The 54,353-nt window shown below is 71.5% G+C and carries 58 protein-coding genes, 4 tRNA genes and 2 pseudogenes; 23 read left to right on the top strand and 41 right to left on the bottom strand.

Annotated elements, in window-relative coordinates:
* Positions 1–34 precede the first annotated feature (34 nt).
* Positions 35–107: transfer RNA gene (locus E6R18_RS13255), tRNA-Trp, on the bottom strand.
* A gap of 224 nt (positions 108–331) precedes the next feature.
* On the opposite strand from E6R18_RS13255, the gene E6R18_RS13250 reads away from it, so the two are divergent.
* Together E6R18_RS13250 and E6R18_RS13245 are read left to right on the top strand one after the other, a co-directional pair.
* Positions 332–1,558, top strand: coding sequence for a pyridoxal phosphate-dependent aminotransferase (locus tag E6R18_RS13250; RefSeq protein ID WP_168712341.1), 1,227 nt, complete (start codon positions 332–334; stop codon positions 1,556–1,558).
* A gap of 121 nt (positions 1,559–1,679) precedes the next feature.
* Positions 1,680–2,702: an adenosine deaminase gene (locus E6R18_RS13245; protein WP_136317095.1), complete on the top strand. Its 1,023-nt coding sequence runs from the start codon at positions 1,680–1,682 to the stop codon at positions 2,700–2,702.
* A gap of 21 nt (positions 2,703–2,723) precedes the next feature.
* Here E6R18_RS13245 and E6R18_RS13240 read toward each other — a convergent pair whose 3' ends face one another.
* Positions 2,724–3,323, bottom strand: a complete 600-nt coding sequence (locus E6R18_RS13240) for a TetR family transcriptional regulator (protein ID WP_136317094.1) — start codon at positions 3,321–3,323, stop codon at positions 2,724–2,726.
* Between the two features lie 87 nt (positions 3,324–3,410).
* Between E6R18_RS13240 and E6R18_RS13235 the strand changes: the two genes are divergently transcribed.
* On the top strand, positions 3,411–4,046 hold the full coding sequence (locus tag E6R18_RS13235; protein WP_136317093.1) for an NAD(P)H-binding protein: 636 nt from the start codon (positions 3,411–3,413) through the stop codon (positions 4,044–4,046).
* Positions 4,047–4,064: 18 nt separating this feature from the next.
* Here E6R18_RS13235 and E6R18_RS13230 read toward each other — a convergent pair whose 3' ends face one another.
* The 8 genes from E6R18_RS13230 to E6R18_RS13195 all read right to left on the bottom strand — a co-directional run bounded on the left by E6R18_RS13230 (position 4,065) and on the right by E6R18_RS13195 (position 8,837).
* Complete coding sequence (locus E6R18_RS13230) at positions 4,065–5,120, bottom strand: UDP-N-acetylmuramate dehydrogenase (RefSeq protein ID WP_136317092.1); 1,056 nt, start codon at positions 5,118–5,120, stop codon at positions 4,065–4,067.
* 71 nt (positions 5,121–5,191) lie between these two features.
* Positions 5,192–6,646, bottom strand: a complete 1,455-nt coding sequence (locus E6R18_RS13225; RefSeq protein ID WP_136317091.1) for an MFS transporter — start codon at positions 6,644–6,646, stop codon at positions 5,192–5,194.
* A 77-nt stretch (positions 6,647–6,723) separates the two neighbouring features.
* Positions 6,724–7,272, bottom strand: a complete 549-nt coding sequence (locus tag E6R18_RS13220) for a TetR/AcrR family transcriptional regulator (protein WP_136317158.1) — start codon at positions 7,270–7,272, stop codon at positions 6,724–6,726.
* Between the two features lie 122 nt (positions 7,273–7,394).
* Positions 7,395–7,823 (bottom strand): MaoC family dehydratase, encoded by a 429-nt coding sequence (locus tag E6R18_RS13215; RefSeq protein WP_136317090.1) that lies wholly within the window; start codon positions 7,821–7,823, stop codon positions 7,395–7,397.
* Positions 7,823–8,275, bottom strand: a complete 453-nt coding sequence (locus E6R18_RS13210) for a MaoC family dehydratase N-terminal domain-containing protein (RefSeq protein WP_136317089.1) — start codon at positions 8,273–8,275, stop codon at positions 7,823–7,825. The genes E6R18_RS13215 and E6R18_RS13210 overlap by 1 nt, the downstream gene beginning before the upstream one ends.
* Before the next feature lie 118 nt (positions 8,276–8,393).
* Positions 8,394–8,558 (bottom strand): 50S ribosomal protein L33, encoded by a 165-nt coding sequence (gene rpmG / locus E6R18_RS13205; RefSeq protein WP_003956487.1) that lies wholly within the window; start codon positions 8,556–8,558, stop codon positions 8,394–8,396.
* Positions 8,559–8,646: 88 nt separating this feature from the next.
* Positions 8,647–8,719 (bottom strand) — tRNA-Met (locus tag E6R18_RS13200).
* A gap of 45 nt (positions 8,720–8,764) precedes the next feature.
* Positions 8,765–8,837 (bottom strand) — tRNA-Thr (locus E6R18_RS13195).
* 214 nt (positions 8,838–9,051) lie between these two features.
* On the opposite strand from E6R18_RS13195, the gene E6R18_RS13190 reads away from it, so the two are divergent.
* Both E6R18_RS13190 and E6R18_RS13185 read left to right on the top strand, forming a co-directional pair.
* The gene (locus E6R18_RS13190; RefSeq protein ID WP_136317088.1) at positions 9,052–10,296 is read left to right on the top strand and encodes an amidohydrolase family protein; all 1,245 of its coding nucleotides are present in this window, start codon (positions 9,052–9,054) and stop codon (positions 10,294–10,296) included.
* A gap of 34 nt (positions 10,297–10,330) precedes the next feature.
* Entirely contained in the window at positions 10,331–10,987 is a 657-nt protein-coding gene (locus E6R18_RS13185; protein WP_136317087.1) for an SDR family oxidoreductase, read from the top strand.
* A gap of 68 nt (positions 10,988–11,055) precedes the next feature.
* On the opposite strand, the gene E6R18_RS13180 is transcribed toward E6R18_RS13185, so the two are convergent.
* Both E6R18_RS13180 and E6R18_RS13175 read right to left on the bottom strand, forming a co-directional pair.
* Positions 11,056–11,505, bottom strand: coding sequence for a DUF523 domain-containing protein (locus E6R18_RS13180; RefSeq protein ID WP_136317086.1), 450 nt, complete (start codon positions 11,503–11,505; stop codon positions 11,056–11,058).
* Positions 11,506–11,569: 64 nt separating this feature from the next.
* Positions 11,570–11,651 (bottom strand) — tRNA-Tyr (locus E6R18_RS13175).
* A 224-nt stretch (positions 11,652–11,875) separates the two neighbouring features.
* Between E6R18_RS13175 and E6R18_RS13170 the strand changes: the two genes are divergently transcribed.
* The 3 genes from E6R18_RS13170 to E6R18_RS13160 all read left to right on the top strand — a co-directional run bounded on the left by E6R18_RS13170 (position 11,876) and on the right by E6R18_RS13160 (position 13,685).
* On the top strand, positions 11,876–12,364 hold the full coding sequence (locus tag E6R18_RS13170; RefSeq protein WP_136317085.1) for a YajQ family cyclic di-GMP-binding protein: 489 nt from the start codon (positions 11,876–11,878) through the stop codon (positions 12,362–12,364).
* Between the two features lie 146 nt (positions 12,365–12,510).
* Complete coding sequence (locus E6R18_RS13165) at positions 12,511–13,017, top strand: methylated-DNA--[protein]-cysteine S-methyltransferase (RefSeq protein ID WP_136317084.1); 507 nt, start codon at positions 12,511–12,513, stop codon at positions 13,015–13,017.
* Positions 13,017–13,685, top strand: a complete 669-nt coding sequence (locus tag E6R18_RS13160) for an alpha-ketoglutarate-dependent dioxygenase AlkB (protein ID WP_136317083.1) — start codon at positions 13,017–13,019, stop codon at positions 13,683–13,685. The genes E6R18_RS13165 and E6R18_RS13160 overlap by 1 nt, the downstream gene beginning before the upstream one ends.
* A gap of 3 nt (positions 13,686–13,688) precedes the next feature.
* Here the strand turns inward: E6R18_RS13160 and E6R18_RS13155 are convergent, their stop codons facing one another.
* The 14 genes from E6R18_RS13155 to E6R18_RS13090 all read right to left on the bottom strand — a co-directional run bounded on the left by E6R18_RS13155 (position 13,689) and on the right by E6R18_RS13090 (position 26,264).
* Positions 13,689–13,961, bottom strand: coding sequence for a GlsB/YeaQ/YmgE family stress response membrane protein (locus E6R18_RS13155; RefSeq protein WP_136317082.1), 273 nt, complete (start codon positions 13,959–13,961; stop codon positions 13,689–13,691).
* 91 nt (positions 13,962–14,052) lie between these two features.
* Positions 14,053–14,445: a YccF domain-containing protein gene (locus tag E6R18_RS13150; protein WP_136317081.1), complete on the bottom strand. Its 393-nt coding sequence runs from the start codon at positions 14,443–14,445 to the stop codon at positions 14,053–14,055.
* Positions 14,442–15,305 (bottom strand): zinc metalloprotease HtpX, encoded by an 864-nt coding sequence (htpX, locus tag E6R18_RS13145; protein ID WP_136317080.1) that lies wholly within the window; start codon positions 15,303–15,305, stop codon positions 14,442–14,444. The genes E6R18_RS13150 and htpX overlap by 4 nt, the downstream gene beginning before the upstream one ends.
* A 192-nt stretch (positions 15,306–15,497) precedes the next feature.
* Positions 15,498–15,962, bottom strand: coding sequence for a large conductance mechanosensitive channel protein MscL (mscL, locus tag E6R18_RS13140; protein WP_136317079.1), 465 nt, complete (start codon positions 15,960–15,962; stop codon positions 15,498–15,500).
* A gap of 101 nt (positions 15,963–16,063) precedes the next feature.
* Positions 16,064–17,653, bottom strand: a complete 1,590-nt coding sequence (locus E6R18_RS13135; protein WP_136317078.1) for an NADH-quinone oxidoreductase subunit N — start codon at positions 17,651–17,653, stop codon at positions 16,064–16,066.
* On the bottom strand, positions 17,650–19,200 hold the full coding sequence (locus E6R18_RS13130) for an NADH-quinone oxidoreductase subunit M (RefSeq protein WP_136317077.1): 1,551 nt from the start codon (positions 19,198–19,200) through the stop codon (positions 17,650–17,652). Before E6R18_RS13130 ends, E6R18_RS13135 begins: the two co-directional genes overlap by 4 nt.
* A 27-nt stretch (positions 19,201–19,227) precedes the next feature.
* Positions 19,228–21,228 carry an NADH-quinone oxidoreductase subunit L gene (locus E6R18_RS13125; RefSeq protein ID WP_136317076.1) on the bottom strand — a complete coding sequence of 667 codons (2,001 nt, stop codon included), beginning with the start codon at positions 21,226–21,228 and terminating at the stop codon, positions 19,228–19,230.
* A complete protein-coding gene (gene nuoK / locus E6R18_RS13120; RefSeq protein WP_136317075.1) occupies positions 21,225–21,653 on the bottom strand; it encodes an NADH-quinone oxidoreductase subunit NuoK in 429 nt (142 codons plus the stop codon). The genes E6R18_RS13125 and nuoK overlap by 4 nt, the downstream gene beginning before the upstream one ends.
* The gene (locus E6R18_RS13115) at positions 21,653–22,303 is read right to left on the bottom strand and encodes an NADH-quinone oxidoreductase subunit J (protein WP_240799717.1); all 651 of its coding nucleotides are present in this window, start codon (positions 22,301–22,303) and stop codon (positions 21,653–21,655) included. Before E6R18_RS13115 ends, nuoK begins: the two co-directional genes overlap by 1 nt.
* The gene (locus tag E6R18_RS13110; protein WP_136317074.1) at positions 22,300–22,893 is read right to left on the bottom strand and encodes an NADH-quinone oxidoreductase subunit I; all 594 of its coding nucleotides are present in this window, start codon (positions 22,891–22,893) and stop codon (positions 22,300–22,302) included. The genes E6R18_RS13115 and E6R18_RS13110 overlap by 4 nt, the downstream gene beginning before the upstream one ends.
* Positions 22,893–23,861, bottom strand: a complete 969-nt coding sequence (locus tag E6R18_RS13105; protein WP_136317073.1) for a complex I subunit 1 family protein — start codon at positions 23,859–23,861, stop codon at positions 22,893–22,895. Before E6R18_RS13105 ends, E6R18_RS13110 begins: the two co-directional genes overlap by 1 nt.
* Complete coding sequence (locus E6R18_RS13100) at positions 23,858–25,228, bottom strand: NADH-quinone oxidoreductase subunit C (protein WP_136317072.1); 1,371 nt, start codon at positions 25,226–25,228, stop codon at positions 23,858–23,860. Before E6R18_RS13100 ends, E6R18_RS13105 begins: the two co-directional genes overlap by 4 nt.
* Positions 25,225–25,866, bottom strand: coding sequence for an NADH-quinone oxidoreductase subunit B (locus E6R18_RS13095; RefSeq protein WP_136317071.1), 642 nt, complete (start codon positions 25,864–25,866; stop codon positions 25,225–25,227). Before E6R18_RS13095 ends, E6R18_RS13100 begins: the two co-directional genes overlap by 4 nt.
* Positions 25,857–26,264 (bottom strand): NADH-quinone oxidoreductase subunit A, encoded by a 408-nt coding sequence (locus tag E6R18_RS13090; RefSeq protein ID WP_136317070.1) that lies wholly within the window; start codon positions 26,262–26,264, stop codon positions 25,857–25,859. Before E6R18_RS13090 ends, E6R18_RS13095 begins: the two co-directional genes overlap by 10 nt.
* A 323-nt stretch (positions 26,265–26,587) precedes the next feature.
* Here E6R18_RS13090 and E6R18_RS13085 point away from each other — a divergent pair, with 323 nt between their 5' ends.
* From E6R18_RS13085 to E6R18_RS13050, 9 genes and pseudogenes are all read left to right on the top strand, one after another.
* A complete protein-coding gene (locus tag E6R18_RS13085) occupies positions 26,588–27,799 on the top strand; it encodes a sensor histidine kinase (protein WP_206308275.1) in 1,212 nt (403 codons plus the stop codon).
* A gap of 213 nt (positions 27,800–28,012) precedes the next feature.
* Positions 28,013–29,368, top strand: a complete 1,356-nt coding sequence (locus E6R18_RS13080; protein WP_136317069.1) for a sensor histidine kinase — start codon at positions 28,013–28,015, stop codon at positions 29,366–29,368.
* Between the two features lie 172 nt (positions 29,369–29,540).
* Positions 29,541–30,200 (top strand): response regulator transcription factor, encoded by a 660-nt coding sequence (locus tag E6R18_RS13075; RefSeq protein ID WP_136317156.1) that lies wholly within the window; start codon positions 29,541–29,543, stop codon positions 30,198–30,200.
* A 284-nt stretch (positions 30,201–30,484) separates the two neighbouring features.
* Positions 30,485–32,437: a 2-oxoacid:acceptor oxidoreductase subunit alpha gene (locus tag E6R18_RS13070; protein ID WP_136317068.1), complete on the top strand. Its 1,953-nt coding sequence runs from the start codon at positions 30,485–30,487 to the stop codon at positions 32,435–32,437.
* Positions 32,430–33,488 carry a 2-oxoacid:ferredoxin oxidoreductase subunit beta gene (locus tag E6R18_RS13065; RefSeq protein WP_136201680.1) on the top strand — a complete coding sequence of 353 codons (1,059 nt, stop codon included), beginning with the start codon at positions 32,430–32,432 and terminating at the stop codon, positions 33,486–33,488. Before E6R18_RS13070 ends, E6R18_RS13065 begins: the two co-directional genes overlap by 8 nt.
* A 159-nt stretch (positions 33,489–33,647) precedes the next feature.
* Complete coding sequence (locus tag E6R18_RS13060) at positions 33,648–34,514, top strand: SDR family oxidoreductase (RefSeq protein ID WP_136317067.1); 867 nt, start codon at positions 33,648–33,650, stop codon at positions 34,512–34,514.
* Positions 34,515–34,633: 119 nt separating this feature from the next.
* A complete protein-coding gene (gene rarD / locus E6R18_RS13055; RefSeq protein ID WP_136317066.1) occupies positions 34,634–35,611 on the top strand; it encodes an EamA family transporter RarD in 978 nt (325 codons plus the stop codon).
* A gap of 66 nt (positions 35,612–35,677) precedes the next feature.
* On the top strand, positions 35,678–35,896 hold the full coding sequence (locus E6R18_RS34835; RefSeq protein ID WP_240799716.1) for an FAD-dependent monooxygenase: 219 nt from the start codon (positions 35,678–35,680) through the stop codon (positions 35,894–35,896).
* Positions 35,848–36,167: pseudogene (locus E6R18_RS13050) on the top strand (FAD-dependent monooxygenase); the annotation flags it as partial. The gene E6R18_RS34835 and the pseudogene E6R18_RS13050, both read left to right, overlap by 49 nt.
* A gap of 61 nt (positions 36,168–36,228) precedes the next feature.
* Here E6R18_RS13050 and E6R18_RS13045 read toward each other — a convergent pair.
* The 7 genes from E6R18_RS13045 to E6R18_RS13020 form a co-directional block, all read right to left on the bottom strand.
* Positions 36,229–36,795, bottom strand: coding sequence for a GNAT family protein (locus E6R18_RS13045; RefSeq protein WP_240799715.1), 567 nt, complete (start codon positions 36,793–36,795; stop codon positions 36,229–36,231).
* Positions 36,792–37,307: a lasso peptide biosynthesis B2 protein gene (locus E6R18_RS13040; RefSeq protein ID WP_136317154.1), complete on the bottom strand. Its 516-nt coding sequence runs from the start codon at positions 37,305–37,307 to the stop codon at positions 36,792–36,794. The genes E6R18_RS13045 and E6R18_RS13040 overlap by 4 nt, the downstream gene beginning before the upstream one ends.
* 104 nt (positions 37,308–37,411) lie before the next feature.
* Complete coding sequence (locus E6R18_RS13035; protein WP_136317065.1) at positions 37,412–39,115, bottom strand: albusnodin/ikarugamycin family macrolactam cyclase; 1,704 nt, start codon at positions 39,113–39,115, stop codon at positions 37,412–37,414.
* Positions 39,116–39,194: 79 nt separating this feature from the next.
* Positions 39,195–39,332, bottom strand: a complete 138-nt coding sequence (locus E6R18_RS13030; protein ID WP_136317064.1) for an albusnodin family lasso peptide — start codon at positions 39,330–39,332, stop codon at positions 39,195–39,197.
* 748 nt (positions 39,333–40,080) lie between these two features.
* Positions 40,081–40,353, bottom strand: coding sequence for a hypothetical protein (locus E6R18_RS13025; RefSeq protein ID WP_240799714.1), 273 nt, complete (start codon positions 40,351–40,353; stop codon positions 40,081–40,083).
* Entirely contained in the window at positions 40,350–40,517 is a 168-nt protein-coding gene (locus E6R18_RS34015) for a hypothetical protein (protein WP_168712340.1), read from the bottom strand. The genes E6R18_RS13025 and E6R18_RS34015 overlap by 4 nt, the downstream gene beginning before the upstream one ends.
* Positions 40,514–40,786, bottom strand: a complete 273-nt coding sequence (locus E6R18_RS13020) for a hypothetical protein (RefSeq protein WP_136317063.1) — start codon at positions 40,784–40,786, stop codon at positions 40,514–40,516. Before E6R18_RS13020 ends, E6R18_RS34015 begins: the two co-directional genes overlap by 4 nt.
* Before the next feature lie 106 nt (positions 40,787–40,892).
* Between E6R18_RS13020 and E6R18_RS13015 the strand changes: the two genes are divergently transcribed.
* Complete coding sequence (locus E6R18_RS13015; protein ID WP_136317062.1) at positions 40,893–41,720, top strand: helix-turn-helix transcriptional regulator; 828 nt, start codon at positions 40,893–40,895, stop codon at positions 41,718–41,720.
* On the top strand, positions 41,717–41,926 hold the full coding sequence (locus E6R18_RS13010) for a DUF397 domain-containing protein (protein WP_136317061.1): 210 nt from the start codon (positions 41,717–41,719) through the stop codon (positions 41,924–41,926). Before E6R18_RS13015 ends, E6R18_RS13010 begins: the two co-directional genes overlap by 4 nt.
* 11 nt (positions 41,927–41,937) lie before the next feature.
* On the opposite strand, the gene E6R18_RS13005 is transcribed toward E6R18_RS13010, so the two are convergent.
* Both E6R18_RS13005 and E6R18_RS13000 read right to left on the bottom strand, forming a co-directional pair.
* A complete protein-coding gene (locus E6R18_RS13005; protein ID WP_136317060.1) occupies positions 41,938–42,246 on the bottom strand; it encodes a MarR family winged helix-turn-helix transcriptional regulator in 309 nt (102 codons plus the stop codon).
* Positions 42,247–42,419: 173 nt separating this feature from the next.
* On the bottom strand, positions 42,420–42,953 hold the full coding sequence (locus E6R18_RS13000; protein ID WP_136317059.1) for a hypothetical protein: 534 nt from the start codon (positions 42,951–42,953) through the stop codon (positions 42,420–42,422).
* Between the two features lie 132 nt (positions 42,954–43,085).
* On the opposite strand from E6R18_RS13000, the gene E6R18_RS12995 reads away from it, so the two are divergent.
* A complete protein-coding gene (locus tag E6R18_RS12995) occupies positions 43,086–43,892 on the top strand; it encodes an HAD family hydrolase (protein ID WP_136317058.1) in 807 nt (268 codons plus the stop codon).
* A gap of 3 nt (positions 43,893–43,895) precedes the next feature.
* Here E6R18_RS12995 and E6R18_RS12990 read toward each other — a convergent pair whose 3' ends face one another.
* The 5 genes from E6R18_RS12990 to E6R18_RS12970 form a co-directional block, all read right to left on the bottom strand.
* Positions 43,896–44,525 (bottom strand): TetR/AcrR family transcriptional regulator, encoded by a 630-nt coding sequence (locus E6R18_RS12990; protein ID WP_136317057.1) that lies wholly within the window; start codon positions 44,523–44,525, stop codon positions 43,896–43,898.
* 225 nt (positions 44,526–44,750) lie between these two features.
* The gene (locus E6R18_RS12985) at positions 44,751–45,638 is read right to left on the bottom strand and encodes an ABC transporter permease (protein ID WP_136317056.1); all 888 of its coding nucleotides are present in this window, start codon (positions 45,636–45,638) and stop codon (positions 44,751–44,753) included.
* 16 nt (positions 45,639–45,654) lie between these two features.
* On the bottom strand, positions 45,655–46,608 hold the full coding sequence (locus tag E6R18_RS12980; protein WP_136317055.1) for an ABC transporter ATP-binding protein: 954 nt from the start codon (positions 46,606–46,608) through the stop codon (positions 45,655–45,657).
* A gap of 68 nt (positions 46,609–46,676) precedes the next feature.
* Positions 46,677–47,936: an outer membrane lipoprotein carrier protein LolA gene (locus tag E6R18_RS12975; protein ID WP_136317054.1), complete on the bottom strand. Its 1,260-nt coding sequence runs from the start codon at positions 47,934–47,936 to the stop codon at positions 46,677–46,679.
* 228 nt (positions 47,937–48,164) lie between these two features.
* On the bottom strand, positions 48,165–49,175 hold the full coding sequence (locus tag E6R18_RS12970; protein ID WP_136317053.1) for a polyprenyl synthetase family protein: 1,011 nt from the start codon (positions 49,173–49,175) through the stop codon (positions 48,165–48,167).
* Positions 49,176–49,331: 156 nt separating this feature from the next.
* Here E6R18_RS12970 and E6R18_RS12965 point away from each other — a divergent pair, with 156 nt between their 5' ends.
* The 3 genes from E6R18_RS12965 (at position 49,332) to fahA (ending at position 54,180) form a co-directional block, all read left to right on the top strand.
* Positions 49,332–50,831 carry a peptide MFS transporter gene (locus tag E6R18_RS12965; protein WP_136317052.1) on the top strand — a complete coding sequence of 500 codons (1,500 nt, stop codon included), beginning with the start codon at positions 49,332–49,334 and terminating at the stop codon, positions 50,829–50,831.
* 9 nt (positions 50,832–50,840) lie between these two features.
* Entirely contained in the window at positions 50,841–52,835 is a 1,995-nt protein-coding gene (locus tag E6R18_RS12960; protein ID WP_136317051.1) for a CocE/NonD family hydrolase, read from the top strand.
* Positions 52,836–52,950: 115 nt separating this feature from the next.
* The gene (gene fahA / locus E6R18_RS12955; RefSeq protein ID WP_136317050.1) at positions 52,951–54,180 is read left to right on the top strand and encodes a fumarylacetoacetase; all 1,230 of its coding nucleotides are present in this window, start codon (positions 52,951–52,953) and stop codon (positions 54,178–54,180) included.
* Here fahA and E6R18_RS34410 read toward each other — a convergent pair.
* A pseudogene (locus E6R18_RS34410) lies at positions 54,152–54,353 on the bottom strand (DUF4192 domain-containing protein); the annotation flags it as partial. The gene fahA and the pseudogene E6R18_RS34410 overlap by 29 nt on opposite strands.

Below are 54,353 nucleotides of genomic sequence, written 5' to 3'. Positions count from 1 at the left end.
ACATGCGCACACATCCTGGCGAAGGAGTGTGTAGCAGGGCCGGAGGGACTTGAACCCCCAACCGCTGGTTTTGGAGACCAGTGCTCTACCAATTGAGCTACGACCCTTTGTGGTTTCCACCAACCTACCGCATGTCTCCGGTTGCCCCGGATGCAGGAGCGGTGCGGCTGGTGAAGGCCAACGACAGGTGAGTGTACGTGCTCGGCGGCCCGGCGTCGAACAGACTGCTCCTGACCGCTCCACGCCTCTTCGTGTCCGGATGCTGTCCGAGTGCTGTCCGGTCCCTGAAACCCCTGTGCCGGCGCGGAAAACGGTCTGCGAGCATGGGGGCATGAGCGCTGCTACTTCTCCGTCCGAGAGCCGGGTCTCCGCCCGCATCGGTGCCATCTCCGAGTCCGCCACCCTCGCCGTCGACGCCAAGGCCAAGGCCCTCAAGGCCGCCGGCCGTCCGGTGATCGGCTTCGGTGCCGGCGAGCCCGACTTCCCGACCCCCGGCTACATCGTCGACGCCGCGGTCGAGGCGTGCCGCAACCCGAAGTACCACCGCTACACCCCGGCCGGCGGGCTCCCCGAGCTCAAGGCCGCCATCGCGGAGAAGACGCTGCGCGACTCCGGATACGAGGTCGACGCCTCCCAGATCCTGGTCACCAACGGCGGCAAGCAGGCCATCTACGAGGCATTCGCCGCGATCCTCGACCCGGGCGACGAGGTCATCGTGCCGGCGCCGTACTGGACCACCTACCCCGAGTCGATCCGCCTGGCCGGCGGCGTCCCGGTGGAGGTCGTGGCCGACGAGACCACCGGCTACCGGGTCTCCGTCGAGCAGCTGGAGGCGGCCCGTACCGAGCGTACGAAGGTCGTCCTGTTCGTGTCGCCGTCCAACCCGACCGGCGCGGTCTACAGCGAGGCGGACGCCGAGGCGATCGGCCGCTGGGCCGTCGAGCACGGCCTGTGGGTCATGACCGACGAGATCTACGAGCACCTGGTCTACGGGGACGCGAAGTTCACCTCGCTGCCCGCGATCGTGCCCGAGCTGCGCGACAAGTGCATCGTGGTCAACGGCGTCGCCAAGACGTACGCGATGACCGGCTGGCGCGTGGGGTGGATCATCGGCCCGAAGGACGTCGTGAAGGCCGCGACCAATCTCCAGTCGCACGCCACGTCCAACGTCGCCAACGTCTCCCAGGCCGCCGCACTGGCCGCCGTCTCGGGGGACCTGGAGGCGGTCGCCGAGATGCGCACCGCCTTCGACCGGCGCCGCAAGACCATCGTGCGGATGCTCAACGACATCGACGGCGTGTTCTGCCCGGAGCCCGAGGGCGCGTTCTACGCGTACCCCTCGGTGAAGGAGCTGCTCGGCAAGGAGATCCGCGGCAAGCGCCCGGCGACCTCGGTGGAGCTGGCGGCGCTGATCCTGGACGAGGCCGAGGTGGCGGTCGTCCCGGGCGAGGCATTCGGCACGCCGGGCTACCTGCGCCTGTCCTACGCGCTGGGCGACGACGACCTCACCGAGGGCGTCTCGCGCATCCAGAAGCTGCTGGGCGAGGCGAAGGCGTAGTCTCCGCCCCGATCCCGTGAGCGACCCCCGGCCCCGGCCGGGGGTCGCTTTCGCGTTCGAGGGGCAACTCGATGGGGAAAGCGGCTACCGCGACGCCCCGTCCGTGCGGCAGGATCTTGGAATGGAGCGTGATGTACGTCTGTTGCCCAAGGCCCACCTGCACCTGCACTTCACCGGGTCGATGCGGCCCACGACGCTGCTGGAGCTCGCCGACAAGTACGGCGTTCGGCTGCCCGAGGCCCTGACCGGAGGAGAGCCCCCCAAGCTGCGTGCGACGGACGAGCGCGGCTGGTTCCGTTTCCAGCGGCTGTACGACATCGCCCGGTCCTGCCTGCGGACCCCCGAGGACATCCAGCGTCTCGTGCACGAGTCCGCCCAGGAGGACGTGGCGGACGGTTCCGGCTGGCTGGAGATCCAGGTCGACCCCACCTCGTACGCGCCCCTGCTCGGCGGGCTGATTCCGGCGATCGAGATCATCCTGGACGCGGTGGACAGCGCCTCGCGCGCGACCGGGCTGCCGATCCGCGTGGTGATCGCGGCGAACCGGATGAAGCACCCGCTGGACGCCAGGACCCTCGCGCGGCTCGCCGTGCGGTACGCGGACCGGGGCGTCGTCGGTTTCGGGCTCTCCAACGACGAGCGGCGCGGCATGGCCCGTGACTTCGACCGGGCCTTCGCCATCGCCCGGGAGGGCGGTCTGCTGGCCGCCCCGCACGGGGGCGAACTGTCGGGCCCGGCCAGCGTCCGGGACTGCCTGGACGACCTCGACGCCTCCCGGGTCGGGCACGGCGTGCGGGCCGCCGAGGACCCCCGGCTGCTGCGAAGGCTGGCGGAGAGCGGGGTGACCTGCGAGGTGTGCCCGGCGTCGAATGTGGCGCTCGGTGTCTACGAGAAGCCGGCCGACGTGCCCCTGCGCACGCTCTTCGACGCCGGTGTGCCGATGGCGCTCGGCGCCGACGACCCGCTGCTCTTCGGCTCCCGGCTGGCCGCGCAGTACGACCTGGTGCGCCGCCACCACTCCTTCACCGACGAGGAGCTGGCCGAGCTGGCCCGCCAGTCGGTACGGGGCTCCTCGGCGCCCGGGCCGGTGCGCGCGGAGCTGCTGGCGGGCGTCGACGACTGGCTGGCGAAGCCCGCGGCCTGAGGCTCCGGAGCCCGGCCCCGGCTACTGGCCGAGGCCGCGCAGCAGGGTCCGGGCGAGGGACGCGGCGAAGGCGTCGAGCGACTGGGGCGGTTCGCCGGTCTCCGTGGCGTCGTAGGCGAAGGCCCGCTGGGCGCAGGCCCCCATCAGCAGGGAGGCGGCCGCGTAGGTGTCGGCGTCGGCCGGTACCCGGCCCGCGGTCTGTTCGGCCCGCAGATAGGTGGCCACGCCGCGGATGGGCAGGTGGGGCCCTGTGCCCAGCTCGCGCATGGCCGCGTCGTGGCGTTCCTTGAGCCTCGGTTCGGCGTACAGGGACGCGGCGATCGGGAAGCTCTGCTCGTAGAACAGGGCGGCCTGGCGGGCGATGGCGGTGAGGTTCTCCTCGACCGAGCGCTCTCCCGCGCCCGGGTCGGCGATGAGCTTGCGCAGGTCGACCTTGGGGAGCCGTTCCTGCAGGACGACCACGAAGAGCTCTTCCTTGCTGAGGAAGTGCTTGTAGAGCGCGGCCTCCGAGCAGCCGGCCGCCTTGGCGATCTCCTTGGTGGTGGTCCGGGCCAGGCCCTTGGTGTGCATGAGCTGGTGGGCGGCGTCGATGAGGCGGGCGCGGGCCGGCTTCTGCTCCATGTGCGCTCCAACGAGGCTTGACGGGTGGGTGAGTACCCACTCACTCTAGGGGTGAGTGAATACTTACCCACCCAGGAGGGGCATGCCATGAAGCTCACGGTGTTCGGTGCGACGGGCGGTATCGGGCAGGAGATCGTCCGCCAGGCGGTGGCGGCGGGGCACGAGGTGACGGCGGTGGTCCGCGATCCCGCACGGCTCGCGGTGCCCCTCTCGGACGTCACGGTGCACACCGCGGCCCGGATCGACGACCCGGAGGCGCTGCGCGAGGCGGTGGCGGGCCGCGACGCGGTCCTCTCCGGCCTCGGGTCCAGGGGCCGCAGGGCCGACGGGATCGCCGAGCGGCTGACCCGCGCCGTGCTGACGGCCATGGAGGCGGAGGGCACCCGGCGCCTGCTCGTGGTCAGCGCCGCCCCGGTCGCCCCGAAGCCCGCCGACGACCCGCTGCTCGACCGGTTGGTGCGCTCGGTGATCGGCGCGGTCCTCAAGGAGGTGTACGCGGATCTCACCGCGATGGAGGCGGCGTTGGCGGCCTCCGCCACCGACTGGACGTCGGTGCGCCCGCCGAAGCTGACGAACGGCCCGCTGACGGGCACCTACCGGACGGTCGTCGGCGGCAATCCGCGCAGCGGCCGGTCCATCTCCCGGGCCGACGTGGCGCACGCGATGCTGGCGCTGACCGACGACCCGGCGACGGTGAAGCAGGGCGTCGGCGTGGCGTACTGAGCGCCGCGCCCGCAGCCCCTACAGGCTCACGCCCACGGTCACCGGTTCGTTGACGAGGGTGACGCCGAAGGCCGCGTGGACCCCGGCGACGACCTCACGGGCCAGGGCCAGCAGGTCTTCGGTGGTGGCCGCGCCCCGGTTGGTGAGGGCGAGCGTGTGCTTGGTGGAGATACGGGCGGGCCCGGTGCCGTAGCCCTTGGTGAAGCCGGCCCGGTCGATGAGCCAGGCCGCGGAGGTCTTGGTGCGGCCCTCGCCGGCCGGGAAGGCGGGGGGCGTCACGCCGGGGCCGAGCCGGTCCGCGACCCGGGCCAGGAAGGCGTCGAACTCGGCCTGGTCCAGGATCGGGTTGGTGAAGAAGGACCCGGCCGACCAGGTGTCGTGGTCCTCGGGGTCGAGCACCATGCCCTTGCCGGCGCGCAGCCGCAGCACGGTTTCGCGGGCGGCGGCCGCGGGAACGCGTTCGCCCTCCTCGACGCCCATGGCACGCGCGGTTTCGGGGTACTTCAGCGGCGCGGACAGGCCGCCGGACTCCTCCAGGCCGAAGCGGACGCGCAGCACCGCGTACCGGTCGGGTTCGGCTTTGAAGCGGCTGTGCCGGTAGGAGAACGCGCACTCGGAGTTCGGGAGGGTGACGGTCTCGCGGGTCCGCCGGTCGTAGGCGACGACCTCCGTGATGGTGGACGACACCTCCTGCCCGTACGCGCCGACGTTCTGGATGGGGGTGGCGCCGGCCGAGCCGGGGATTCCGGCCAGGCATTCGAGGCCCGCGAGGCCGGCGTCCACGGTGCGGGCGACGGCGTCGGTCCAGGTCTCGCCCGCGGCCAGTTCGAGGGAGGCGCCGTCGAGCACGAAGCCCTTGGTGGCGATGCGCAGGGCGGTGCCCTCGAAGCCCTTGTCCCCGATGACCAGGTTGCTGCCGCCACCGATGATCAGGAGCGGGGTGCCGCTGTCGTCGGCCTCCCGCACGGCCTCGACCACCTCGGCGTCCGTCGTGGCGGTCAGGAGGCGGGTGGCGGGGCCGCCGAGCCGGAAGGTGGTCAGGGGGGCGAGGGGCGCGTCGTGGAGTTCCTGCACGGGGACAAGAGTACGGTCCGTGGCCCCGCCGCTCGGGCGGGGCCACGGACCGTACCGGGTGTGTGGCCGGCTCAGGCGGGTACGGAGACCGGCTCCTCGGCCGGCTCCGGGGCCCGCACCGTCTCCGTGGCCGGTTCGGGCGTCCCGGCGGCGCGGCGGCCCGGGATCATCAGGGCGACGAGCGCGGCCAGGGCGACCACTGCGGAGCCGATCCAGACCGCCGGGACCGTCCCGTCGGTGAAGGACTGCGCGGAGCCGATGCCGCCCTGCGAGGAGAAGACGGTGGCGAGCACGGCGACCCCGAGGGCGCCGCCGACCTCGCGCAGGGCGTTGTTGGCGCCGGAGGCGATGCCCTGTTCGCCGGGGCGGACGCTGGACATGACCAGGCTGGCGGCGGGGGCGAAGTACAGGGCCATGCCGATGCCGCCGGTGATCAGTCCGGGCAGCTGCGAGACGTAGGAGGCGTCCGGGGCGATGGCCATGGCGAACAGGCCGAGGCCGGCCGCCTGGAGGGCGAGACCCGTCACGACCACCGGGCGGCCGCCGAACCGGTCGGAGAGCATTCCGGCGACGGGCGCCACGAGCATCGGCATCCCGGTCCAGGGCAGCATCCGCAGTCCGGCCTCGGTGGGCGAGTAGCCCAGGACCCCCTGGAGGTACTGGCTGAGCAGGAAGATCGAGCCGAACATCCCGAGGTACATCAGCATGCTGGAGACGTTGATCCCGAAGAAGCCGCGGTCGCGGAAGAGGCGCATGGGCAGCATCGGCTTCTTGGCGCGGAAGCCGTGGTGGATGAAGCCGCCGATCAGCGCGGTGCCGGCGATGAGGGAGGTCAGGACCGTGGGGCTGGTCCAGCCGTCGGAGTTGGCGTTGACGAGGCCGTAGACGACGCCGAAGAGTCCGCCGCTGACCAGAAGGGTGCCGGGGATGTCGAGCCGGGCGCCGGGGGCGTAGGACTCCGCCAGGCGGAAGCGGGCGAGCGGCAGCAGGAGCAGGCCGATCGGCACGTTGAGCCAGAAGATCCACTGCCAGGAGATGTGCTCGGTGAGGCTGCCGCCGATCAGCGGTCCGCTGGCCACGGCGAGGCCGGTCGCGGCGCTGAAGATGCCCAGCGCCATGCCCCGGCGGGCGGGTTCCACGGCGGCCGTGAGCAGGGTGAGCGTGAGCGGCATCATGATCGCGGCGCCGACGCCCTGGACCGCGCGGAAGGCGATGAGTTCGTTGATCCCGGGCGAGAGGGCGGCCGCGGCTGACGCGCCGGTGAAGACGGTGAGTCCGGCGAGGAAGAGCCGGCGGCGGCCGAAGCGGTCACCGAGGGCGGCACCGAACATCAGCAGGACCGCGAAGGTGAGCGTGTAGGCGTTGACCGTCCACTCCAGCTCCTCCATCTCTCCGCCGAGGCTTTCGCGGATGGACGGCAGGGCGGTGGTGACGACGAGGTTGTCGAGGGCCGCCATGAATCCGGCGACGCTGGTGATGACGAGGGCCCAGGCCGCTCCCGCGCGGCCTGTCGTGTGCTGGTTCACTGCTCCCCCTGGAGGGTTAGTTATTCATTACTAACTTCTTCGGGCAGAAAACCGGGCCGAACCCGGGTCGCACTGTTTCAGGTGACCGGCCGGGCCGAGGCGTAGAAACCGGACCACATCCGGTGACCGGCCGGGAAGCCGAGCGCAGTCAGGGTGTTGGCGAGCATGCCGTACGCGAGGAAGGTGGTGGCCTCGTCCACATCGGCGCCGAGCGCGAGGTTGACCGAGTCGAAGAGATCCACCCAGCCGGCCCGCACCGACTCGCCGAACCCACGGTCGCCGGCCGCCTCCGCGGCGGCGACGGCCGCGTACACCTGCATCTGCATCAGCAGCTTGTCGGGGTCGTCGGCGATCAGCCGCTGGTAGGCCCTCGCCATGGAGTGGAGCGCCTCTTCGCCCTCCAGCCCCTCGGCCGCCTCCGCGAAGACCTTCCGGGTCTCCGCGAAGCAGCGCTCGGAGGCCGCGAGGAACATCGCCTCCTTGTTGGGGAAGAGGCGGAAGAGGTACGGCTGCGAGACACCCACGCGCTTGGCGATCGCCTCGGTGGACGTGGCGCTGTACCCACCGCGGGCGAACTCGGTGATCGCCGCCCGGATGACGCTCTCGCGTCGCTCATCTGCACTCATCCTTGCCATGCCGATAAGTTAGTACTCAATCACTAACTTAGTCAAGCGGGCCGGCGAACCTGGATTCGAGTAAGGGGCACGGCCCCATGGACCGTGCCCCTTACATCGCCACTCTCGTGGTCTCAGGCGAGCTGCACCACGGCCCGGGACATGCCCAGCACCTTCTTGCCGTCGCTCATGACCGTCAGGTCGACGCGCACCCGCCGGCCGTCCAGCAGGGCGCCCACCTTGCCGCTGACCTCGATCAGCGCGCCCTTGTCGTCGTCCGGCACCACGACGGGCTTGGTGAACCGCACGCCGTACTCGACGACCGAGCCCGGGTCGCCGGCCCAGTCCGTGACCACCCGGGCCGCCTCCGCCATCGTGAACATGCCGTGCGCGATCACATCGGGCAGCCCGACCTCGCGCGCGAAGCGCTCGTTCCAGTGGATCGGGTTGAAGTCGCCCGAGGCGCCCGCGTACTGCACGAGCGTGGCCCGGGTCACCGGGAAGGACCGCGCCGGCAGCTCCGTGCCGACCTCGACCGTCTCGTAACTCACCTTCGCCGTCATCACACCTCCTCGGCGGCGCGCGCCACCAGCTTCGTCCACGCGGTCACGACGTGCTCACCGGACTCGTCGTGGACCTCGCCGCGGACGTCCAGGATGTCGTTGCCCGCCATGGACTTCACGGCCTCGATCGTCGAGGTGACCGTCAGCCGGTCCCCCGCGCGCACCGGCCGCGTGTAGGCGAACTTCTGGTCCCCGTGCACCACCCGGCTGTAGTCCAGGCCCAGCTGCGGGTCCTCGATGACCTGGCCGGCGGCCTTGAAGGTGATCGAGAACACAAAGGTCGGCGGCGCGATCACATCGCTGTGGCCGAGTGCCTCGGCGGCCTCGGGGTCGGTGTACGCGGGGTGGGCGTCGCCCACGGCCTCGGCGAACTCGCGGATCTTCTCCCGTCCGACCTCGTACGGCGCGGTGGGCGGGTAGGTCCGCCCCACGAAGGACTGGTCGAGCGCCATGAGCTCGCAACCTCCTGATGAAAGACGACTGGGCCGACGTGCAGCCCCATTCAAAGCCACACCCGCACAACGACACGAGGCCGCCCCCAGAGGGGACGGCCTCGTGTACGAGCCTGTTTCAGCGCGTTTCGCGGTGCGCGGTGTGCGAGTTGCAGCGCGGGCAGTGCTTCTTCATCTCAAGACGGTCCGGGTTGTTACGCCGGTTCTTCTTGGTGATGTAGTTCCGCTCCTTGCACTCCACGCAGGCCAGCGTGATCTTCGGGCGGACGTCGGTGGCAGCCACGTGAGTGCTCCTTGGACGGACGATGGACGGATGAACGCAAAAAAGAGTAGCCGATCGAAGGACCGACCCCACAATCGGCTACTGTTAGTAGCGGTGACCGGACTTGAACCGGTGACACAGCGATTATGAGCCGCTTGCTCTACCGACTGAGCTACACCGCTTTGATGACGAGTCCCCCCGCCGAAGCGGGGTTTCCCGATCACCAGAGCCCCAATGCGGAATCGAACCGCAGACCTTCTCCTTACCATGGAGACGCTCTACCGACTGAGCTATTGGGGCGAGCGATGAAGACATTACACGCTCGGTCGCCGATCGCCCAAATCCGTTTCGCAGCCCCGGGCCGACCCCGCCCCGTACCCCGCTCCGGCCGTTCGTACGCCGCTGATCAGCAAGGCCGCACCGGTACGACTATTGCGCTCCTCCGCGAACGGGGCCGGGCGCGCGCCTAGGCTCTATTCACTCTGCGTGATCTTGCCCGCTTCCCAGGAGCCCGATGCCCGACAGCCGGCCGCGGCAGCCCGACGACCACGCGGCCGACGCCGCCGGCTCCCCGCTGACGCTCTGCGGCGCCCGTCTCGCCGACGGCCGCGTCGTGGACGTACGGCTCTGCGGCGGCCGCATCGAGGCCGTCGGCACCGCCGGCAGCCTCTCCTCCCCCGGCGCCCGGCTGGACCTGCGCGGCCACCTGCTGCTCCCCGCCCCCGCCGAACCCCACGCCCACAGCGACACCGCCCTCACGGCCGGCGGCACCGGCCCCGCCTCCCAGCACCCCGACGCCATCCAGCGGCGCGCCACCGAGGCCGCGCTGCTCCAGCTCGGCCACGGCGCGACGGCCCTGCGCTCGCACGTACGGATCGGCGGCATACAGGGCCTGGCGGCGCTCGAAGCCGTCCTCCAGGCCCGGCGCTCCCTGCGGGGCCTCGTCGACCTGGCCCCGGTCGCCGTGCCCCGGCTGCTCACCGGCGTCGCCGGCGCGGGCGATCTGGCCATGCTCCGCGACGCGGTGAAGATGGGCGCCGGCGCGGTCGGCGGCTGCCCGGACCTCGATCCGGACCCGACCGGGTACGCGGAAGCAGTCCTGGAGGTGGCCGCCGAACACGGCTGCCCCGTCGATCTGCACACGGACGGCGACGACCCCGTCCGGCTCGCCCGGCTCGCCGCGATGGCGGGCGGCATGCGCCAGAAGGTCACCCTCGGCCCCTGCGCCGGCCTCGCCCGCCTCCCCGGCGGCGCGGCCGCCCGCGCCGCCGCTCAGCTGGCCACCGCCGGGGTGGGCGTGACCTGCCTCCCGCAGGGCGGCTGCTGCGGCACGGAGGGTCGGGGCACCGCCCCCGTACGGCTGCTGCGCGAGGCCGGGGTGCGGGTCGCGGCGGGGAGCGGGGCGCTGCGCGACCCGGCCAATCCGGTGGGGCGCGGCGACCCGCTGGAGGCCGCCTTCCTGCTGGCCTCGCAGAGCGGGCTGCGCCCCGAGGACGCCTACGCGGCGGTCTCCGCCGACGCCAGGCGTGTGATGGGGCTCCCCGAGGTCCGCGTCGAGGCGGGCTTCCCCGCCGAGCTGCTCGCCGTACGCGGGGAAGGGCTCGCCGGGGCGCTGTCGCTGGCGTACAGCCGGATCGTGGTGCACCGGGGCCGGGTCGTGGCCCGGACCAGCGCGGTGCGCGAGTACTGCGACTCGGAGGCGGACGGCGGGCCCGGGCTGCCGCGCCAGGGACGGCCGGAATCGACCGGCGGGCCGTGAGCGGGGCGGCGCGCTCCGGCGTACCGTCGATTCCATGCGCATTGTCATCGCAGGTGGACATGGTCAGATCGCGCTGCGGCTGGAGCGGCTGCTCGCTGCACGCGGGGATGAGGCGGCCGGCATCATCCGCAAGCCCGGACAGGCCGAGGACCTCCGGGCGGCGGGCGCCGAGCCGGTGGTGCTGGATCTGGAATCGGCCACGGTGGAGGAGGCCGCCGAGGTGCTGCGGGGCGCCGACGCGGCGGTCTTCGCGGCCGGCGCGGGCCCGAACAGCGGCACGGAGCGCAAGGACACCGTGGACCGGGGCGCGGCCGTGCTGTTCGCGGACGCGGCGGAGCGGGCGGGGGTGCGGCGCTACGTCGTGGTCTCGTCCATGGGCGCGGACCCGGACCACCCCGGCGACGAGGTGTTCGACGTCTACCTCCGGGCCAAGGGCGCGGCGGACGCGGACGTACGGGCCAGGTCCGGGCTCGACTGGACGATCCTCAGGCCCGGCATGCTCACCAATGACGCGGGCACCGGGCAGGTCCTGCTCGCCGCGTCGACGGGCCGGGGCCCGGTGCCGCGCGACGACGTGGCGGCGGTGCTCATGGAGCTGCTGGACACACCGGCCACGGCGGGGCTGACCCTCGAACTGATCTCGGGCAACGTGCCGCTGACGGTCGCGGTGAAGGACGTCGCCGGGAACTGACCGGGCACGCGGACCGGCCGGGGCGGCGCTCCGGCCGGTCCGCCGCGTTCAGCCGCGTTCAGCCGCGTTCACCCGCGGGGCGCCGGACGCACGGTGATGCCGTGCCGCTCCAGCAGGGCAGCGGTGACTCCGTCCCCGGGCCGCAGCTCGCCGGTGAACGTACCGTCATGAATCGCGCCCCGCCCGCAGGAAGGGCTGCGGGGCATGAGCAGCGCCTCGGTGCAGCCGGTCCGCCGCGCCGCCTCCAGCGCCCGCCGGGCACCGTCCACGAACGCCTCGGTCACGTCGTGCCCGGTGTCGTCCAGGACGCGGGCCCGGCCGTCCAGCACGTCGCGCCCGTCGCCGCCGACGATCTCGGCGGGGCGGCGGGGCGTGGGCAGGCCGGCGGCGGTCTCGGGGCAGAAGGCGACAGCCCTGCGGTCGCCGATCGCAACGGCCACCGGCTCCGATTCCTTGCTCCGGCCGTCGAAGCGGCAGGGCACGCCCCGCAGGCAGGCACTGACGAGTACGGAATCCACGCTCACCCTTCTTCTCACCGGACAACAGAGAAGGCCCCCGTCCGGAGACAGGGGCCTTGCTTTGTGGCGGCGCCAGGGTTCGAACCTGGGTAGGCTGAGCCGGCAGATTTACAGTCTGCTCCCTTTGGCCACTCGGGCACACCGCCAAGGGATGCTGCCGTGGGACCCGCTTTGCGGCGGTGCTCCGTGGCAACGACGTAAACGATACCTGATGACCGGGGGTGCTACGCCACCGGATTGACCAGCGGCCCCGGCGGGCGCGGGTGGCTAGGCTTTGCCGGGTGGCAGGGGCCCCGCACTTCCCGGAGGCCCTGCGGCCGCTTCGTACGCACATCCTTTCCAGCACCCCCGATCCAAGGAGCCACACGTCATGGCCGACTCCAGTTTCGACATCGTCTCGAAGGTCGAGCGGCAGGAGGTCGACAACGCCCTCAACCAGGCCGCCAAGGAGATTTCCCAGCGCTACGACTTCAAGGGCACGGATGCCTCGATCGCCTGGTCCGGCGAGAAGATCCTGATGCAGGCGAACGGCGAGGAGCGGGTCAAGGCCATCCTCGACATCTTCCAGTCCAAGCTGATCAAGCGCGGCATCTCGCTGAAGTCGCTGGACGCCGGTGAGCCGCAGCTGTCCGGCAAGGAGTACAAGCTCTTCGCCTCGATCGAGGAGGGCATCTCCCAGGAGAACGCCAAGAAGGTCGCGAAGATCGTCCGCGACGAGGGCCCGAAGGGCGTCAAGGCGCAGGTCCAGGGCGACGAGCTGCGGGTCACCTCGAAGAGCCGGGACGACCTCCAGGCCGTTCAGGCGCTGCTGAAGGCGCAGGACTTCGACTTCGACGTGCAGTTCACGAACTACCGGTAGGACGCCGTGGTCCGGGTGCGGAAGCTCTCGTTCCGCGCCCGGACTGCATGTCCGAATACCGCCGGTCGCGGCGGTTCGGGCGCAGCAGACTGGTCCGTGACGGCCGGCGTTCCGGCCGGCCGTACGGACGAGGAGAGGGACGAGTCATGACCATGTACGCGACGGTCGACAGCCCGCTGGGTGAACTGCTGCTGGTCGGGGAAGAGGCCCCGGGGGCGACGGGCATCGCGCTCGTCTCGCTCTCCCTGCCCGGCCAGAAGGGCGCGGCGGTCGTCCAGGACGGGTGGGGGTACGCGCCCTCGGCGTTCGCGCCGGTCGCCGCCCAGTTGCGGGAGTACTTCGAGGGGCGCAGGACGCGCTTCGACCTGGTGTACGCCGAGGGCCGGGGCACCGGCTTCCAGCGCCGGGTCTGGTCCGCGCTGGACGCCGTCCCGTACGGGGAGACGGTGTCCTACGGGCAGATCGCCGAGCGGGTCGGCGCGAGCGGGGCCGGGGTGCGGGCCGTGGGTACGGCGATCGGGCGCAATCCGCTGCTGGTCGTGCGGCCGTGCCATCGGGTGATCGGTGCGGACGGGGCGCTGCGCGGGTACGCGGGCGGGCTGGAGAGCAAGGAGCGGCTTCTGGGGCTTGAGGGCGCCCTGGCCGCGCGCTGATGGAGGGGCTGTTCCCGAGGCCGCGTGCGGTGGTCGCGCCGGGGGCGGTGCATGTGCCGGACTGGCTGTCGCCCGAGCGGCAGCGGCAGTTGGTGGTGGCGTGCCGCCAGTGGGCGCGGGGGCCGGTTCCGTTGCGGCACACGGCGTTGCCGGGCGGCGGGGTGATGTCGGTGCGGACGGTGTGCCTGGGCTGGCACTGGCAGCCGTACCGCTATGCGCGTACGGCGGACGATGTGAACGGCGCGCGGGTCGCCCCGTTCCCGGGCTGGCTCGCGGAGCTGGGGCGGGAGGCGGTGGCGGAGGCGTACGGGCCGGGGAGTCCCGCTGCGGCGTACGAGCCGGATGCCGCGCTGGTCAACTTCTACGACGGCACGGCCCGGATGGGCATGCACCAGGACAACGAGGAGCGGTCCGGGGCGCCCGTGGTGTCGTTCAGCATCGGCGACACGTGTGTCTTCCGCTTCGGCAACACGGAGGGCCGGGGGCGGCCGTACACGGACGTGGAGCTGGCCTCCGGGGACCTGTTCGTGTTCGGCGGGCCTTCGCGGCGCGCGTTCCACGGGGTGCCGTCGGTCCGGCCGGGCACCGCCCCTCCCGGTACGGGGATGAGCGGTGGCCGGCTCAATGTGACGTTGCGTGAGACGGGGTTGGGGCGGCCTTCGGAGTAGTCGTCAGCGGCGTTGTCGGGAGTTGCCGAAGAGCAGCCGGTAGGCGATCAGCAGGACCAGTGAGCCGCCGATGGCCGCTATCCAGGTCGCGGGGTCGAAGAAGTCCTTGGAGATCTCGCGGTCCAGGAAGCGCGACGAGATCCAGCCACCGAGGAAGGCGCCGACGATCCCTATGAGGGTGGTGCCCAGCACGCCGCCGGGGTCCCGCCCCGGGAGCAGGACTTTGGCGATGACGCCGGCGACAAGCCCAAGGATGATCCAGCCGATAATGGTCATGCGTGCGAACCTACCCGTCACTCGGTCTTGGAAGCCAAGACGCCCAGGACGGGCGGGCGGTTGCGCGGCGGGCCTGTCGGCCCTGTGGTGGTTACCAGCCGGCGAACTGCTCGTCGGTGCGGACGATCTCCCTGCCGAAGGGCATCAGGGACACCGGGATGAGCTTGAAGTTGGCGATGCCCAGGGGGATGCCGATGATCGTGATGCACAGGGCGATGCCGGTGGTGATGTGACCGAGCGCCAGCCACCAGCCGGCGAGAACCAGCCAGAGCACGTTGCCGACGCACGAGGGGCCGCCCGCGTCCTTGCGGTCGACGACCCGGTACCCGAAGGGCCACAGGGCGTAGACGCCGATGCGGAAGGCGGCCAGGCCGAACGGGATGCCGATGATCGTGATGCAGAGCAGGAGTCCCGCGAGCAGGTAGCCGAGGAACATCCAGAAGCCGCACAGGACCAGCCAGATGACGTTCAGAATGGTTTTCACGGGCGAGGACCTGCCATCTGCTCGAGTCGGGCGATGCGCTCCGCCATCGGCGGGTGGGTCGAGAACATCTTGGACAGCCCCTGTCCGGCGCGGAACGGATTCGCGATCATCATGTGGCTCGCGGTCTCGATCCTCGGCTCCGGGGGCAGCGGGAGCTGCTGGGTGCCGGTCTCCAGCTTCCGCAGGGCGCCGGCCAGGGCCAGCGGGTCGCCGGTCAGCCGGGCGCCCGCGGCATCCGCCTCGTACTCCCGGGAACGGCTGACGGCCAATTGGATCACGGATGCGGCGAGCGGGCCAAGGATCGTGATCAGCAGCATGCCGAGGAGGCCGGGGCCCTCGTCGTCGTTTGAGCGGCCGACCGGGATCAGCCAGGCGAAGTTGACCAGGAACATCACGACGGAGGCCAGCGCGCCGGCGACGGACGAGATGAGGATGTCGCGGTTGTAGACATGGCTGAGCTCGTGGCCCAGGACGCCGCGCAGCTCCCGCTCGTCGAGGAGCTGGAGGATGCCCTCGGTGCAGCAGACCGCCGCGTTGCGCGGGTTGCGGCCGGTCGCGAAGGCGTTGGGTGCCTGGGTCGGGGAGATGTAGAGCCGGGGCATGGGACGGCGGGCCGAGGTGGAGAGCTCGCGGACGATGCGGTAGAGCTGGGGCGCCTCGAACTCGCTCACCGGGCGGGCCCGCATGGCCCGCAGCGCCAGCTTGTCGCTGTTCCAGTACGCGTAGGCGTTGGTGCCGACGGCTACCAGGAGCGCGACGATCAGTCCCGTACGGCCGAAGAAGCCGCCGATGACGATGATGAGTGCGGACAGGCCCCCGAGGAGTACGGCGGTTTTCAGCCCGTTGTGCCGGCGGTGCACGCTACGCCCTCCAAATCGTGCAGCAGGGGAGCCCTTGCTGGGTGGGGCTCCACCCCCAGTGGAGCCTCCCGTACTGGTCAACGCGAGGCGAGGGAAGCTAGTTCCCTTGTGCGCGGGGGCGGGCGGCCCCGCCCGTCCCCGCATGCGGGCGTCGGGGGCGTGCTGGTCCGTACGGGTGGGGGCGCCGCGTGCTCAGCGCTGGGCGGGGAGCTTCGCGAGCTCCACGACCTGCGGGTCGGGCTCGACCTCGCTGGTGCAGTGGGCACAGCGGGAGGCGATGGCCGGGATCTCGGTGTAGCAGCGGGGGCAGTCGCGCAGGGCGGCCTTGATGTCGACCGCTTCCTGGTGCTTCTTGGCCATGAAGCGGTCCTGGACCTTGGACATCGGCATGACGACACCGAAGTAGAGGACCGAGGCGGTGATGAGGAAGGCGATCGCGGCGCTGATGAAGAGGCCGTAGGGGAACGTCACCCCGTCGAACTTGAACTCGGCCTTGCTGAAGTCGCCGGTGCCGCGGGTGATGATGCCGATCATCGGGACGATGAAGGCGTTGCTGAATCCGGTGACGACCGCGGTGAACGCGGCTCCGACGGCGAGACCGACCGCCATGGAGATGACGTTCCCGCGCAGGATGAAGTCCTTGAACCCGCTCAGCACTGCTCTGGCTCCTCTGTGGTGATGTGAAGGTCGTACGCGCCCGTGCGCGGGCATGACCCTGCCCTGTGCGGGCTGGTGGGGGCAAGCCGATCTTGTACCCGTCAGAACAGGTTGACGGCGGCGAACCTGAGGACGGTCTGCGGGGCGCCCGACAGGACGATGCCGGCGGCGGCGGTGAGCACGATCGCGGCGGTGAGAGGTGCCGGGGTGCGGTGCCGGGTGGCGGGCGCGGGCTGCCGCGTACCGTCCTCCGGCTCGGGCGCGCGGAACAGGGCGGCGGTCCACTGGAGGTAGTAGTACAGCGCGACGACGACGTTCACGGCCATGACGACGGCGAGCCAGCCCAGTCCGGCGTCGACGGCCGCGGAGAAGACCGTGACCTTGGCGAACAGGCCGATGATGCCCGGCGGCAGCCCGGCCAGGCAGAGCAGGAAGAAGGCCAGCGCGAGGGCGGCGAGCGGCCGGGTCGCGTACAGGCCCCGGTAGTCGGTGAGGCGGTTGCCGGGGTGGGTACGGGCGACGAGGGCGGCCACCGCGAACGCGCCGAGGTTCACGACGGCGTACATCAGGGCGTACGCGACGGTGGAGCCGATCCGGCGGTCCCCGGCGTACGCGGCGGCGGCGATCGGCACCAGGAGGTAGCCGGCCTGGGCGACGGAGGACCAGGCGAGCAGGCGTACGGCGCTGCGGGCGCGGGTGGCGCTCTGGCGGAGCGCGGCGACGTTGCCGACGGTCATGGTGAGCGCGGCGAGTACGGCGAGGGCGGGGCCCCAGACGTCCGCGTACGCCGGGAAGGCGATCACGGTGACGAGGATGAGGCCGGTGAAGCCGACCGCCTTGCCGACGACCGAGAGGTAGGCGGCGATCGGCAGCGGTGCGCCGACGTAGGTGTCGGGGACCCAGAAGTGGAAGGGCGCGGCGGCCGTCTTGAAGGCGAAGCCGACGAGGGTCAGGGCGACGCCCGCCCCGGCGAGGGTGGAGAGCCGGGGGTCGACGTGGTCGAGGCGGGCGGCCAGGTCGGTGAGGTGGAGGGTGCCGGTGGCCGCGTACACGAAGCTGACGCCGAGGAGCATCACGGCGGTGGCGGTCACGGAGGACAGGAAGAACTTCAGCGCGGCCTCGGAGGAGCGCCGGTCGCCGCGCTTGATGCCGACGAGGGCGAAGGCGGGCAGCGAGGCGACTTCGAGGGCGATGACGAGCGTGGCGAGGTCGCGGGCGGCGGGCAGGAGCGCGGCGCCGGCGGCGGACGACAGCAGCAGGAACCAGAATTCGCCGGCCGGGAGCTTGCGGGTGTCACCGATGGAGAGCAGGGCGGTGAGCAGGGCGCCGCCGAGGACGAGGGCCTGGATGACCAGGGTGAAGTGGTCGGCGGTGTAGCTGCACGCGTGGCTGCCGGTGGTGAGGCAGAAGGTGGAGCGGTCGCCTTCGTGGAGCGGGATGATCAGGGCCAGTCCGGCGACGAGACCGGCGACGGCTCCGTAGCCGAGGAGCGGTTTGCGGGCCTCGGGGACGAAGAGGTCGGCGACCAGGACGGCGACTGCGACGGCCGCGACGGCGACCGGGGGCGCGAGGGCGAGCCAGTCGACGGACTGGACGAGGCTGCCGGCGCTCTCGGCCGCTGTGTGGACGAGGCTGCCGGCGCTCTCGGCCGCCGTCTGGGTGAGGCCGGCGGTTGGGGCCGCGGTGGTCACGACTTGCCTCCTGCGAGGAGCTTCTGCACGGCCGGGTCGGTGAGGCCGAGGAGGACGGCGGGCCAGAGGCCGGCGAGGACGGTGAGGGCCGCGAGGGGGGTCCAGGCGGCGAATTCGTAGCTCTGCACGTCGGCGATCGGCTGCGGTTCGTCGCGGGTGGCGCCCATGCAGACGCGGCGGACCACGATCAGGAGGTAGGCGGCGGTGAGCAGGGTGCCGAACGCGGCGACGGACATGAAGGTCAGGAAGGCGGGCCTGCTGAGCCCTTCGGCGGGGTCGAACGCGCCGAACAGGGCGAGCATCTCGCCCCAGAAGCCGGCGAGTCCGGGCAGGCCGAGGGAGGCGATCGCGGCGAACGCGAGGAGGCCGCCGAGGCGGGGGGCGCGGCCGTAGAGGGCGGCGCCGGTGGCTCCGGCGAGGGTGTCGAGGTCGGCGGTGCCGTGCCGGTCCTTGACCGCGCCGACCAGGAAGAACAGCAGGCCGGTGATGAGTCCGTGGGCGATGTTGGCGAAGAGCGCGCCGTTGACGCCGGTGGGGGTCATGCTCGCGATGCCGAGGAGGACGAAGCCCATGTGGCCCACGGAGGAGTACGCGATGAGCCGCTTCAGGTCGCCCTTGGAGCCGGGTCGGGCGAGCGCCAGGCAGGCGAGCGACCCGTAGATGATCCCGGCGACGGCGAAGGCCGCGAGGTAGGGGGCGAAGGTGTGCATGCCGTCGGGGGCGACGGGGAGCAGGATCCGGACGAACCCGTACGTGCCCATCTTCAGCAGGACGCCCGCGAGGAGGACCGAGCCGACCGTCGGGGCGGCGGTGTGGGCGTCGGGGAGCCAGCTGTGCAGCGGCCACATCGGGGTCTTCACGGCGAGGCCGATGCCGATCGCGAGAACGGCGATGACCTGCACGGATGAGGTGAGCCCGCGGCCGTTGTCAGTGGCGAGTGCCACCATGTCGAAGGTGCCGCTCTTCAGTCCGATGAGGAGCAGGCCCAGCAGCATGACGACCGAGCCGAGGAGTGTGTAGAGGATGAACTTCCAGGCAGCCGCCTGCCTCTGCGCACCGCCCCAGCGGGCGATGAGGAAGTACATCGGGATGAGCACCATCTCGAACGCCAGGAAGAACAGGATCAGGTCGAGGACGGCGAAGGTGGCGAGGGTGCCGGACTCCAGGACGAGGATCAGCGCGACGAATGCCTTCGGGGAGGGGCCGGCGGGCATCTTGAAGTAGCTGTAGAGCGCGCAGAGGAAGGTCAGCAGCGCGGTCAGTACGAGCAGGGGGAGCGAAATGCCGTCGATGCCGAGGTGGATGCGCACGTCCAGCGCCGGGATCCAGCTGATGTCGGTGGTGGCCTGCATCTTCGACGGGTGGTCGTGGTCGAAGCCGGCGGCCAGCACGAGCGTCGCCAGGAGGATGACACCGGTGACGGTCACGCCGTGGCGGAGCACGGCCTGGTCGGGGCTGCGGCCCTTCAGCCCGGGCGGGGCCGGGAGCAGGGCGGCGACGGCGCCGATGAGCGGGGCGGCGACGACGAACGCAAGAAGGAACTGCATCACGGATGCGCTGATATCGATCACGGCTCAGGACCCCGCGTTGACGTTGGCGAAGACGACGGCGGCGACCGCCAGGACCAGGGAACCGGCGAGCAGTGCGCTGAGGTAGGTCTGCACGTTGCCGGTCTGGGCGCGGCGGACGGCGGTGCCGAACCAGCGTGCGCCGGTGGCGGAGCCGCGTACGTAGGTGTCGACCACCTCGCGGTCCAGGAAGCGGACGAGGCGCGCCGCCGCTTGGACGGGGCGGACGAACAGCGCCGCGTACAGGGCGTCCAGGTGGAAGCCGGTGGCCGCGTGGCGGTGGAGGGGGCCGAGCAGCAGGCGGCCGGGGTCGGCGGGGTCGGGGGCGTCACCGGCTGTGCCGTAGGCGGCGGTGCGGACCTCGATGGCCTCGATCTCGACGAGTGCGGGTTCCGCGTCGGGGTGGGCGACGACCGAGCCCATGGGGACGCGGGCGGCGAGTGCGGTGGTGTGGCGCCAGGCCCCGTAGGTGACGAGGCCGCCGACGAGGCCGACGCCGGTGGAGAGCACGGCGGTGGTCAGGGACGGGATGAGGCGGTGGCCGTCGAACCAGTCGCCGATCACGCCGATGCTCAGCCCGAGCGCGATGGTCGGTACGGCCAGCACCCACAGGACGGCGGTCATGGCGACGGGCTGCCGGCCGTGGTCGGGGGCCTCGGCGCCCCGGCCCCGGAAGGCGAGGAGCCAGAGCCGGGTGGCGTAGGCGGCGGTGAGCACGGCGGCCAGGAGCCCGGCGACGAGGATCGTCCAGCCGGCGGCGGCCGGGGCGACGTGCCGGTGGCCGAGCGCGGTCCGCTCGGCGGCGACGAGGACGGCTTCCTTGGAGAAGAAGCCGGCGAACGGGGGGATGGCGGCCAGCGCGAGGAGGGCGACGGTCATCGTCCAGTAGGCGTCCGGGATGCGCTGGGTCAGGCCGCTCATCCGGGACATGGCGGCCAGTGAGTTGGTGCCTGCGGCGTGGATGACGACGCCGGCGGCGAGGAAGAGGACCGCTTTGAACGCACCGTGGGAGATGAGGTGGAAGACGGCGGCCCCGCGGTCGCCGACGGCCAGGGCGCCGGACATGTAGCCGAGCTGGCCGATGGTCGAGTAGGCGAGGACGCGCTTGATGTCGTCCTGGGCGAGCGCGGCGAGCCCGGAGCCGATCATCGTGACGGCCGCCATCACGGCGAGGACGACGAGGGCGGCGCCGGATGCCGCGAAGACGGGGAGGAGCCGGGCCACGAAGTAGATGCCGGCGGCGACCATCGTCGCCGCGTGGATCAGCGCGGAGACGGGGGTGGGGCCGGCCATGGCGTCGGGCAGCCAGGTGTGCAGGGGGAACTGCGCGGACTTGCCCGCGACCCCGGCGAGCAGGAGGAGCGCGATGAGGGTGGGGTGGTCGAGGCCGTCGTGGGCGACGGCGCCGAGGATGCCGGTGATGCGGAAGGTGCCGGTGTCGGCGGCGAGGGCGAACAGGCCGATGAGGAAGGGGACGTCACCGAGCTTGGTGACCAGGAACGCCTTGAGGGAGGCGGCGCGGGCCTCGGGCGTCTCCCAGTAGTGGCCGACCAGGAAGTAGGAGCAGATGCCCATGACCTCCCAGCCGACCAGGAGCACCATCAGGTCGCCGGAGTAGACGACGAGCAGCATCGCGGAGGTGAAGAGGGAGACCAGGGCCGCGTACGAGGCGTAGCGGGGGTCGTCGCGCAGGTAGGCGGTCGAGTAGATCTGCACGCAGCTCGCGACGAGGGCGACCAGCACGGCGACGAGGACGGCGAAGCCGTCGAGGTGCAGCGCGAGGTCGATCGGGACGGAGCCGGTGGGGGTGAGCTGGGTCGCCGCGTCGATGGCCCGGCCGCCGCCCTGGCGTGCGGCGACGACGGCCGCGAGGACGAGGGAGGCGAGGGAGGGCAGGACGGCGAGCGGCCGGACGTAGCCGGGCGCGGTGCGGCCGGTGAGGAGACCGGCGGCGGCGCCCAGGAACGGGAGGAGGGGGACGAGGACGGCGAGGGTCGTGGTGGTCACGCGGTGGCCTCTGCCTTCTTTGCCTTCCCTGCCGCAGCAGTGGCCTGGTCTTCGGGGCGGGCGGCGCCCGCGGGGTCGTCGTCCTCGTCGTCGCCGGCCGGGACCGTTTCGGCCTCGTCGGTCTCGGCGGTGTCGCGGAGGCGGTCGATGTCGGAGGTGCCGCGGTTGCGGTACACGGCGAGGACGATCGCCAGGCCGATGCCGATCTCCGCCGCCGCGATGGCGATGGTGAACAGGGCGAGGGCCTGGCCGGAGTGCAGGGTGTCGCGGAGCCAGACGTCGAAGGCGACCAGGTTGAGGTTGACGGCGTTGAGCATCAGCTCGACGGACATCAGGACGAGGATCGCGTTGCGGCGGGCGAGGACTCCGTACAGCCCGGTGCAGAAGAGGAGGGCGGCGAGCACGGCGGGATAGGCGAGGTGCATCAGCTGTTGTCCTCTCGGTGCGTGGTGGCCCGGGGCTCGGCCGCGCGGCTCGTGGTGGCCCGGGGCTCGGCCTGGTGGCCCTTGGTGGCCCGGGGCTCGGCCTGGTGGCCCTTGCGGGAGAGGACGATCGCGCCGACGAGGGCGACGAGCAGCAGGACGGAGAGTACTTCGAAGGGGAGCACCCAGTTCCGGAAGAGGAAGGAGCCGGTGGCCTCGGTGGATCCCTGGGCGGGCCCGTCGAGCTCGATCCAGGTGGTACGGAAGGCGTCCACGACGACCCAGACGAGGGTGCCGGCCGCGGCGACGGCCACCGCCAGGGCGGCCCAGCGGTTCTCCGAATCGGCGTCCGGGGAGCGGCCGATGGGGGCCCGCGTGAGCATCAGGCCGAACAGGAGGAGGACGATGACGGAACCCACGTAGATCAGTACCTGCACCCAGGCGATGAACTCCGCCGTCAGCAGGAGGTATTCGACGGCGAGGCCGCCGAGCGCCACGATCAGCCAGAGGGCGGCGTGCACCAGCTGCCTGGTCGTGACGGTCACCAGGGCCGCGCCGAGGGTGGCGATGCCGACGAGGACGAAGGCGATCTCGACCCCGGTCGGGGAGAGGAAGCCGGGGGCCGCCGAGGCGGCCGCGAGAGCGGTGCTCATGCCTCGCCCTCCTCTGCCTCTGCGGCGGCTTCCTGTGCCTGCTGTGCCTCTTGTGTCTGCTGTTCCTGCTGGGCGCGGAGTTTGTCGGCCGTCTTGCGGGCGGCGGCGATCTCCTTCGGTTCCTCGGCGCGCGGGTCGAGCGCGGGCGGCTCGGGGACCGTCCACATCCACTCGCGGAGCTTGTCGCGCTCGTGGGTGAGTTCGAGGATGTCCGTCTCCGCGTACTCGAACTCCGGCGACCAGAACAGCGCGTCGAACGGGCACACCTCGATGCAGATGCCGCAGTACATGCAGAGCGAGAAGTCGATCGCGAAGCGGTCCAGTACGTTGCGGCTGCGCTCGCGGCCGCCCGGAGCCGCGGCGGGCACGGTCTCCTTGTGGGAGTCGATGTAGATGCACCAGTCCGGGCACTCGCGGGCACAGAGCATGCAGACCGTGCAGTTCTCCTCGAACAGCGCGATGACGCCCCGGGAGCGGGGCGGGAGTTCGGGCTGCACGTCCGGGTACTGGGCGGTGACGGTCTTCCTCGTCATCGTCCGCAGGGTGACGGCGAGGCCCTTGGCCAGACCTGAGCCGGGGATCGGGGGCACTAGTTGATCGCCACCTTCACGATGCCGGTGAGCGCGATCTGCGCGAGAGCGAGCGGGATGAGTGTGGTCCAGGCGAGCTTCTGCAACTGGTCCTCGCGCAGACGCGGGTAGCTCACGCGCAGCCAGATCACGACGAACGCGAGGATGCCGGTCTTCAGCAGGGTCCAGACCCAGCCGAGTCCGTCGGCGCCCATCGGGCCGTGCCAGCCGCCGAGAAACAGGACGGTGGTCAGCCCGCACAGCACGACGATGCCCGCGTACTCGGCGAGCAGGAACAGCGCGAAGCGCAGGCCCGTGTACTCGGTGTACGCGCCGAAGATGATCTCCGAGTCGGCGACCGGCATGTCGAACGGCGGGCGCTGGAGTTCGGCGAGCCCGGCCACGAAGAAGACCAGGGCGCCGATGATCTGCCAGGGCAGCCACCACCACTCGAACGCGTCGAGGATGCCGGGCAGGGAGACCGTGCCGGCCGCCATCGCCACGGAGGCGGCGGCGAGCAGCATCGGCAGCTCGTAGGCGAGCAGTTGGGCGGCGGTGCGGAGGCCGCCGAGCAAGGAGAACTTGTTGGCCGACGCCCAGCCGGCCATCAGTGAGCCGAGTACGCCGACGCCCATCACCGCGAGCACGAAGAAGATGCCGGCGTCGACGACCTGGCCGACCGCGCCCTCCCCCGGGCCGACCGGGATCGCGACCAGCACGAGCAGGTACGGGAGCAGCGCGACGGCCGGCGCGAGGCGGAAGACCTTGCGGTCGGCGCCGGCCGGGACGATGTCTTCCTTCTGCGCGAACTTCACGCCGTCCGCGACGAGCTGGGCCCAGCCGTGGAAGCCGCCGGCGTACATCGGGCCCAGGCGGCCCTGCATGTGGGCCATCACCTTGTGTTCGGTCTGGCCGACGACGAGGGGGAGGACCATGAAGACCGCGAAGACGATGACGATGCGGAGGGCGACGTCCAGTGCGTCGTTCACTCGGGATCGCCTCCGGTGGGGGTGTCGTCGGTCGCGGAGTTGGTGTCGGGTGCGGGTGCGGGGTCGGGTGCGGATCTGGTGTTGGGCTCGGTGTCGGGTGCGGGGGCGGTGGGGGGTGCGGGGGCGGTGTCGGGAGCGGTGTCGGGTGCGGGAGCGCTCGGGGGTTCGCTGCGCTGGGCTTCTCCCCTACCCGCCCCTTCCCGAACCGGGGGCTCCGCCCCCGGGCCCCCGCTCCTCAAACGCCGGAGGGGCTGGGAAGGGGGCTGGGACGCGTCGCCGGCCTCCGGAGACTCGTCGAACGCCGGGCGGGCGTTGTGCCACGGCGCGTCCGACGCCGTGTCCGGCACCGCACCCGCCTCCGCACCCGCACCCGCACCCGCACCCGCACCCGGGATCTTCGGAGCCTCGGGGGTCTCCGCGCCCGCACCCGATGCCTGCGGAGCCTCCGGGGCCTGCGGGGCCTGCGGGGCCTGCGGAGCCTCCGGGGTCTCCGACGCCCCCGCCCCCCGCTGGCTCGCCGAACCCTGCGACGCGCTGCGACTGCGGCGCGGCGGGGCAGCCGGGCTGCTCGGGGTCGCCTCGCCCGCGGTGCGGCTCCGGCGCGGCGGAGCAGCCGGTGCGCCGCCCTGCTCAGCCACCCCCGACGCCTCCGACGCCCCCGACGCCCCCGGTGTCGTCGGCGTCGTCGGCGTCGCCTCGCCCGCCGTGCGGGTCCGGCGCGGGGGGCGGTCGCCCGCGGCCCTCGCCGTGCGGGCGGGGCGGGTGGGGGCCGGGGGGAGCTGGCCCTTGAGGGGGCCCCACTCGTTGGGGTCGGGGACGCCCGGGGGGAGCATCGTGCGGCGCTTCGGGCCGCCGTGTTCCGACTCGCCCGGCTCCTTCGCGCCGGGCCATGCCTTCGCCACGCGGGCGGCCAGGACGAAGTCCTTGCGCAGGGGGTGGCCCTCGAAGCCCTCGGGCAGCAGGAGCGGGACGAGGTGCGGGTGGCCCTCGAAGCCGATGCCGAACATCTCGTGCGTCTCACGCTCGTGCCAGGCGGCTCCGGCGTAGACGCCGATCGCGGTCGGCAGGACGGGGGCCTCGTGCGGGACGGTCGTGCGGAGTAGTAGGCGCCGTACGCCGGAGCCCGGCTCCGGGAGCGCGGCGACGTGCGCGCAGACGCGGAAGCCGGTGCCCTGCTCGTCCACCGCGCTCAGCCAGTCGAAGTAGGTGCAGCCGAGTCCGTCGCGCGCCGTTTCCAGGGCGGTGATCCACGAGGCGGGCGGGACGTCGACGGTCAGCAGGTCGTATGCCTGCTCGGCCGCGGCGTCGTCGCCGAAGAGTTCCGTGACGGAACCGGGGAGGCCGTCGTAGGCGTCGGAGGCGGTCACTTGTCCTCGGCCTTCCCGGGAACGGCCGGCGGGGCCACCAGGCCGCTGCGCAGGGCGGCCGTGGAGGGGCGGGCGCCTGCGGCCGTCGCGTAGCGCTCGCCCAGCGACTCGCGGGCGATCTTCTCCTGGAGCTTCAGGATGCCCTGGAGCAGGGCCTCGGGCCGGGGCGGGCAGCCGGGTACGTAGACGTCGACGGGGATGATCTGGTCGACGCCCTTGGTCACGGAGTACGAGTCCCAGTACGGGCCGCCGCAGTTGGAGCAGGCGCCGAAGGAGATGACGTACTTGGGCTCGGGCATCTGCTCGTACAGGCGCTTGACCGCCGGGGCCATCTTGTCCGTCACCGTGCCGGAGACGATCATGAGGTCGGCCTGGCGGGGTCCGGGCGCGAACGGGATGACGCCGAGCCGGATGAAGTCGTGGCGGGCCATGGACGCGGCGATGAATTCGATGGCGCAGCAGGCGAGTCCGAAGTTGAAGACCCAGAGGCTGTAGCGGCGGCCCCAGTTGAGGACCACCTTCATCGGCTCCGGTGCGAGCCGGGACAGGACGCCCAGGCGCTTGGGTTCCGGGAGGAACGTGGGTACGGCGGCGGGTTCGGCCCCCGCGTCGGCGGACGACGGGCTCGTCACGTCCATTCGAGGACGCCCTTCTTCCATGCGTAGAGCAGTCCCACGGCCAGGAAACCGAGGAAGATGAACATTTCCACGAGCGTCGTCGCGCCGTATCCGGGTGCGGCGAAGACGGTCGCCCAGGGGAAGAGGAAGATCGAGTCGACGGCGAAGATCACGTACAGGAAGGCGTAGACGTAGTAGCGGACCTGGGTGTGCGCCCAGCCCTCCCCCACGGGGTCCACGCCGCACTCGTACGCGAGGAGCTTCTCCGGCGTCGGGACCACCGGGCGCAGCAGCCGGCCGGCCCCGAAGGCGACCGCGACGAACAGGACGCCGACCACGGCGAGCAGTCCGACGACCGAGTAGCTGTGGAAGTAGTCCGACGCGAGCACGGCCGGCGCCGTTCCCGGCGGATGTGCCACGTTCGGAAGTTCCGACGGACCCGGCAGGTACGCCACGTCCGGAAGGTCCGACGGACCCGGCAGGTACGCCACGTCCGGAAGGTCCGACGGACCCGGCAGGTACGCCGCGCCCGGAAGGTCCGTCACGTCGGCCACGTCCGCCCCCTCGCTCCCTCTAACCGTTCGACGATCTGTACGCACGGGAGTCTAGGCCCTGTAAAGGACGGGTAAGCAGTTGCGTCGGGCAACGGATGGGGTGGGGCGGGAGACGGTGGGGATATCCCTACTTCGCCTCACCCACGAGCCCCATGGCATCCGCAGGTCGCGCCCGGCAGGCTGGTCGTATGACCATGAGCCCCCAGGTGCCCTCCCACGAAGGGCCGCCCCCCGTCCGCTTCGCCTTCGGCCGGTGGACGTGGAAGGAGGTCGCACACCTCCTCGCCAACCTTCCGATGGCGATCGTCGGATTTGTTTACACGGTGTTGATGATCAGCATCGGCGTGGGCCTCGCGGTCACCGTGGTCGGGCTGCCGCTGCTGGCCGCCGGGCTGCAGGGTGCCCGGTTGATCGGGCGGGCCGAGCGGGGCCGGGCGCGCAAGCTGCTGGGGGTCCGGGTCGAGGAGCCGAGTCCGGTGGCCCGGGGCCGCCGGGAGGAGGGGTTCTTCGCCTGGCTGTGGTCGAGCCTGATGGACCCGGTGGCCTGGCGGGCGGCGCTGTACTCGTTCATGCGGCTGCCGTGGGGCATCCTCACCTTCGTGGTGACGCTCCTGTGCCTCGTGCTGTGGCCGGCGCTCCCCTATACGTCGCGGTTCCTGGCCAACGCGGACCGGGCCATGGTGCGCGGGCTGCTCTCCCCCTCCGACGACCTCGAACGCCGCATCGCCGAACTGGAGTCGGACCGGGGCGTGGTGGTCGACACGGCCGCCGCCGACCTGCGCCGCATCGAGCGCGACCTGCACGACGGGGCGCAGGCCCGGCTCGTCGCCCTCGCCATGGGTCTCGGCCTCGCCAAGGAGAAGCTGGCCGACGACCCGGAGGCCGCGGCCCGCATGGTCGACGAGGCGCACGGCGAGGTCAAGGTCGCCCTCCAGGAGCTGCGCGACCTGGCCCGCGGCATCCACCCGGCCGTCCTCACCGACCGCGGCCTGGACGCCGCCCTGTCCGCCATCGCCTCCCGGTGCACCGTCCCGGTCACCGTGCGGGTGGACCTGACGTCCCGGCCCGCGCAGGCCATCGAGGGCATCGCGTACTTCACCGTCTCCGAACTCCTGCAGAACGTCAGCAAGCACAGCGGGGCCCGTACGGCGTCCGTGGACGTGTGGCGCTCGGGCGACCGGCTGCTGCTCCAAGTCGGCGACGACGGGCGGGGCGGGGCCTCGATGAACGGCGGTACGGGGATGGCGGGGCTCGCGGAGCGGCTGGACGCCGTCGACGGGGCCTTCGTCCTGGACTCCCCCGCCGGCGGCCCGACGACCGTCACCGCCGAGCTGCCCTGGCGCGACCGGGAGAGCGAGAGGAGCGCGTCCGGCGGGCACGCTCCGGGGCCCAAGAGGTAGGGAAAACCCCCGGTCCGAGACGGATACCGCCCTCATGGTGCGCCGGCGCGCGACCCAGCACTCTTGAATCAGAACGCACAGACAACACGCACGCACGGCCCCCAGACAGCACGCACGCACAACCCCCAGACAGCACGCACGCACAGATCCCAGACGACACGCACGCACAGGTCCCAGACGACGCGGACGCAGAAGAAGAAACGGACGGAACCCATGGCCACGGCATACGGACCGGACATACGGGACCCTCAGCGGTCGGGAAGCGGTTCCGGGGGCCGCCCGGTGACGCGGCGCGTCCTGCCGGCCGTGCTGCGGGCTCCCCTGGAGGCAAGGACCTGGCGCGAGTTCTGCTATCTCCTGCTGAACCTGCCGATCAGCATCGTGCTCTTCGTCTTCGCGATCACCATGGTCTCGCTGAGTGCCGGGCTGCTCGTCACCTTCCTGGGCATTCCGGTGCTGGCGGCCGGTCTGGTCATGTGCCGGGGCTTCGGAATGCTGGAGCGGACCCGGGCGCGGGCCCTGCTGAAGCTGGACGTGGCCGACCCGGCGCCGGTGCGCGGCCGGACCGGCGGGCTGATGTCCTGGGTCGGGGCGGTCCTGAAGAGCGGGGTGTCCTGGCGCCACCTGCTCTACGCGCTGCTGCACTTCCCGTGGGCGGTCTTCACCTTCTGCGTCTCGCTCACGCTGTGGGCCTGGGGCTGGGGGGCCTTGACCTACCCGCTGTGGCACTGGGCCGTCCCCTCGCACGCGGGGGTCCAGGGGATTCAGCTGTACGGGGACTCCACGCGGGAGGTCTATCTGGACTCGCCCCTGGAGCTGGCCCTCACCAGCCTGCTGGGGCTGGCCGTCGTCCTGGTGTCGGCGTGGGTGATCCGGGGCCTGGCCGCGGTGGACCGGCTGATGGTGGCCGGGCTGCTGGGCCCGTCCCGGCTGGCGGAGCGCGTCACGGAGCTGGAGTCGGATCGGGGTGTCGTCGTGGACACGGCCGCCGCCGATCTGCGCCGCATCGAGCGCGACCTGCACGACGGGGCGCAAGCCCGGCTCGTGGCCCTGGCCATGGACCTGGGGCTCGCGAAGGAGAAGCTGACCGCCGACCCGGAGGCCGCGGCGAGGATGGTGGACGAGGCGCACGGCGAGGTGAAGGTCGCCCTCCAGGAGCTGCGCGACCTGGCCCGCGGCATCCACCCGGCCGTCCTCACCGACCGCGGCCTGGACGCCGCCCTGTCCGCCATCGCCTCCCGGTGCACGGTCCCCGTCACCGTCGAGGTGGACCTGACGTCCCGGCCCGCGCAGGCCATCGAGGGCATCGCGTACTTCACCGTCTCCGAACTCCTGCAGAACGTCAGCAAGCACAGTGGTGCCACCCGCGCCTCGGTCGACGTGTGGCGCACGGAGGACCGGCTGCTGCTCCAGGTGACCGACGACGGGCGCGGCGGCGCCGACCTGGCGGCGGGCAGCGGTCTCGCCGGGCTGACCGAGCGGCTGGATGCCGTGGACGGGGTCCTGGTGGTCGACTCCCCGGTGGGCGGTCCGACCAAGGTCACCGCCGAGCTGCCCTGGCGCGGCTGACCGGACCCGCGGTCCGTACGAGTGGTACCGCCCCGGGGGGAGCCTCCCCCCGGGGCGCGGTCAACCCCGCGCGTACTCGCGACGTCACTGCCGTTACTGGGATGCTGGACGGCGTACGGATCACAACAGCGAGCAAGCAGGTGGGGGAATCAGCGTCGTGGTGGAGGACAGGGTGCGCGTGGTCATCGCCGAGGATTCGGTACTGCTCCGGGAGGGTCTGACCCGGCTGCTGACCGATCTCGGGCACGACGTCGTCGCGGGCGTGGGGGACGCGGAGGCGCTGATCAAGACGATCGGCGACCTCGACGGGCAGGGCGCGCTGCCCGATGTGGTGGTCGCGGACGTGCGGATGCCGCCGACCCACACCGACGAGGGCGTACGGGCGGCGGTGCGGCTGCGCCGGGACTATCCGGGGATCGGGGTGCTGGTCCTTTCGCAGTACGTGGAGGAGCAGTACGCCACCGAGCTGCTGGCCGGGTCCAGCCGGGGCGTGGGGTATCTGCTGAAGGACCGGGTCGCCGAGGTCCGGGAGTTCGTGGACGCGGTGGTCCGGGTGGCGCAGGGCGGTACGGCGCTGGACCCCGAGGTGGTGGCGCAGCTGCTGGGCCGCAGCCGCAAGCAGGACGTGCTGGCGGGGTTGACGCCGCGCGAGCGCGAGGTGCTGGGGCTGATGGCGGAGGGGCGTACGAACTCGGCGGTGGCCAAGCAGCTGGTGGTGAGCGACGGGGCGGTGGAGAAGCACGTCAGCAACATCTTCCAGAAGCTGGGGCTGGCCCCGAGCGAGGGCGACCACCGGCGGGTGCTCGCCGTGCTGACGTACCTGAACTCCTGACGGCGGGGGCGGACGGCCCGTGCGGAACCCCCGTCATTCCTGACGGTCTGTCAGACTTAGACGGCGGGTGTCTCCAGCGAGGGTCCGACGGGGAACGAGGCCGCTGGTGAATCATGACGGAACAGCGCCGGGAAACGTCTCACCGTGTTGATATGAAGCGTCTCAAAATGCCGTCCATCATGTGATCGGTCAGAGGAAGGCGACCCTTACAGACGTAGGGTGGGGCTGGGGACCTCCGGCGGGCCGGACGGTTCCGAGCCGCCGCGCCGAGGGAGGTCCAGTAAGTGACCAGCCAGGTCAGTAGCCCAGCGGAACAGGCCGACGAGGCCAGTGACGCGCTCGTAGGGGGACCGCGTGCCCCCCAGTCCGCAGCCACGGAGAACGGCAAAGAGGTCCGTCGTCTGGACCGGGTGATCATCCGCTTCGCGGGTGACTCGGGTGACGGCATGCAGCTCACGGGTGACCGGTTCACCTCCGAGACGGCCTCCTTCGGGAACGACCTCTCCACGCTGCCCAACTTCCCCGCCGAGATCCGCGCCCCCGCAGGCACCCTGCCGGGGGTTTCGTCGTTCCAGCTGCACTTCGCCGACCACGACATCCTGACCCCGGGCGACGCGCCGAATGTGCTGGTGGCGATGAATCCGGCGGCGCTCAGGGCCAACATCGCCGATGTGCCGCGCGGGGCCGAAATCATCGTGAACACCGATGAGTTCACCAAGCGGCCGATGGCGAAGGTGGGCTACGAGACCAGCCCGCTGGAGGACGGCTCGCTGGAGGCGTACAACGTCCATCCGGTGCCGCTGACGACGCTCACCATCGAGGCGCTGAAGGGGTTCGAGCTCTCCCGCAAGGAGGCCGGGCGCTCCAAGAACATGTTCGCGCTGGGGCTGCTGTCCTGGATGTACCACCGGCCGACCGAGGGCACCGAGGCGTTCCTTCGGGCCAAGTTCGCGAAGAAGCCGCAGATCGCCGAGGCGAACGTGGCCGCGTTCCGGGCCGGCTGGAACTTCGGCGAGACCACCGAGGACTTCGCCGTCAGCTACGAGGTGGCCCCGGCCTCGCATGCCTTCCCCACCGGCACGTACCGCAACATCTCGGGGAACCTCGCCCTGGCCTACGGGCTGATCGCCGCCGGCCGGCAGGCCGACCTGCCGCTGTACCTCGGCTCGTACCCGATCACCCCGGCCTCCGACATCCTGCACGAGCTGAGCCGGCACAAGAACTTCGGCGTGCGCACCTTCCAGGCCGAGGACGAGATCGCGGGCATCGGCGCCGCGCTGGGCGCCGCGTTCGGCGGGTCGCTCGCCGTGACGACCACGTCCGGGCCCGGGGTGGCCCTGAAGTCGGAGACCATCGGCCTCGCGGTCTCCCTGGAGCTGCCGCTGCTCATCGTCGACATCCAGCGCGGCGGCCCGTCCACCGGGCTGCCCACCAAGACCGAGCAGGCCGACCTGCTCCAGGCGATGTACGGGCGCAACGGCGAGGCCCCGGTGCCGATCGTGGCCCCGAGGACCCCGGCCGACTGCTTCGACGCGGCCCTGGACGCGGCCCGGATCGCCCTGGCCTACCGCACCCCTGTCTTCCTGCTCTCCGACGGCTACCTGGCCAACGGCTCCGAGCCCTGGCGCATCCCGGAGCTCGACCAGCTCCCGGACCTGCGCGTCCGGTTCGCGGGCGGCCCGAACCACGAACTGGCCGACGGCACCGAGGTGTTCTGGCCGTACAAGCGCGACCCGCAGACGCTGGCCCGCCCCTGGGCCGTCCCCGGCACGCCCGGTCTCGAACACCGCATCGGCGGCATCGAGAAGCAGGACGGCACCGGCAACATCTCGTACGACCCGGCCAACCACGACTTCATGGTCCGCACCCGGCAGGCCAAGGTGGACGGCATCGAGGTCCCGGACCTGGAGGTGGACGACCAGGCGGAGGCGAAGACCCTCGTGCTGGGCTGGGGCTCGACGTACGGCCCCATCACGGCCGCCGTGCGCCGGCTGCGCGCCGCCGGACGCCCCATCGCCCAGGCCCACCTGCGCCACCTCAACCCGTTCCCGCGGAATCTCGGCGAGGTCCTGAAGCGTTACGACAAGGTGGTCGTCCCCGAGATGAACCTCGGGCAGCTGGCCACGCTCATCCGGGCCAAGTACCTGGTAGACGCGCACAGTTACAACCAGGTCAACGGCATGCCGTTCAAGGCCGAGCAGCTGGCGACAGCCCTTGAGGAGGCCATCGATGCCTGAGACGAACGAACTGCTCCAGCTGGTGCCCAAGGCCGAGGCGAAGCAGTCCATGAAGGACTTCAAGTCCGACCAGGAAGTGCGCTGGTGCCCCGGGTGCGGTGACTACGCGGTTCTCGCCGCCGTGCAGGGCTTCATGCCCGATCTCGGTCTGGCGAAGGAGAACATCGTCTTCATCTCCGGCATCGGCTGCTCCTCCCGCTTCCCGTACTACATGAACACCTACGGGATGCACTCGATCCACGGCCGCGCCCCCTCCATCGCGACGGGCCTGGCCACCTCGCGGCGCGACCTGTCGGTCTGGGTCGTCACCGGGGACGGCGACGCGCTGTCCATCGGCGGCAACCACCTGATCCACGCCCTGCGCCGCAATGTGAACCTGAAGATCCTGCTGTTCAACAACCGGATCTACGGGCTGACCAAGGGCCAGTACTCCCCCACCTCCGAGGTGGGCAAGATCACCAAGTCGACGCCGATGGGCTCGCTGGACGCCCCGTTCAACCCGGTGTCGCTGGCGATCGGCGCGGAGGCGTCGTTCGTCGCCCGTACCGTCGACTCCGACCGCAAGCACCTCACGAGCGTGCTGCGGGCCGCCGCCGACCACCCCGGCACGGCGCTGGTGGAGATCTACCAGAACTGCAACATCTTCAACGACGGCGCGTTCGAGGTCCTGAAGGACAAGGAGCAGGCCCAGGAGGCGGTGATCCGCCTGGAGCACGGGCAGCCGATCGTCTTCGGCGCCGACGGGACCAAGGGTGTCGTACGGGACTCGCTGACCGGGGACCTCCAGGTGGTCGCGGTGACCGAGGAGAACAAGTCGCAGATCCTCGTCCACGACGCGCACGCCCCGAGCCCGACGACGGCGTTCGCCCTGTCGCGGCTCGCCGACGCGGACACCCTGCACCACACCCCGATCGGGGTGCTGCGCAGCGTGGAGCGGCCGGTCTACGACACCAAGATGGCCGAGCAGCTGGACGCGGCCGTGGAGCGGGACGGCAAGGGCGACCTGGCCGCGCTGCTCGCCGGTAACGACAACTGGACGGTGGTCGGCTGACCGCCGGCCCCCGGGAACGCGAAAGCGCGCCGGTCACGCCCCTCGCGGGCGGGCCCGGCGCGCTTTCGTCTGTTCACGCACCCCTATTGCACTTTCTTTTAGTTAGCGCATTCCATAGGGTGGTGTGAGAGAGAAGCGAACAAAGAGGAGAAACACCCCATGAGCATCGTCGTCACCGGAGCCACCGGAGCACTCGGCCGCCTCGTCATCGAGCACCTGCTGACCACCGCCGCCGTTCCGGCGAGCGACATCGCGGCCGCCGTCCGCGACAAGGAGAAGGCCGCCGGCCTCGCCGCCCGGGGCGTCGAACTGCGCATCGCCGACTACGACCGGCCCGAGACGCTGACCGAGGCGTTCCGGCCCGGCGACCGGGTGCTCCTCATCTCCGGCAACGCGGTCGGCAGCCGGATAGCCCAGCACACCGCGGTCATCGACGCGGCGAAGGCGGCGGGCGTGGCGCAGCTCGCGTACACCGGCATCCTCGGCGGGCCGGACGCGGACTTCACGCTGGCCGACGAGCACCGGGCGACCGAGCAGCTGGTCCTCGACTCCGGCCTGCCGTACACCTTCCTGCGCAACGGCTGGTACACGGAGAACCTGACCGAGAACCTGGCGCCCGTCCTCGCGCACGGCGCGGTCGTCGCCAACGCGGGCGAGGGCCGGATCGCCTCCGCCGCCCGCGACGACTACGCGGCCGCGGCCGCCGCCGTCCTGACCGGCGAGGGCCATTTGAACCGCGCCTACGAGCTGAGCGGCGACACCGCCTGGTCCTACGCCGAGTACGCGACCCAGGTCGCGAAGGCCACCGGCAAGGAGATCGCGCACAACGACGTCCCGGCCACCGTGCACCGGGAGATCCTGACCGGCGCCGGGGTGCCGGAGGGCTTCGCGGCGATCCTGGTCGACGTGGACGAGGCGGTCCGGCGCGGACGGCTGGCCGGCACCAGCGGCGAGCTGGCCCGCCTGATCGGCCGCCCGACGACCCCCCTGGCCGACACGGTCGCCGCGGCGGTCGCCGCGCTGTAGAACGGCACGGGCAGGCCCGGTGTCATGACCGTCCGACGATACGGCTATGACACCGGGCCCTGTCGGCGTTACCGTCATCCGGTTGACGTCGTACGACAGACATCCGCCAGGAGGGGCCCGTGAAGGGGACGAATGACCAGCGGGCCGGGCTCCTGTCCGGGTTCACCGCGTACGGCATGTGGGGAGTCGTCCCGCTGTTCTGGCCGCTGCTGAAGCCGGCCGGCGCCGTCGAGATCCTGGCCCACCGCATGGTGTGGTCGCTCGGCGTCGTGGCGATCCTGCTGCTCGTACTGCGGCGCTGGTCCTGGATCGGCCCGCTCCTGCGGCAGCCGCGCAAGCTCGGACTGCTCACCGTCGCGGCGGCGGTGATCACCGTCAACTGGGGCCTGTACATCTGGTCCGTGAACAACGGCCACGTGGTCGAGGCATCGCTCGGCTACTTCATCAACCCGCTGGTCACCATCGCCATGGGCGTCCTGCTCCTGGGCGAACGGCTGCGCCCGGCGCAGTGGGTGGCGGTCGGCACCGGCGTCGCGGCCGTGCTGGTGCTGGCGGTCGGCTACGGGAAGCCGCCGTGGATCTCGCTGGTCCTGGCGTTCTCGTTCGCGACGTACGGCCTGGTCAAGAAGAAGGTCGACATGGGCGGCCTGGAATCGCTGACCGCCGAGACCGCCGTGCTCTTCGTGCCCGCGCTCGGCTATCTGCTGTGGCTGAGCGCCCGGGGCGAATCGACCTTCACCTCGGACGGCACCGGCCACGCGGCGCTGCTCGCGGCGACCGGTGTCGTGACGGCCGTGCCGCTGATCCTGTTCGGGGCCGCCGCGATCCGCGTACCGCTCTCGACGCTCGGGCTGCTCCAGTACCTGGCCCCGGTCTTCCAGTTCCTCCTGGGGATCGTCTACTTCCACGAGGAGATGCCGCCGGAGCGGTGGGCCGGGTTCGGCCTGGTCTGGGTGGCACTCGCCCTGCTGACCTGGGACGCGCTACGGACGTCCCACCGCACGAGGGCGCAGGCGCAGGCGGCCCGGCCGGCCGCGACGGCCACGGCCGCACCGGCGGGCCCGGACCGCACGGAGACCAGCACGAACGCAACTTAGTCGCCTTTTTAACTTGGTTGCGTTTCTCTTGGGTCCACGGCACTCCGTCCGGCCCGAGGAGTACGCATGCCCGCCCCCGCAAGCGCGCCCGCGCTCGCACCGCCGATCCCCGTCCTCGTCGTCGGCTCGGGCCCGACCGGCCTGACCCTGACCATCGACCTCGCCCGCCGGGGCGTCGGCGTACGGATCATCGACAAGTCCGCGCGGTTCCCCCGCAGGACGTCGAGGTCGAGGGGCTGGACCGGGGGTTCTGGCACCGGTGGTTCGACGAGGACGGCGCCGTGATGCTCTGCCCGATCCCCGGCACCCGGTCGGGCTGGCGGCCCCGAGACCGACGCCTCCGGCGCCCCCATACCCCCGTCGCTCGCCGGGTTCCGCCGCCTCTTCTCCAAGCACACCGGCCTGCCGGGCGACCGCCTCACCGAGGCGACGCTGCTCTCCGCGTACCGGGTCAACGAGTGCATGGCCGCTCGCTACCGGGGGGCCGGGACTTCCTCGCCGGGGACGCGGCGCACATGCACTCGATCGCAGGCGCATCGGCATGAACACCGGCATCCACAGGGGAAGGGGCGGCCCCGCCCGCAGGTGGACGAGCGGGGCCGCGAGGCGGCAGTGAGTCAGCTACCGAGAGCGGCAGCTACAGCGGACTTTCCGGGGAAGTCCTCGGGTACGGCGTCCATCATCAGTTCGTCCACGGGTTCGCCGAGCCAGAATCCCGAGCGGCGGAGCCGGCCCGCGGGGCGGAACCCCGCCTTCTCGTACGCGCGGGCCCCGGCCTTGTTGGGCTCAAGCACCTTGAGCCACACCGCCCGCAGGTGGGCGAGGTGAAACGCCCAATCCAGCGTGAGGCGAGCCGCTTCGGTGGCGTAGCCCTTCCCGCGCTCGCCGGGGGCGAGCACCATGACGAACTCGGCTGTACGAACGTACGTGTTGACTTCCAGAATCGTCATGCCCACGGGCGTACCGTCGTCCAGCCGGACCACCTCGAACTGTTGGAAGCGGTCGTTCCCGCGTTGACGTTCGTACCCGGCGGCGCGAACCTCCCACGCCTGCGCCCACTGGTTCCCGTACCCCGTGATCGTTGCGGGGTCGTTCTCCCACTTGTGGTACTCAGGCAGCAGGTCCGCGCGCGGCATGGCGAGGGCGAGCGCTTCGCCGCTCAACAGGATGTGCGGTTCACTCACGGTCGTACCTTCCTGGTGGCCCGTGCCGATCCGGGGCCGTCTGGTGTGTAGGTGGGGGTGTACAGGGCGGTGTCCGCCGGTTCCTCGACCGGAGCCCCGTCCGGGCCCGCTATCCAGGCGTGCAGCCGTACGGGGTCTAGAGCTACCCCATGTCGCCACTCGGCGCGGCGTCGAACGACCGTCAGCACGAGTGCGGCAGCCGTCGAGTCTTCCAGGCACGCCCAGCGCATCGGCAAGAGCTGTGCGGCCCAGCGAACGGCGCGGACAGCGTAGCGAGCCTGTACCACCGTGGCCGGGGGCAAATCGCGCCCCGAGCACGCGAGGCGGACGAGCCGCGAGAATCGGTTCCGGCGACGACCGGCCGCCCACACGGCGGCGGTGGCGAGGACGACCGGCACGGCGAGGGCCCGCCACCACAACGGGACCGGAGCCGGCTCGGGCGGGGCTGCCGACTGTTCGACGGTCCCCCACGTCAGAACCGTGTCCGCAACGTCAACGACGGTTGCACCCATGGCGGTTACCGCGTCGGACGTGGGACGTAGCTCGGTGCTGCCCGTGTCGTAGTCGAGCACGACGGACGCGTGAGAGGCACGGGCGACCACGGTGTTGGCTCGGCTCACAGGGCACCCGCCGGGGTCGGTGCGGTGTGCGTCCACTCGGTCCCGGGTGAGCGCTCCACTGCCTCTAGCCACGCTTCGGCCGCGAGGAAGGACAGCAGCGGGGGCCAGATCGTTTCCGCGCCGAGGGCAGCCGCGTGAAGGGTGGTGCGCAAGGGCACGGGGTTGACGAGTCCGAGGGCCGCTAGCCGGCCGTCCGCGAGGCCGAGCAAGCGGGTTCGGTTCTGGCGTAGCCCTAGGTGGAAGTCGCCGACCATGAGCCCCTTGGCGGCCCTGGCGCGGTGTTCGGTGGGCAGCAGATCGGCGAACGTGTCGGCAAGCATCGGCTTGTACCGCCGAGCCGAGTAGCGCTGTTCGACGGGGGCCGAGACCACCGCGTCCAGGACCGCGCCGTCAAAGTAGGGGTTGTGCAGTGCAAGGCCGAGCGAGTCCGCGAGTTGGAGTTCCGCGTACGCCGACCGTGCCACCGTGCGCAGCTCGGCGACCAATGCCCTGTCCGGGTTGGGACCCGTGGTGGTGGTCACCCTAGGTACGGGGGCGGCGAGCCACTTCGGCCGCCCGATGTCGGCTCGGCCGATCCGGTACGCGTTGCCTCGCAGTGCGGCAGCGATCAACGGGCGGGGGCTCTGGCGGCGGAGCCGAGCCCAGTCCCGCGCGTCTCCCAACATGCGGAGCCAGTTCCCGCTACGGGCGAGGCTCGCAAGGTGCGCGGGGGTGGATAAGAACAGGTTGTCCCCGCCATCTCCGGTCAGGTGACAGACGGAGCCCGCGGCGGCCATCGTGCCGAGCTGGTCCGAGAGCATCGCCCAGACGGCCGTTGACGGGGCGGGCTCGTCGGTGGCGGGCAACGGCACGTCGGTTGCGGTGAACGGCAGGTGCCGAGGTCCGAGCGGGAACGGGGTCCGGGTCAGGCCGGGGATGTTCAGCGCTTGCGCGTATCGCATGTCCCCGCCGCTGGTGACGCCCGCCGGATGCGCGGTCATGCCGGTTACGGGTCCGTGCTGTGCGGCAAGCAGTGTGACCGTGGTCGAGTCCATGCCCGCAAGATCGCTGGTCGCGGGCACCCCCTCGACCCGCACGCGGACACCCTCGCCGAGAACCTGCCGCAGCGCTGCCGATGCCTCGCGCGGGGCGCGCTTGCTCGGCGACCACCAGGGCGCAAGAGTCGGACCGCCCTCGGTGCCGAGCGTCAGCAGATGACCAGCAGGAACGGGGACCACGCCCGCCCACGCGCTACGGTCCGCGGCGGGGCTGTGCTTGTCCCGCAAATACGCGGCGAGCCACCCGGTATCGACGCGTCCGCCGGCGAGCGACGACAGCGCGAGCGAACTGGACCCCCACACGGGCCCGTCCGGGGTGCTGACCGTATAGAGGGGCGAGGCCGCCCCCGTGTCCGCGAGGACTTCCACCCGACCCCGCTCGGTCAGCCGAACGACGGTGTGCGAGCCCGCCCACGTCCGAGCGACCGTCGCAAGCTCGGGGGCCGCGAGAGCGCGGGCAATGTCGTGTTCGGTGGCCGAGCACGGACCGAGCACGGCGATTCGCGCATTGCCGAGTTCCATGGTCCGGACGTGCTCGCGCTGCCAGTCTCCGCAGACCCACAGCGCAGGGGCATGCCAGAGCAGACGCGCCCCTACCGGAGTTGCGGCGGATCGGCTGCCGGGTGCGCGCCCGCCGTACCACCGCGCCTTGCGATCTTCCATTTCATCACCTCTCCCACCGCTGAAACCAGAGGCGGCCCCCGTTGGGATCTCTCCCGCGGGGGGCCGCCCTGGTGCTGGTCTAGCTGTACGGCGTCTGCTTCCCTTCCACCGACGTAGACGAGCTGCCACGCGTCAGCGCGGCGGCGTCGCCGAGTACGACGACCGCCGGAACGTCGTCGGTCTCCTCGGACGTGCCGGGGGTGACTTCCTGGTTCATGTGCGTTCCTCCTCTCCACATGAGACGGATCACGGTTCCCCCCTGCCGAGTAGCGACGCCCACTCTGCGGGGCAGGGGGGAAGTCTGTTAGGGCCTCGTATCCTCGGGGAGCGGGGGCACCCCGGGGCCGCGCGTGACCGCCGCAGCGGACCGGTCCCGGCGGGGAATCTGCCAGGTGTCGAGCTGGTCCGCGAGCCACTTTTCGCCCACGTTGCCGAAGGAACGAGACAGGGACGCGGCGGACTCCCCGCCCGTGTACCGCCCGGTCACCGTGGCGCGTGCAGCAATGAACCTCGCTCGCGCCTCAGCGAGTTCGGCGCGGGAACGCTTGGGCATCGGGGTTACTCCAGTGCTCTCGTTCGTTGGCGGTGGGGCCCGCCCTGGTCGTCGGGGGGAACCGCGAGCACGACCAGGGCGGGGGTTCATGGGGCTACCGGAACAGTCCCGCTCGCGGTGCCTTGTGGCGGGGGCCCGCCCGTCGCCGCGGCAGAACCTCGGTCGCCACGGTCCGCGCCGGTACGGCTCCGCGAGCGTGGAAAGCGATCTGGTCGTGAAGACGAGTGATGCACGTGCCGCAGTAGTACAGGTCAGCGACCACATGTCCCGTCGTCTGAGCTCCCGGCGCCACACAGGCCCGGTGTGTGTGACTCACCCGGCACGGTACGGACGCCGCCCGACCGCCTCGACCGCACTGTCCGAGGCGGCCCATACCGCGTCCCGGTGATCGATGACTGGAACACCGGCCGAGTCAGCGTGCCCGCAGCAACTCGGCCGCCGCCGCCTCGGCCGCGTGCGCCTCTGCTTCGCGTACGGCGTCGCGCCCGGCAATCGCCGCGTCCAGCCGGGCACGGAACACCGCCCGGTACGCCGGGTCGGTTTCGAGGCGCCGGAGCTCGGTGAACAGAGCGGGGTTCGGGACCGGTTGGCGCGTGAGCGCCCATGTGAGCCGGGGGAACCGAGCCCGTAGCCGGACCTCCGCCGCCCCTGCGGCCAGTACGAGCCGCAGCCGCCACGGCCTCACAGCTGCGGCTCCCCGTGCTCCGCGGCCACGTGGCGTCGGCGCAGCACCCGGCAGTCGGTCTCCCGGCTCGCGTCCCGTTCGCTACGGGCGACGGCTTCTTCGAGGTCGAACTCCTGGCATGTACGGCAAGGGGTGGCGGGCTGAAGGTCCTCCTGGTCGCTCATGCCACCTCACCCCGGCTCCGGGCGTTCTCCCGCGCGGTCCTGGCCCCGAGCCGCTCGGCGGGCGTGGCCGCCCGCGTGTGCTCGGGCAGCACCTCCCACTCGGCTCCACCCTTTGCGGGCCGGAGCATCCAGTAGGGGCCGGCGACCCCTCGGAACTCCCCGACCCGGACCCGGTCCGCCCCGCTGATGTCCGCGACGAGCGCGCCGGGGGCGGGGATTCGGACTTGCGGGGCGCCCGGTCCGGGCGGTGGACCATTCTCTGCGGACATGGCCGTTCCTCTCCGTAGTCATTCCACTACCAGGGCGGCTCAGAGTGGCCTAGAGTCCAAGGGTCTTCAACTTGCACGATTCGTACGGATAGTTGGGCGGTGTGCATTGAACCGCAAGGAACTGAACCCCGAGAGTTCGCCAGTCGCAGCCTTCGGGGAGCGTCTTCGCAGGTTACGAGACGAGCGAGGCTGGACACAGGATGAGCTGGCGGACCTTATGGGGTACTCGGCGACCCACATCTCCGCCGTCGAAACTGGTCGTCGCCCTCCAACTCTCCGATTCGCGAACAGAGCTGACAGGGTCTTCGGAACCGGGGACCTGTTCGAGCGCCAGGCCCGAGCGGCGCGCGACACTGCGCTTCTGGAAGGCTTCCCGGAGTACGTGGGCCACGAGGCGCGAGCCGCCGAGATCCGGCTCTACGAGGTGGGCGTCATGCCCGGCCTGCTCCAGACGCCGGAGTACGCGACAGCGCTCGCCGAGAGCGCAGTCAAGCGAGGGACGATCACACCCGAACAGGCACAACAGCGGGTGGATCTTGTCGCGGAGCGGCAAGCGTCCCTGCTACGGCCGAACCCACCGCTGGTACTCGTGGTGCTCGACGAGAGCTGCATCCGCCGCCCCATCGGCGAACCCGACGTAATGAACGCTCAGTTGGAGCGCCTTCTTGAGTTCGCGGAGCTGCCGACCACGGTGTTCCAGGTCGCCCCGTTCACGATGGGAGTCCGCCGCCCGTTCAACCTGCCGCTTTACATACTGACGCTGCCTGACCGCTCGCTCATGTCCTACGCCGAGTCGGCGCAGCAAGGCCACCTTGAGCGGGAAAGCACATTCGTACTGCCCCTGCTGACGGCCTACCATCAGCTACAGGCCGAAGCGCTCTCCCAGGCAGCGTCCGTGGCGATGATCGAGCAGTTACGAAAGGGCTCCCCGTGACGACCGAATCCCCCCGCTGGTACACCTCCTCGTACAGCGACAACGGCGGCGCTTGCGTCCAGGTCGCCACCAACCTCGCCGCCACCACCGGCCTGGTCCCCGTCCGCGACAGCAAGAACCCGACCGGACCGGCCCTGGACCTGCACGCCCACGCCTTCGCCACCTTCGTGGACGGCATCAAGCGCGGCGGGTTCGACACCGTCTGACCGCCGTCCCCTCACCCCACCCCGCTGATCCGCCGCAGCATGTCCAGGGACTGGGCCCGCTCGTCCGGTGACAGCGGGGCCAGGAGTTCGGCGTTGGCCTGCTCCCCCGCCTCCGTGCACTCCTTCAGGCGGCGGCCGTCCTCCGTCAGGCTCACCGCGTTCTTGCGGCGGTCCTTGGGGTCCGGGCCGCGGACGATCAAGGCCGCCGACTGGAGGTCGTTCAGGACGCCGACCAGGTCCTTCGGGTCCAGGGCGACCGCTCGTCCCAAGTCGGCCTGGGCCACCGGGTCCAGGTCGGCGACCGCCGCCAGGACCACCAACCCGCGCGGTACGCGGGGTGGACCGCCGGGCTGTGGGCGCGCTACGGGGAGGGCAGCCTACGGCCCTGCGTCCACGCCGCCCTTCCACTGGACCGACGCCGCGCACGCTCACACGGCGATCGAAGGGCGGGCCGACCGGGGCAAGATCGTCCCGACCGTCTCGTGACGCCGTCCTACCTCTCGCCCGCGTGCTCCTTCAGGAACGCACCCGCATGGGCGGCCGCCTCCTCCTTCGTCGCGAACGAGCGCTCAGCCTCGCCGGCCTCGCTGCGGGTCCCGTCGGCGCCCCGGCCCTTCCAGCACCAGCCGCCCGGCGTCCCCTCCCAATTCAACTCGGCGCGACCGCCGAACAGGTCCAGCGTGCTCGCCTCCCGCTTCCCCACGACGGCGTCCGGCCACTTCTTGCGCGCGCCCTGCCGCGTGATCCCCCACGCGGCCCCCAGCCGCTCATAGCTCGCGCCGTAGGAGCCGGCCGTCCGCGCGGCTATCGCCGTCAGCCGCTTGACCTCCTCGTCCACCACCTTCCAGGCGCCGAGCACGGACAGCGACACGTCCACCGGGTCCGCAGCCCACATCCGGTCGGGCGGCAGCCCGGTCGCGCGGGCGTGCACGGATGCGGCCAGTGGGTCGAGCGCGTCGAGCAGGGCCTTGGCCAGCTCCACCCGCTCCGACTCCGGTTTCACTTCCGAGGTTTCCGGTGTCTGCATGCTGGTAACTATAGTTGTCATGAAGACATTCGGCAACCTTAGTTGTCACATCGATTCGGCGCCCCTACAGGACATCCCCGCCCCGCCACAACTCCGGCCGGGCTCCGGCAGTCACCGCCTACGCTGGCTGCCATGCCCATCCCACCCGCATATGCCCTCCTCGCCACCGACCTGGACGGCACCCTGCTGCGCGGCGACGACACCGTTAGCCCCCGCACCCTCGCCGCGCTCCGCCTGGCCGGCGCCGCCGGGGCGCGGCACCTGGTGGTCACCGGGCGGCCCGTGCCCGGCGTGCGGGGGCTGCTGGCCGGGCTCGGCTACCAGGGGCTCGCCGTCTGCGGGCAGGGGACTCAGGTGTACGACGCCGGGGCCGGGCGTACCGTCCGGTCCGTCACGCTCGACCGGGAAGCGGCCGACGCGGCGCTCGGGAAGCTCGAGGCGCAGGTGGGGCAGGTCTTCGCGGCCGTCGACCAGGACGGGGCGCACGGGCGGACCCTGGTCGAGCCCGGGTACCGGATGCCGCACGCCACGTTGCCCGCGCAGCGCACCCGGCACCGGGACGAGCTGTGGGCCGAGCCGGTCATCAAGGTGCTCATCCGGCACCCGGAGCTCAGCGACGAGGCACTGGCCGCCGAGGCGCGGGCGGTCGTCGGGGACCTCGCCACCGTGACGCACTCCGGGCCCGGGACCGTCGAGCTCCAGCCGTACGGGATCGACAAGGGCGTCGGGATCGCGCTGGCCGCCGAGGAGCTGGGGGTGGACCCGGGCACGGCGATCGCCTTCGGGGACATGCCCAACGACCTGCCGATGTTCCGCAGCTGCGGGTACGGGGTCGCCATGGGCAACGCCCATCCCGAGCTGCGCGCGGCGGCCGACGAGGTGACCCTGTCCAACGAGGACGACGGGATAGCGGTCGTCCTTGAGCGGGCCTTCGGCTGACCCTCAGCGGGTGGCTACCGCCCCCAGCGAGCGCAGTACGTGGTCCACCAGCTTCCCCACCGCCTCCGCGTCCTGCATGGGCTTGCGCAGCACGTGGCGGTAGTACACCGGGCCGTACAGCATCTCCACCACGAGGTGCAGGTCGGCGTCCGGCGGGATCTGGCCCTGGGCCTGTGCGCTGCGCAGTCGGTCGACCGCTTCCTCGAAGCGGGGTTCGATCAGCTGGGTGCGTACTGTTTCGGCCAGCTCGTCGTCATGGTGGATCTCGGAGAGTATGCCCGCGTACGCGGGACCGAAGGGGGGTACGGCGAGGACATCGACCGCTCCCGTGATGTGGGTGCGCAGGTCCTTCGCGATGTCGCCGGTGTCGGTGAAGGGGGTGGCCGTGACCAGCCTCTCCGTGAACGCTTCCAGCAACACCGCGCTCTTCGACGGCCACCAGCGGTAGATCGTCTTCTTGCTGACGCCCGCCCGGGCCGCGATCGCCTCGATGGTGACCCGGCCGTAGCCCCTCTCCGTACACAGGTCGAGGGCGGCTTCCAGAGTCGCCCTGCGTGAGCTCTCGCTCCGGCGCAGTGAACTCGGCGATGAACTCGGCGATGGACTCGGCGATGGACTCGGCGATGTGTTCATTCGGTGAGCATAGGTCTGTTCGAGCCAATCCTTGTTGACAGTCCGTCGCCAAAAGTCGAACAATGCTCAGGCGGAAACGGAACGTACCGTGTCGGCTCGTTCCCTCGCTTTTCGCACCGTTCGTGCCGTTCGTGCCGCGACGAGCCGATCGGGGGACGGCTCGCCGGCCAACGGTGCGGCTGTCGTCCCCGTATCAGGTCGCTTCCGTATCAGGTCGCTTCCGTATCAAGCGGTGATGTCCTTCGCCGTGAAGCGGGCCCAGGCCGCCGAGCCGAACACCGCCGCGTACACCGCTTGAAGACCCAGGTTCTTCAGTGCCTCGTCCCAGTAGACGGGGTCGCGCAGCAGGTCCGCGAAGGACAGCCAGTAGTGCGGGAAGAGGTAGGGGTGGACCCCGCTCAGCTGGGGGATGGTGTCCACGATCTGTACGGTGATCAGGACCCCGACCGTCGCCGCCATGGCCGCGATCCCGCTGTTGGTGAGCGTCGAGACGAACAGGCCGAGCGCCGCGAAGCCGGTCAGGGACGCGGCCACGAACACCGCGACGAGCCCGGCCCGTAGCAGCCCCTCGCCGAAGCCGATCGTGGTCCCCGAGATCGTCGTGACCTCGCCCACGGGGAACAGCAGCGCACCCACGGCCAGGGCCGAGGCGGCCACGACGAGCGTCGCGACCAGGCAGAAGCCCAGCATGACGGCGTATTTGGCGAGCAGCAGCCTCGTCCGGCCAGCCGGGGCGACCAGTAGGTAGCGCAGTGTGCCCGCGTTGGCCTCGCCCGCCACGGAGTCGCCCGCGATGACGCCGACCGCCATGGGCAGGAAGACGGGGAGGGTCGCGGCGAGGGAGGCGAAGACCAGGAAGAGGCCGTTGTTGGTGACCTGGGAGAGGAACGCCGGACCGCCCCCGCCCTCCCCGCCGCCCGGACCGGCCGATGAGCCGTCGGCCGTCTCGATGCGTACCGCGATCCCGATCAGTACGGGGACGGCGGCCAGCACGCCGAGGAGGGCGAGCGTGCGCCAGCGGCGCAGGGTGGTGGTCAGTTCGGAGCGGAGGATGCCGAACGTCCACAGGGGGTTGCGGACGGCTCCGACGCGGGTGGTTTCAGCCGACGACATTTCAGCGTGCGACATTTCAGCCTGCGACATCGAATCCTTCTCCCGTCAGAGCCACGAACGTGTCCTCCAGCGAGGCCCGTTCGACGCCGAATGCGCGCACCCGGACGCCTTCGCGCACCAATGCCGTGGTGAGGTCAGCGACTTCGACCGCGGCCGGCGGGGCGTCGGCCCGTACCCGGTCGCCGTCCAGCGTGATGCCGGTGAGCCCGTGCTCCTTCAGTACGCGGGCGGCGTCGGCCGGGTCCGGGGTGGTGACGGCGAGGCGGCCGCCGGTGCCGGAGGCGAGGCCGGCGACGGGGCCCTGGGTGAGGAGCCGGCCCCGGGCCATCACCGCCGCGTGCGTGCAGACCTGCTCGATCTCGTCGAGGAGGTGCGAGGAGAGGAAGACCGTGGTGCCGTCCGCCGCCAGTTCGCGGACCAGGGCGCGGATCTCGCGCATGCCCTGCGGGTCCAGGCCGTTGGTCGGCTCGTCCAGGACGAGGAGCCGGCGGGGCCTGAGCAGGGCTGCGGCGAGGCCGAGGCGCTGCTTCATGCCCAGCGAGTACGCGCGGGCCTTCTTGCGGGCCGCCGGGGCGAGCCCGACCCGCTCCAGGGCGTCGCCCACGCGGGCGGTGCGGGTGCGGGGGTCGGCAGTGGGGTCGGCCCGGTCGTAGCGCACGAGGTTGTCCCGGCCGCTCAGGAACCCGTACAGCGCGGGGCCCTCGATCAGGGCGCCGACCTGCGGGAGCACCGTGCGCGACGCGTCGGGCATGGGGCGGCCGAGGACGCTCGCGGTGCCGGAGGTCGGGGCGATCAGGCCCATGAGCATGCGGATGGTGGTGGTCTTGCCCGAGCCGTTGGGCCCGAGGAAGCCGAAGACGCTGCCGCCGGGGACGGTGAGGTCGAGGCCGTCCACGGCGAGCTGGCCGCCCCGGTAGCGCTTGGTCAGCCCGCGCGTCTCGATCACGGGCGCGGTCTCGGGCCTTGTCATGTCTGCTCCCCACTATCGCGCCCGCCCCGCCGCGCAACGCACGACGGGGCGGGCGAGGGACTTGGGTGTCAGCCCGCGTTGTTCGCGGCCTCGACCAGCGTGTCCTTGGTGACCGCGCCGACGTAGACCCGGCCGTCGTCCGTAATCAGGGCGTTGACCAGGCGGGTCTTGAAGACCGTGCCCGAGCCGAACTTGCCGGTGACCTTGTCACCGAGCGCGTCCAGGAACTGCTGGGCCTCGGCCGGTACGTCACCGGACGCCTCGGAGGGGAGGGCCGCGCCGCCGGGGGTCTTGATCTCGGCGATGCTGTTCCAGCCCTCGCCGATCACGTTCAGCCCCTCGAACGCGCCCAGGTCGCCCTTGGCCTGCTCGACCGCCTTCCGGGCCTCCTTCTCGTGGCCCGCGGCCTGCTCCGCCTCGTCGGCCTCGGTGACCTTCGCGCCCTTGGGCGGGGTGAAGGTGAACGAGGAGGCGGCGGGCTCCGTGAAGTCGACCGAGGTGAACCCTGCGTCGACCACCGCCTTGCCGCCGCTGCTGGGCCGGAGCGTGAACTTGAGCGGTACGCCGTTCTTCGCGTCCACGGCGACGGTGATGGAGCCGATCGTGGAACCGCTCTGCTCGGGCTTGAGGACCAGGCGGTACGCGTCGCGTCCGGCGACGCGGGCGGTGCCGTCGACCGTGACGGACGTATTGCCGTCTGCGGCCTTCAGCGCCTGCTCGGCCAGGGCCTTCGGGGTGGTGGGCACGCCCTCGGGGAGAGCCTTGTCCTTGCCCCGGGTGGACTTGCCCCGGCCTGTCTCGGCCTGCTTGTCCTTGCCTTCGGTGTCGGCGTGGTACGCCTCGTTGGACGCGCTGTCGTACGCCCAGACCTGGTCGCCGTTGTGGATGAGGCTGTACTCGGACGCCTTGTCCAGGACGGAGAGGCGCTGCTTGTCGGGGCCGTCGGCGGCGACCCGCAGGGTGTGCGTGCCGGAGGCCAGCTCGGTGAGCTTGGCCTGCGGGTCGGCGCCGGAGGCGTCCTTGCCGCCCGCGTCGGGCATGAAGGAGCCGGCGAGGCCGCCGATGGACGGGATGCCGAGGTCCGTGCTGATCGTCACCGTGCCGGAGAACTGCTGCGTGTCCGACGCGGCGATCTTCTCGATGAGTTCCTGAGCGGTGATCTTCGGCAGATCGGGGTCGCCCGAGCTGGCGAGCGCCGGGACCAGGCCGATCGTCGCCGCCGCCACCCCCGCCACCGCGACGGGGACGGTGTAACGGGCCGCCTTGCGGCGGCCGGCGCTCCCCCGAGCGGCCGTGCCGTTGGTCTCCGCGCTGTCGTTCGGTGCCATGTGTGCCCTACCTCCGTGGTCGGCGGCTTCCGTCGGGATGCACTCGTCCACTCCGTGCCGCCATTCTCACCCGTTTTTGTCAGGAGTGGTTGTTCTCCATCTGACCAAATCGGGCGGCCGCAGGCGTCAACCCCCGGGAGCAACCGCGCGTACCTCTTCGGTATGACCCGGGGGCGTTGTTTCCCCGCCATCCAGTAGGGGACGGGGCAGGGCACCCCCGAGGGGCCGTCAGCCCGCGCGGTGGACCACGGCGTCGCACATCTCTTCGAGCGCGAGCTTGGCGTAGCACTCGGGCAGCGGCTTCAGCGTGGCCCGCGCCTCCTGGGCGTACCGGACGGTGTCGCGCCGGGCCTGGGCGAGCGCCGGGTGGGCGCGCAGCAGGCGCAGCGCCTCGGCGAGCGTGTCCGGGTCGCCGAGGTCGCCGTCGAGCAGTTCGACCAGGGCCAGGTCGTCCGGCTTGCCGTCCGCCTGGGCCTGCGCCCTGAGGTGGAGGACGGGGAGGGTCGGGATGCCCTCCAGGAGGTCGGTGCCGGGGGTCTTGCCGGACTCGTGGGAGTCGGAGGCGATGTCGAGGACGTCGTCGGCGAGCTGGAAGGCCACGCCGAGCCGTTCACCGTACTGGGTGAGGATGTCGGTCGTGGGCTCGCCGGCGCCGGACATCATCGCGCCGAACCGGCAGGCGACGGCGATCAGCGAGCCGGTCTTGCCGCGCATCACTTCGAGGTAGTGCTCGACGGGGTCGCGGCCGTCGCGCGGGCCCGCCGTCTCCAGGATCTGGCCGGTGACCAGGCGCTCGAACGCCTCCGCCTGGATGCGGACGGCCTCCGGGCCGAGGTCCGCCAGGATGTGCGAGGCGCGGGCGAAGAGGAAGTCGCCGGTCAGTACGGCGACCGAGTTGCCCCAGCGGGAATTGGCGCTGGGGACCCCGCGCCGCACGTCGGCCTCGTCCATGACGTCGTCGTGGTAGAGCGTCGCGAGGTGGGTCAGCTCCACGACCACGGCGGCGGGCACCACGCCCGGGGCGTCGGCGTCACCGAACTGGGCGGCGAGCATCGCCAGCAGCGGCCGGAACCTTTTGCCGCCCGCGCGCACCAGGTGCTGGGCGGCTTCCGTGATGAAGGGCACGTCGCTCTTGGTGGCATCGAGCAGGCCCGACTCGACAGCAGCCAAACCGGCCTGGACACCGGCCTCAAGAGCCTGGTCCCGCACGCTCAGTCCGAACGGCCCGACGACGGTCACGAGGGGATCTCCTGTCTGCTGACGATCACACGGGATGTCGATGTGTCGTTGTCATCACTCAAGTCAGCGTATCCGGTCCCCTTTGGATCACCGTGGGCGCCTTCCCGCCACCGCCGGTATGTTCGGGATCAGCTCATACGATCAGGAGTTGCCGCTTTGTCCCACGCAGCCGCAGAGACCGAACCGGCGCAGCCGCCCCCGGCTGACGACCACGCCTTTTTCGGCCAGCCCCGGGGTCTGATGACCCTGTCCGGCCTGGAGGTGTGGGAACGGTTCTCGTTCCTCGGCATGCAGGCGATCCTGGTCCTCTACTTCGCGGACACGGTCGCGCACGGCGGCATGGGCATGGAGGCCGGGACCGCCGCCTCCGTCTCCGCCGCGTACGGCACGCTCGTCTATCTGGTGTCGGTGGCCGGGGGCTGGCTGGCCGACCGCATCCTCGGCTCGTACCGGGCCGTCCTGTACGGCGGCATCCTGATCGCCTGCGGGCATTACGCCATGGCGGTGCCCACGGACGCCATGACGTGGGTGGGACTGGGGCTGATCAGTGCCGGGACGGGGCTGCTCAAGCCGAATGTGGCCACCATGGTCGGCAAGCTCTACCGGACCGAGGACGAGCGCCGGGACGCGGGCTTCGCCCTCTATTACATGGGCATCAACGTCGGCGCGTTCCTCGGGCCGCTGATCACCGGCTGGCTCGGCGACCACGCCGGCTGGCACTGGGGCTTCTCGGCCGCCGCCTTCGGTATGACGCTGGGCCTCATCCAGTACGTGGCGGGCCGCCGTCACCTGGCCGGGCGAAAGCGCGCCGCCGAATACGCGCTGGCCCCCGGGCCCATGCGGCGCGCGATCCTGCTCATCGTCGTCGGTGCCGTGGTGGTCGCGGCGGCGGCCACCGGTCTCGCCCTCGCCGGCTGGCTGACCATGGACCGGTTCGTGGACCTGCTCACCCTCATCTCGGTGATCGCCCCGGTCGTCTACTTCGTGGTGATGTTCCGCAGCCCCCGGGTCAGCGCCGAGGAGCGCGGCAGGCTGCGCCCGTACGTGGTGCTGTTCCTGGCCTCCGTCGTGTTCAACTTCATCCTCTTCCAGGCGTACTCGACGATGATGCTGCTCGCGTCGACCAACGCCCGTACGGAGATCTTCGGCTTCCACTTCCCGGCGAGCTGGTACGCCTCCGCGCTCGGCGCCTTCGAGGTGGCGCTCGCTCCGGTGGTCGCGGCCGTCTGGGCGAGGATGGGGCCGCGCCAGCCGCACGCGTCCAACAAGATCGCGATCGGGGTGGTCCTCGGCGGTCTCTCGTTCCTGCTGATGGTCCTGCCCACCTCCGGCCACTCGGGCGACACGTACCGGATGGCCGCCTGGTGGATCGTCGGCTCCTACCTGCTGCTCGGGCTCGGCGACATCCTGCTGGAGACCTCCGGCATGTCGGCCACCACCAAGCTCGCCCCCAGGGCGTTCGCCAGCCAGACCATGGCGCTCTGGTTCCTCTCGCTGGCCCTCGCCAACGGCATCCAGGCCCAGATCGTGAAGCTGTACGGCGAGGTGTCCAACCCCGCCTACTTCGGTGTCAATGGCGCTGTCGCGGTGGTGGCCGGTGCGGCCGTCATCGCCGCCGCCCCCTGGCTCAAGCGCACCATGCACCCCGTCCACTGAGGTACGCCCATGCACATCGAGACCGCGTTCCCGTACGAGACGACCCGCGAGGACCTCTACATCCCGCTCCCGGACGGCACCGAGCTGTACGCCCGGATCTGGCGGCCGGTCACGGACGAGCCCGTCCCCGCGCTCCTGGAGTACCTGCCCTACCGGCTGAGCGACTGGACCGCGCCGCGCGACTGGCAGCGCCACCCCTGGTACGCGGGCCACGGCTACGCCTCGGTCCGGGTGGACGTGCGCGGCCACGGCAACAGCGAGGGCATGCCGGGGGACGAGTACGACGCGCAGGAGCTGGCCGACGGGGTCGCCGTCATCCACTGGCTTGCCCGGCAGGAGTGGTGCTCGGGGCGGGTCGGCATGTTGGGGATCTCCTGGGGCGGCTTCAACTCGCTCCAGATCGCCGCGCTCGCCCCGGAGCCGCTGAAGGCGATCGTCACGGTGTGCTCGGCCGACGACCGCTACGACAACGACGTCCACTACATGGGCGGCTCGGTCCTGGCCGTGGACATGCACGCCTGGGCGGCGACCATGCTGGCCTTCGTCTGCCGGCCGCCCGACCCGGCGGACGTCGGCGACGACTGGCGCCAGATGTGGCTGGACCGGCTGGAGGCGGTGGACCCCTTCATCCACACCTGGCTCGCGCACCAGACCCGCGACGCCTACTGGAAGCACGGCAGCGTCTGCGAGGACTACTCCGCGATCAAGGCCAGTGTCCTGGCGGTCGGCGGCTGGCACGACCCGTACCGCGACACCGTCCTCAGACTGGTCGAGCACCTGGACCCGGCGAAGGTGCGCGGGATCATCGGGCCCTGGTCGCACCAGTACCCCGACCGGGGGCTGCCGCCCGGCCCCGCCATCGGCTTCCTCCAGGAGACGCTGCGCTGGTGGGACCAGCACCTGAAGGACGAGGACACCGGCGTGATGGGGGAGCCGCTGCTGCGGTCCTGGATCAGCGAGTCGCACCGGCCCGCCACGGTCTACGAGACGCTGCCCGGCCGCTGGGTCGGGGAGACCAGCTGGCCGTCCGATGACGTCACCCCGGTGGCGTACGCCCTCCAGGGCGGGGCGCAGATCGTCCACTCGCCGCAGCAGACCGGCCTGGACGCGGGCCGCTTCTTCCCCTTCGGCAACGACGCCGACCTGCCGCCCGACCAGCGCGACGAGGACGCCAAGTCCCTCTGCTTCGAATTCCCGGTCGCCGACGCGCCGATCGAGATCCTGGGCCGGCCCCGGGTGAAGCTGCGCATCCGGATGGACGCGCCGCGCGGCCAGGCCGTCGCCCGGCTCTGCGACGTCGCCCCCGACGGCTCCTCCACCCTCGTCACGCGCGGCGCCCTGAACCTCGCCGCCCGCCACGGCCGCGACCGCACCGACGACTGGCCGGCCGGGGCCACCGAGGACGTGACCTTCGAGCTGAACGGCATCGGGCACACCTTCCCGCCCGGCCACCGCATCAGGCTCGCCGTCTCCTCCTCGTACTGGCCCTGGATCTGGCCGCAGGCCGGCTCGGCGGGCTTCACCCTGGAGGCCGACGACAGCCTGGTCGAGCTGCCGGTGCGCCGGCACACCGAGGACCCGGCGATCCGCTTCGAGGAGCCCGAGCAGTCCGAGCCGCTGGGCGTCGTGTACCCGGAGACCCTGGACGCGCCGCGCCCCGAACGGCTGGTCGTCCGCGATGTCGCCAAGGGCGAGTGGCGGCTGGAGGTCGATCCTCGCTACGGCGGCACGCGGGTCTACCCCGACGGGCTGGAGTTCACCGAGGAGGCGGTGGAGACGTACACGATCCAGGAGGACGACCCGCTCTCCGCGCGGACCCGCTCCGACTGGACGATCCGGCTGCACCGGCCGGAGATGTCGTGGGACGTGCAGATCGACACCCGCTCGGAGATCACCGCCGACGCCGACGACTTCCACACCGTCAACGAGGTCGTCTGCACCGAGGGCGGCGAGGTCGTCTTCCACCGGACCTGGGAGAAGAGCATCCCCAGAACAGCTGGTTAGGACGGACGCGGAGGCGTACTTTCCGGGGCATTGGGGATGGTTGGGGCACTGCCGCCAAGCGGTGCCCCCGACGTAACGTGTCCCCCAAGCGACCTGGAAAGCGAGGCAGCAACCGATGCCCGAGCAGAGCAGCCCGCTCGATCTGGCCGAGGGCGATCCCTTCGGCCCGCACAACCTTCCCTACGGCGTGTTCTCCACCCCCGACCGGGCCGGTGAGCGACGCGTCGGCGTCCGCATCGGCAACCACGTCCTGGACGCCGGGGCCGCCGCGCTCGCCCTCGGTTCGCCGTACGCCCAACTGCTGGCCCAGCCCGACCTGATGGCCCTCCTGTCGGCCGGCCGCACCGCCTGGCGCGATGTGCGCCGCGCGCTGACCGCCTGGGTGACGGTCCCCGCCCACCGCACGGACATAGAGCCGCTGCTACACCCCCTGGACACGGTGACCCTGCACCTGCCCTACCGGGTCGCGGACTACGTGGACTTCTACGCCAGCGAGCACCACGCCACCAACGTCGGCCGGATCTTCCGCCCCGACGGCGACGCGCTCACCCCCAACTGGAAGCACCTGCCGATCGGTTACCACGGCCGCGCCGGCACCGTCGTCGTCTCCGGCACGGACGTGGTCCGCCCGGCGGGCCAGCGCAAGGCCCCCGCCGACCCGGCGCCCGTCTTCGGCCCGTCCGTCAAGCTCGACATCGAGGCCGAGGTCGGCTTCGTCGTCGGCACCGGCTCCGAGCACGGCACGCCCGTCCCGCTGGCCGACTTCCGCGAGCACGTCTTCGGCCTCTCCCTGCTCAACGACTGGTCGGCGCGCGACATCCAGGCGTGGGAGTACGTCCCGCTCGGCCCGTTCCTCGGCAAGTCCTTCGCCACCTCCGTCTCGGCGTGGGTCACCCCGCTGGAGGCGCTGGACGCCGCCAGGACCGCCCCGCCCGCCCGCGACTTCCCGCTGCTGCCCTACCTGGACGACGCCGACGAGGACGAGCCCGGCGGCTACGACCTGCGGCTCTCCGTCGCGATCAACGGCCAGGTCGTCGCGGAGCCCCCGTTCTCCACGATGTACTGGACGGCCGCCCAGCAGCTCGCCCAGATGACGGTCAACGGCGCATCGCTGCGCACCGGCGACCTCTACGGCTCCGGCACCATCAGCGGCGCCGAACCGGCCCAGCGCGGCTCCCTGCTCGAACTCACCTGGAACGGCCGCGACCCGCTGGAGCTGCCCGAGGGCAAGCGCACGTTCCTGGAGGACGGCGACACGGTGACCATCACCGCCTGGGCCCCCGGCCCGGACGGCACCCGCGTCGGCCTCGGCGAGGTCACCGGCCGCATCGTGCCGACGGCCTGACCCCGACCGCCCGGCCCGCCCCGGCCTGCCGGGTCCGGGCCGGGTACGGGCCGGGTACGGGCCGGGTACGGGCCGGGTACGGGCCGGGTACGGGCCGGGTACGGGCCGGGTACGGGCCGGGTACGGGCCGGGTACGGGCCGGGTACGGGCCGGGTACGGGCCGGGTACGGGCC

The sequence above is a fragment of the Streptomyces sp. A1277 genome, from assembly GCF_004795015.1.
Taxonomy (GTDB): Bacteria; Actinomycetota; Actinomycetes; order Streptomycetales; family Streptomycetaceae; genus Streptomyces.
Note: the sequence above shows the minus strand (reverse complement) of the source record. Positions and strands in the feature narration are given on the sequence as shown.

Excerpts from the sequence above, each read along its gene's own strand:
- E6R18_RS13250 (WP_168712341.1), top strand. The coding sequence starts at position 332 with ATGAGCGCTGCTACTTCTCCGTCCGAGAGCCGGGTCTCCGCCCGCATC.
- E6R18_RS13245 (WP_136317095.1), top strand. The coding sequence starts at position 1,680 with ATGGAGCGTGATGTACGTCTGTTGCCCAAGGCCCACCTGCACCTGCAC.
- E6R18_RS13240 (WP_136317094.1), bottom strand. The coding sequence starts at position 3,323 with ATGGAGCAGAAGCCGGCCCGCGCCCGCCTCATCGACGCCGCCCACCAG.
- E6R18_RS13235 (WP_136317093.1), top strand. The coding sequence starts at position 3,411 with ATGAAGCTCACGGTGTTCGGTGCGACGGGCGGTATCGGGCAGGAGATC.
- E6R18_RS13220 (WP_136317158.1), bottom strand. The coding sequence starts at position 7,272 with ATGAGTGCAGATGAGCGACGCGAGAGCGTCATCCGGGCGGCGATCACC.
- E6R18_RS13215 (WP_136317090.1), bottom strand. The coding sequence starts at position 7,823 with ATGACGGCGAAGGTGAGTTACGAGACGGTCGAGGTCGGCACGGAGCTG.
- E6R18_RS13210 (WP_136317089.1), bottom strand. The coding sequence starts at position 8,275 with ATGGCGCTCGACCAGTCCTTCGTGGGGCGGACCTACCCGCCCACCGCG.
- E6R18_RS13190 (WP_136317088.1), top strand. The coding sequence starts at position 9,052 with ATGCCCGACAGCCGGCCGCGGCAGCCCGACGACCACGCGGCCGACGCC.
- E6R18_RS13185 (WP_136317087.1), top strand. The coding sequence starts at position 10,331 with ATGCGCATTGTCATCGCAGGTGGACATGGTCAGATCGCGCTGCGGCTG.
- E6R18_RS13170 (WP_136317085.1), top strand. The coding sequence starts at position 11,876 with ATGGCCGACTCCAGTTTCGACATCGTCTCGAAGGTCGAGCGGCAGGAG.
- E6R18_RS13165 (WP_136317084.1), top strand. The coding sequence starts at position 12,511 with ATGACCATGTACGCGACGGTCGACAGCCCGCTGGGTGAACTGCTGCTG.
- E6R18_RS13160 (WP_136317083.1), top strand. The coding sequence starts at position 13,017 with ATGGAGGGGCTGTTCCCGAGGCCGCGTGCGGTGGTCGCGCCGGGGGCG.
- E6R18_RS13155 (WP_136317082.1), bottom strand. The coding sequence starts at position 13,961 with ATGACCATTATCGGCTGGATCATCCTTGGGCTTGTCGCCGGCGTCATC.
- E6R18_RS13130 (WP_136317077.1), bottom strand. The coding sequence starts at position 19,200 with ATGCAGTTCCTTCTTGCGTTCGTCGTCGCCGCCCCGCTCATCGGCGCC.
- nuoK (WP_136317075.1), bottom strand. The coding sequence starts at position 21,653 with ATGCACCTCGCCTATCCCGCCGTGCTCGCCGCCCTCCTCTTCTGCACC.
- E6R18_RS13115 (WP_240799717.1), bottom strand. The coding sequence starts at position 22,303 with ATGAGCACCGCTCTCGCGGCCGCCTCGGCGGCCCCCGGCTTCCTCTCC.
- E6R18_RS13095 (WP_136317071.1), bottom strand. The coding sequence starts at position 25,866 with ATGGACGTGACGAGCCCGTCGTCCGCCGACGCGGGGGCCGAACCCGCC.
- E6R18_RS13085 (WP_206308275.1), top strand. The coding sequence starts at position 26,588 with ATGACCATGAGCCCCCAGGTGCCCTCCCACGAAGGGCCGCCCCCCGTC.
- E6R18_RS13080 (WP_136317069.1), top strand. The coding sequence starts at position 28,013 with ATGGCCACGGCATACGGACCGGACATACGGGACCCTCAGCGGTCGGGA.
- E6R18_RS13065 (WP_136201680.1), top strand. The coding sequence starts at position 32,430 with ATGCCTGAGACGAACGAACTGCTCCAGCTGGTGCCCAAGGCCGAGGCG.
- E6R18_RS13060 (WP_136317067.1), top strand. The coding sequence starts at position 33,648 with ATGAGCATCGTCGTCACCGGAGCCACCGGAGCACTCGGCCGCCTCGTC.
- E6R18_RS34835 (WP_240799716.1), top strand. The coding sequence starts at position 35,678 with ATGCCCGCCCCCGCAAGCGCGCCCGCGCTCGCACCGCCGATCCCCGTC.
- E6R18_RS13040 (WP_136317154.1), bottom strand. The coding sequence starts at position 37,307 with ATGGGTGCAACCGTCGTTGACGTTGCGGACACGGTTCTGACGTGGGGG.
- E6R18_RS13035 (WP_136317065.1), bottom strand. The coding sequence starts at position 39,115 with ATGGAAGATCGCAAGGCGCGGTGGTACGGCGGGCGCGCACCCGGCAGC.
- E6R18_RS13030 (WP_136317064.1), bottom strand. The coding sequence starts at position 39,332 with ATGAACCAGGAAGTCACCCCCGGCACGTCCGAGGAGACCGACGACGTT.
- E6R18_RS34015 (WP_168712340.1), bottom strand. The coding sequence starts at position 40,517 with ATGAGCGACCAGGAGGACCTTCAGCCCGCCACCCCTTGCCGTACATGC.
- E6R18_RS13020 (WP_136317063.1), bottom strand. The coding sequence starts at position 40,786 with ATGTCCGCAGAGAATGGTCCACCGCCCGGACCGGGCGCCCCGCAAGTC.
- E6R18_RS13000 (WP_136317059.1), bottom strand. The coding sequence starts at position 42,953 with ATGCAGACACCGGAAACCTCGGAAGTGAAACCGGAGTCGGAGCGGGTG.
- E6R18_RS12995 (WP_136317058.1), top strand. The coding sequence starts at position 43,086 with ATGCCCATCCCACCCGCATATGCCCTCCTCGCCACCGACCTGGACGGC.
- E6R18_RS12990 (WP_136317057.1), bottom strand. The coding sequence starts at position 44,525 with ATGAACACATCGCCGAGTCCATCGCCGAGTCCATCGCCGAGTTCATCG.
- E6R18_RS12985 (WP_136317056.1), bottom strand. The coding sequence starts at position 45,638 with ATGTCGTCGGCTGAAACCACCCGCGTCGGAGCCGTCCGCAACCCCCTG.
- E6R18_RS12980 (WP_136317055.1), bottom strand. The coding sequence starts at position 46,608 with ATGACAAGGCCCGAGACCGCGCCCGTGATCGAGACGCGCGGGCTGACC.
- E6R18_RS12975 (WP_136317054.1), bottom strand. The coding sequence starts at position 47,936 with ATGGCACCGAACGACAGCGCGGAGACCAACGGCACGGCCGCTCGGGGG.
- E6R18_RS12960 (WP_136317051.1), top strand. The coding sequence starts at position 50,841 with ATGCACATCGAGACCGCGTTCCCGTACGAGACGACCCGCGAGGACCTC.
- fahA (WP_136317050.1), top strand. The coding sequence starts at position 52,951 with ATGCCCGAGCAGAGCAGCCCGCTCGATCTGGCCGAGGGCGATCCCTTC.